Source organism: Verrucomicrobiia bacterium (genome assembly GCA_035765895.1).
Lineage (GTDB): Bacteria > Verrucomicrobiota > Verrucomicrobiia > Limisphaerales > DSYF01 > DSYF01.
In genome coordinates this window covers 115344-172246 of sequence record DASTWL010000039.1, presented here as the reverse complement: position 1 = coordinate 172246, position 56903 = coordinate 115344, and the positions used below count along the sequence as shown (strand labels likewise).

General features: G+C 61.5%; 52 protein-coding genes and 1 tRNA gene (2 of these 53 cut by a window edge). 30 read left to right on the top strand and 23 right to left on the bottom strand.

Features of this window, described 5'->3' with window-relative positions; genetic code table 11:
* From VFV96_08835 to VFV96_08810, 6 genes are all read left to right on the top strand, one after another.
* Positions 1–1556 carry the 3' portion of a rhamnogalacturonan acetylesterase gene (locus tag VFV96_08835; protein ID HEU5070503.1) on the top strand. Its footprint begins 124 nt before the window's first position, so only the last 1556 of its 1680 coding nucleotides appear in the window; its start codon lies beyond the left edge, outside the window; its stop codon occupies positions 1554–1556.
* Positions 1557–1665: 109 nt separating this feature from the next.
* Positions 1666–2955 (top strand): aspartate aminotransferase family protein, encoded by a 1290-nt coding sequence (locus VFV96_08830; GenBank protein HEU5070502.1) that lies wholly within the window; start codon positions 1666–1668, stop codon positions 2953–2955.
* Between the two features lie 396 nt (positions 2956–3351).
* Complete coding sequence (gene nuoB / locus VFV96_08825) at positions 3352–3861, top strand: NADH-quinone oxidoreductase subunit NuoB (protein HEU5070501.1); 510 nt, start codon at positions 3352–3354, stop codon at positions 3859–3861.
* Positions 3862–3896: 35 nt separating this feature from the next.
* Positions 3897–4478, top strand: a complete 582-nt coding sequence (locus VFV96_08820; GenBank protein HEU5070500.1) for an NADH-quinone oxidoreductase subunit C — start codon at positions 3897–3899, stop codon at positions 4476–4478.
* Positions 4479–4529: 51 nt separating this feature from the next.
* Positions 4530–5801 (top strand): NADH dehydrogenase (quinone) subunit D, encoded by a 1272-nt coding sequence (gene nuoD / locus VFV96_08815; protein HEU5070499.1) that lies wholly within the window; start codon positions 4530–4532, stop codon positions 5799–5801.
* Complete coding sequence (locus VFV96_08810) at positions 5798–6334, top strand: NAD(P)H-dependent oxidoreductase subunit E (protein HEU5070498.1); 537 nt, start codon at positions 5798–5800, stop codon at positions 6332–6334. The genes nuoD and VFV96_08810 overlap by 4 nt, the downstream gene beginning before the upstream one ends.
* A 27-nt stretch (positions 6335–6361) precedes the next feature.
* Here the strand turns inward: VFV96_08810 and VFV96_08805 are convergent.
* Positions 6362–6435: transfer RNA gene (locus VFV96_08805), tRNA-Gln, on the bottom strand.
* A gap of 52 nt (positions 6436–6487) precedes the next feature.
* Between VFV96_08805 and nuoF the strand changes: the two genes are divergently transcribed.
* From nuoF to VFV96_08750, 11 genes are all read left to right on the top strand, one after another.
* Positions 6488–7882, top strand: coding sequence for an NADH-quinone oxidoreductase subunit NuoF (gene nuoF / locus VFV96_08800; protein HEU5070497.1), 1395 nt, complete (start codon positions 6488–6490; stop codon positions 7880–7882).
* A complete protein-coding gene (locus tag VFV96_08795) occupies positions 7879–8331 on the top strand; it encodes a GxxExxY protein (protein ID HEU5070496.1) in 453 nt (150 codons plus the stop codon). Before nuoF ends, VFV96_08795 begins: the two co-directional genes overlap by 4 nt.
* A 5-nt stretch (positions 8332–8336) precedes the next feature.
* Positions 8337–10082, top strand: a complete 1746-nt coding sequence (locus VFV96_08790) for a molybdopterin-dependent oxidoreductase (protein ID HEU5070495.1) — start codon at positions 8337–8339, stop codon at positions 10080–10082.
* A 223-nt stretch (positions 10083–10305) separates the two neighbouring features.
* Complete coding sequence (gene nuoH / locus VFV96_08785) at positions 10306–11406, top strand: NADH-quinone oxidoreductase subunit NuoH (GenBank protein HEU5070494.1); 1101 nt, start codon at positions 10306–10308, stop codon at positions 11404–11406.
* A gap of 137 nt (positions 11407–11543) precedes the next feature.
* A complete protein-coding gene (locus VFV96_08780; protein ID HEU5070493.1) occupies positions 11544–12101 on the top strand; it encodes an NADH-quinone oxidoreductase subunit I in 558 nt (185 codons plus the stop codon).
* A 1-nt stretch (position 12102) separates the two neighbouring features.
* Positions 12103–12612 (top strand): NADH-quinone oxidoreductase subunit J, encoded by a 510-nt coding sequence (locus tag VFV96_08775; GenBank protein HEU5070492.1) that lies wholly within the window; start codon positions 12103–12105, stop codon positions 12610–12612.
* A 94-nt stretch (positions 12613–12706) separates the two neighbouring features.
* The gene (gene nuoK, locus VFV96_08770; GenBank protein HEU5070491.1) at positions 12707–13012 is read left to right on the top strand and encodes an NADH-quinone oxidoreductase subunit NuoK; all 306 of its coding nucleotides are present in this window, start codon (positions 12707–12709) and stop codon (positions 13010–13012) included.
* Positions 13013–13014: 2 nt separating this feature from the next.
* Positions 13015–14886, top strand: coding sequence for an NADH-quinone oxidoreductase subunit L (nuoL, locus tag VFV96_08765; GenBank protein ID HEU5070490.1), 1872 nt, complete (start codon positions 13015–13017; stop codon positions 14884–14886).
* A gap of 3 nt (positions 14887–14889) precedes the next feature.
* Positions 14890–16479 (top strand): NADH-quinone oxidoreductase subunit M, encoded by a 1590-nt coding sequence (locus VFV96_08760; GenBank protein HEU5070489.1) that lies wholly within the window; start codon positions 14890–14892, stop codon positions 16477–16479.
* Positions 16476–17936 (top strand): NADH-quinone oxidoreductase subunit N, encoded by a 1461-nt coding sequence (locus VFV96_08755; GenBank protein ID HEU5070488.1) that lies wholly within the window; start codon positions 16476–16478, stop codon positions 17934–17936. Before VFV96_08760 ends, VFV96_08755 begins: the two co-directional genes overlap by 4 nt.
* A gap of 71 nt (positions 17937–18007) precedes the next feature.
* On the top strand, positions 18008–18241 hold the full coding sequence (locus VFV96_08750; GenBank protein HEU5070487.1) for a ferredoxin: 234 nt from the start codon (positions 18008–18010) through the stop codon (positions 18239–18241).
* 86 nt (positions 18242–18327) lie between these two features.
* Here VFV96_08750 and VFV96_08745 read toward each other — a convergent pair whose 3' ends face one another.
* The 3 genes from VFV96_08745 to VFV96_08735 are packed head-to-tail and all read right to left on the bottom strand — an operon-like array spanning position 18328 to position 20743.
* Entirely contained in the window at positions 18328–19587 is a 1260-nt protein-coding gene (locus VFV96_08745; GenBank protein HEU5070486.1) for a competence/damage-inducible protein A, read from the bottom strand.
* Between the two features lie 59 nt (positions 19588–19646).
* Positions 19647–19931, bottom strand: coding sequence for a hypothetical protein (locus VFV96_08740; GenBank protein ID HEU5070485.1), 285 nt, complete (start codon positions 19929–19931; stop codon positions 19647–19649).
* Positions 19928–20743 carry a DUF6662 family protein gene (locus VFV96_08735; GenBank protein ID HEU5070484.1) on the bottom strand — a complete coding sequence of 272 codons (816 nt, stop codon included), beginning with the start codon at positions 20741–20743 and terminating at the stop codon, positions 19928–19930. Before VFV96_08735 ends, VFV96_08740 begins: the two co-directional genes overlap by 4 nt.
* 378 nt (positions 20744–21121) lie before the next feature.
* Here VFV96_08735 and tnpA point away from each other — a divergent pair, with 378 nt between their 5' ends.
* Positions 21122–21568 (top strand): IS200/IS605 family transposase, encoded by a 447-nt coding sequence (gene tnpA, locus VFV96_08730; protein ID HEU5070483.1) that lies wholly within the window; start codon positions 21122–21124, stop codon positions 21566–21568.
* Between the two features lie 365 nt (positions 21569–21933).
* Here tnpA and VFV96_08725 read toward each other — a convergent pair whose 3' ends face one another.
* Positions 21934–22638 carry a hypothetical protein gene (locus VFV96_08725; protein HEU5070482.1) on the bottom strand — a complete coding sequence of 235 codons (705 nt, stop codon included), beginning with the start codon at positions 22636–22638 and terminating at the stop codon, positions 21934–21936.
* 20 nt (positions 22639–22658) lie between these two features.
* Entirely contained in the window at positions 22659–23663 is a 1005-nt protein-coding gene (locus tag VFV96_08720; protein ID HEU5070481.1) for an AraC family transcriptional regulator, read from the bottom strand.
* 113 nt (positions 23664–23776) lie between these two features.
* On the opposite strand from VFV96_08720, the gene VFV96_08715 reads away from it, so the two are divergent.
* Both VFV96_08715 and VFV96_08710 read left to right on the top strand, forming a co-directional pair.
* On the top strand, positions 23777–25264 hold the full coding sequence (locus VFV96_08715; GenBank protein ID HEU5070480.1) for a putative Na+/H+ antiporter: 1488 nt from the start codon (positions 23777–23779) through the stop codon (positions 25262–25264).
* A 125-nt stretch (positions 25265–25389) separates the two neighbouring features.
* The gene (locus VFV96_08710; GenBank protein HEU5070479.1) at positions 25390–26715 is read left to right on the top strand and encodes a hypothetical protein; all 1326 of its coding nucleotides are present in this window, start codon (positions 25390–25392) and stop codon (positions 26713–26715) included.
* 29 nt (positions 26716–26744) lie between these two features.
* Here VFV96_08710 and VFV96_08705 read toward each other — a convergent pair whose 3' ends face one another.
* A complete protein-coding gene (locus VFV96_08705; protein ID HEU5070478.1) occupies positions 26745–28598 on the bottom strand; it encodes a DEAD/DEAH box helicase in 1854 nt (617 codons plus the stop codon).
* Positions 28599–28704: 106 nt separating this feature from the next.
* The gene (locus VFV96_08700) at positions 28705–29943 is read right to left on the bottom strand and encodes a DEAD/DEAH box helicase (GenBank protein ID HEU5070477.1); all 1239 of its coding nucleotides are present in this window, start codon (positions 29941–29943) and stop codon (positions 28705–28707) included.
* A gap of 132 nt (positions 29944–30075) precedes the next feature.
* On the opposite strand from VFV96_08700, the gene VFV96_08695 reads away from it, so the two are divergent.
* From VFV96_08695 to VFV96_08685, 3 genes are all read left to right on the top strand, one after another.
* Positions 30076–30618 carry a DJ-1 family glyoxalase III gene (locus VFV96_08695; GenBank protein ID HEU5070476.1) on the top strand — a complete coding sequence of 181 codons (543 nt, stop codon included), beginning with the start codon at positions 30076–30078 and terminating at the stop codon, positions 30616–30618.
* A gap of 8 nt (positions 30619–30626) precedes the next feature.
* Positions 30627–31865, top strand: a complete 1239-nt coding sequence (locus tag VFV96_08690; GenBank protein HEU5070475.1) for a CofH family radical SAM protein — start codon at positions 30627–30629, stop codon at positions 31863–31865.
* Positions 31866–31929: 64 nt separating this feature from the next.
* Complete coding sequence (locus VFV96_08685) at positions 31930–32664, top strand: glycosyltransferase family 2 protein (GenBank protein HEU5070474.1); 735 nt, start codon at positions 31930–31932, stop codon at positions 32662–32664.
* A gap of 12 nt (positions 32665–32676) precedes the next feature.
* Here the strand turns inward: VFV96_08685 and VFV96_08680 are convergent, their stop codons facing one another.
* Together VFV96_08680 and speA are read right to left on the bottom strand one after the other, a co-directional pair.
* Positions 32677–33360 carry a hypothetical protein gene (locus VFV96_08680; GenBank protein HEU5070473.1) on the bottom strand — a complete coding sequence of 228 codons (684 nt, stop codon included), beginning with the start codon at positions 33358–33360 and terminating at the stop codon, positions 32677–32679.
* Between the two features lie 76 nt (positions 33361–33436).
* Entirely contained in the window at positions 33437–35377 is a 1941-nt protein-coding gene (gene speA, locus VFV96_08675) for a biosynthetic arginine decarboxylase (protein HEU5070472.1), read from the bottom strand.
* 228 nt (positions 35378–35605) lie between these two features.
* Between speA and VFV96_08670 the strand changes: the two genes are divergently transcribed.
* Both VFV96_08670 and VFV96_08665 read left to right on the top strand, forming a co-directional pair.
* On the top strand, positions 35606–36166 hold the full coding sequence (locus tag VFV96_08670; protein ID HEU5070471.1) for a hypothetical protein: 561 nt from the start codon (positions 35606–35608) through the stop codon (positions 36164–36166).
* A 35-nt stretch (positions 36167–36201) separates the two neighbouring features.
* A complete protein-coding gene (locus VFV96_08665; protein ID HEU5070470.1) occupies positions 36202–36963 on the top strand; it encodes a Nif3-like dinuclear metal center hexameric protein in 762 nt (253 codons plus the stop codon).
* 222 nt (positions 36964–37185) lie between these two features.
* Here the strand turns inward: VFV96_08665 and VFV96_08660 are convergent, their stop codons facing one another.
* The 12 genes from VFV96_08660 to VFV96_08605 form a co-directional block, all read right to left on the bottom strand.
* Positions 37186–37776: a hypothetical protein gene (locus VFV96_08660; GenBank protein ID HEU5070469.1), complete on the bottom strand. Its 591-nt coding sequence runs from the start codon at positions 37774–37776 to the stop codon at positions 37186–37188.
* 11 nt (positions 37777–37787) lie between these two features.
* A complete protein-coding gene (locus VFV96_08655; protein ID HEU5070468.1) occupies positions 37788–39911 on the bottom strand; it encodes a helicase C-terminal domain-containing protein in 2124 nt (707 codons plus the stop codon).
* 394 nt (positions 39912–40305) lie between these two features.
* Complete coding sequence (locus tag VFV96_08650; protein HEU5070467.1) at positions 40306–41847, bottom strand: hypothetical protein; 1542 nt, start codon at positions 41845–41847, stop codon at positions 40306–40308.
* 4 nt (positions 41848–41851) lie between these two features.
* Entirely contained in the window at positions 41852–43240 is a 1389-nt protein-coding gene (locus VFV96_08645) for an ABC transporter permease subunit (GenBank protein HEU5070466.1), read from the bottom strand.
* A 113-nt stretch (positions 43241–43353) separates the two neighbouring features.
* Positions 43354–44577: an ABC transporter ATP-binding protein gene (locus VFV96_08640; protein HEU5070465.1), complete on the bottom strand. Its 1224-nt coding sequence runs from the start codon at positions 44575–44577 to the stop codon at positions 43354–43356.
* A gap of 3 nt (positions 44578–44580) precedes the next feature.
* A complete protein-coding gene (locus VFV96_08635; protein HEU5070464.1) occupies positions 44581–44967 on the bottom strand; it encodes a type II toxin-antitoxin system death-on-curing family toxin in 387 nt (128 codons plus the stop codon).
* Between the two features lie 2 nt (positions 44968–44969).
* Positions 44970–45170, bottom strand: a complete 201-nt coding sequence (locus VFV96_08630) for a hypothetical protein (GenBank protein HEU5070463.1) — start codon at positions 45168–45170, stop codon at positions 44970–44972.
* A gap of 45 nt (positions 45171–45215) precedes the next feature.
* Positions 45216–47252 carry a cation-translocating P-type ATPase gene (locus tag VFV96_08625; GenBank protein ID HEU5070462.1) on the bottom strand — a complete coding sequence of 679 codons (2037 nt, stop codon included), beginning with the start codon at positions 47250–47252 and terminating at the stop codon, positions 45216–45218.
* 30 nt (positions 47253–47282) lie between these two features.
* Entirely contained in the window at positions 47283–48446 is a 1164-nt protein-coding gene (locus tag VFV96_08620) for a protease modulator HflK (GenBank protein ID HEU5070461.1), read from the bottom strand.
* Between the two features lie 4 nt (positions 48447–48450).
* A complete protein-coding gene (locus VFV96_08615) occupies positions 48451–49356 on the bottom strand; it encodes a protease modulator HflC (GenBank protein HEU5070460.1) in 906 nt (301 codons plus the stop codon).
* 15 nt (positions 49357–49371) lie between these two features.
* Positions 49372–51267: a protease modulator HflK gene (locus tag VFV96_08610; protein ID HEU5070459.1), complete on the bottom strand. Its 1896-nt coding sequence runs from the start codon at positions 51265–51267 to the stop codon at positions 49372–49374.
* 56 nt (positions 51268–51323) lie between these two features.
* Positions 51324–52286 carry an ABC transporter permease gene (locus tag VFV96_08605; protein ID HEU5070458.1) on the bottom strand — a complete coding sequence of 321 codons (963 nt, stop codon included), beginning with the start codon at positions 52284–52286 and terminating at the stop codon, positions 51324–51326.
* Between the two features lie 127 nt (positions 52287–52413).
* Between VFV96_08605 and VFV96_08600 the strand changes: the two genes are divergently transcribed.
* Positions 52414–53304, top strand: a complete 891-nt coding sequence (locus tag VFV96_08600; protein HEU5070457.1) for a phosphoribosylaminoimidazolesuccinocarboxamide synthase — start codon at positions 52414–52416, stop codon at positions 53302–53304.
* Positions 53305–53314: 10 nt separating this feature from the next.
* On the opposite strand, the gene VFV96_08595 is transcribed toward VFV96_08600, so the two are convergent.
* Positions 53315–53812, bottom strand: a complete 498-nt coding sequence (locus VFV96_08595) for a GAF domain-containing protein (protein ID HEU5070456.1) — start codon at positions 53810–53812, stop codon at positions 53315–53317.
* Positions 53813–53982: 170 nt separating this feature from the next.
* Here VFV96_08595 and VFV96_08590 point away from each other — a divergent pair, with 170 nt between their 5' ends.
* The 4 genes from VFV96_08590 to obgE all read left to right on the top strand — a co-directional run.
* Complete coding sequence (locus tag VFV96_08590) at positions 53983–54903, top strand: tyrosine recombinase (GenBank protein ID HEU5070455.1); 921 nt, start codon at positions 53983–53985, stop codon at positions 54901–54903.
* Between the two features lie 167 nt (positions 54904–55070).
* Positions 55071–55382, top strand: a complete 312-nt coding sequence (rplU, locus tag VFV96_08585; protein HEU5070454.1) for a 50S ribosomal protein L21 — start codon at positions 55071–55073, stop codon at positions 55380–55382.
* Between the two features lie 5 nt (positions 55383–55387).
* Positions 55388–55651: a 50S ribosomal protein L27 gene (gene rpmA / locus VFV96_08580; protein ID HEU5070453.1), complete on the top strand. Its 264-nt coding sequence runs from the start codon at positions 55388–55390 to the stop codon at positions 55649–55651.
* An 85-nt stretch (positions 55652–55736) separates the two neighbouring features.
* Positions 55737–56903, top strand: partial view of a GTPase ObgE gene (gene obgE / locus VFV96_08575; GenBank protein HEU5070452.1) — the 5' portion only. 6 nt of this gene lie beyond the right edge of the window; 1167 of the gene's 1173 nt are visible here — the first part of the coding sequence; the start codon lies at positions 55737–55739; its stop codon lies beyond the right edge, outside the window.

Sequence of the window (56903 nt, the reverse complement as noted above, 5' to 3'; positions counted from 1 at the left end):
CTTCATCCCGGCCGCGAATCAACCCGCAACTGCCGACGATTTTTGTGGCCGGCGATTCCACGGCCGCGCGGGGTGCCGGTGAGTCGCAGCAAGGCTGGGCCGTGCCGTTCGCGAATTATTTCGATCCGAAAAAGGTCAACATGGTCAACCGCGCCCGCGGCGGGCGCAGCAGCCGCACGTTTATCACCGAGGGATTGTGGAACCAGTTGCTCGCTGACGTGAAGACCAACGACATCGTGTTGATTCAATTTGGCCACAACGATGCGGGGGCCATCAATGACACGTTGCGCGCCCGGGGTTCATTGCGCGGCATCGGCGAGGAAACCCAGGAAATCGACAATCTCCAGACGAAGCTGCACGAGGTGGTGCACACCTACGGCTGGTATCTGCGCAAGATGATCGCGGACGTGAAGGCCAAGGGGGCGCGGCCCATCGTGCTCTCGCTGACCGTGCGCAACATCTGGCGCGACGGTCGCGTGGAACGCGGCTCAGGAAACTACGGCCTTTGGGCGGCCGAAACGGCCCGCACGGCCGGCGTGCCGTTTGTGGACCTGACCAAACGGGTGGCGGATCATTTCGATGCAATGGGCGAGGCAGCCGTGAAGCGTCTGTATCAGCGCGACCACACGCACTTCAACGCGGTCGGAGCCGATTTGCACGCGCGGTTCGTGGTGCAGGGGCTGGCCGCGTTGCCCGGCGATCCCGTGAAGCCGCTTCTCTCCGCCGCCGGACGAGCGGTGGTTGAACCTGCCGTGGACGCGAAGGAGAATCACGCCGCGGTGGTGCCGCGGGTCGGACCGGTGCATGCCGGCTTCAACCCGGCGCTGCCGACGCTGTGGATCATTGGCGATTCCACGGTGAAGAACGGCTGGGACAAGGGCGATGGCGGTTTGTGGGGCTGGGGCAATCCTATTGGTGCCTGCTTCGATCGGAGCAAAATCAACGTCGAAAACCAGGCGTTGGGCGGCACCAGCAGCCGTTCCTTCCGGACGACGAAGCTTTGGGAAGCGGTGCGGCGGCAAATTAAACCGGGTGACTTCGTGCTCATGCAGTTCGGGCACAATGACGGCGGCGGCGCCTACGGCGACAGTCGCGCCCGCAAGTCAATCAACGGCAATGGCGAGGAAACGGTTTCCGTCACGAATCACCTGACCGGCGCCGTGGAAACGGTGCACACTTACGGCTGGTATCTGCGCCAATACATCGCCGACACCAAGGCGCAGGGCGCCACGCCGATCATCTGCTCGCCGATTCCGCGGAACGACTGGACCAACGGCAAGGTCCGGCGCGCCAATGAAACTTACGGCTTGTGGGCCCGCGAAGCGGCGGCCGCGGGCGGCGCGGACTTCCTGGATTTGAACAATCTGGTGGCCGACCGTTACGACGCCCTGGGCGAGGCGGCCGTGAAGCCGTTCTTCCCGCAGGAACACACGCACACCGGTTGGGATGGCGCCGTGCTGAACGCGCAATGTGTCGTGGCGGGCATCCGAGGTATGAAGGACTGCCCGCTGGCCGGCTATCTCCTCGCCCATCCCGAACCGCCCCGCCAGCCGTGATGCGCCTTTGACGCGCCAGCGATTCCACTCCGCGGCCGGCGCCTGGCACCCGCATGCAGATTCCCATTGCGTCGCGTGCGGGTTTGCTATTTTGTCAGGCGCCGTCGCAATGAAAGAGATCGTTCCTGAATCGCCGGCCATCGTGCGCAACCAGCAGGTGGCCATCCAACAGCTTTTCCAGCAATACGTCGTGCCCAGCTACGGGCGCTTCGATCTGGCATTGAGCCACGGGCAGGGCAGCTGGCTGTGGGATGTGAACGGCAAGCGTTACCTCGACCTCGGCGGCGGCATCGCGGTCACGGCGCTCGGCCACGCCAACCCGGAAGTGGCGGACGCACTCGCCGCCCAGGCCCGCCGGCTCGTCCACATTTCGAATCTCTACTACCACGAGCCGCAGGGGCGTCTCGCCCAGCAAATCGTGCGGCAGCTCGCGCCCGGGAAGGTGTTCTTCTGCAACTCCGGCGCCGAGGCCAACGAAGGACTCTACAAGCTGGCGCGCAAGTTTGGACATGACGAAGGCCGTTTTGAAATCATCACCGCGGTCAACTCCTTTCATGGCCGGACGCTCGCGGGCATTGCGGCGACGGGACAGGACAAGGTGAAGAAGGGCTTTGAGCCCATGGTGCCGGGTTTCCGGCATGTGCCGTTCAACGACCTGTCGGCGGTGCGGAACGCGATTTCACCGGCGACCGTGGCGGTATTGATCGAGGGCGTGCAGGGCGAAGGTGGCGTGACGCCCGCCACGGCGGAATTTCTGCTTGGCCTGCGGGCGTTGTGCGATGAGAAAAAGCTCCTGTTGCTGATGGACGGCGTCCAATGCGGCCATTTCCGCACGGGCCGGTTCCAGAGCTTTCAGCGGATTCTCGAAGGGGTTCCGGGCGGAGAAAAATTTCTGCCGGACGGCATTTCGATGGCGAAGTCCTTGGGCAACGGTTTTCCGATCGGTGCATTCTGGATTCGCGAGCCGTATGCCAATCTCCTCTCGGCCGGCTCGCACGGCACCACTTACGGCGGCAATTTGCTCGGCTGCGCGGTGGCCCTGAAGGTGTTTGAAATCATTGAGCGCGACGGTCTGGCGGAGAATGCGCGCAAGCTCGGCGAGTTCTTCCGGACTGGCATCACCCAACTGGCGGCCAAATATCCACAGGTGGTCCTGGCTCCGCGTGGATTGGGATTGATGGCCGGCCTCGAGCTGCGCCCCAAACAGGAAATTCGTGCCTTCGCGGCGAATGAGGCCGTGGCGTCGTTGCAATTCGTCAATCGCCTGCACGAAGCCGGCGTGCTCACCGTGCCGGCGGGTCCGCAAGTCGTGCGCCTGTTGCCGGCCCTGAACCTCACCCAAAGCGAAGCCGAGCAGGGGTTGCAACTCATCGAATCGGTCGTTGCCAAGCTGTCTTGACGCGGCGCGGGCGGTGGCATGACGGGGTTTCATTGAAGCCGGCGCCGGCGCGTCCAACGCCGTCGCGTAGTCATCCCGAGACAAGAAAACGGCCAACCACCGGAGGTGATTGGCCGTTTTGCGGTTGGTTGGGTTGAAACCGTTGACAAATCAAAAGCGAACGTCCCAACCGGCCATTTCCGAAAAAATATCCCTCATAAAAGGCCGCATCAGTCGCGGGAACTTTTAGCCGGGAAGCATTTGTAGGATATGCGTTACATCGGGACTGTCCAGTCAGAATTTTTGCTTACCGATTTCATTCACCCGGCAAATTGAAATCGCCCGGACGGGATTCAACTTGCGGGGTAAACCTCCGCCGAATAGGTTCAAGAACCGCCGCAACGGTGGCGGTGCCGTATGACCCAGAACGCCGAACTCGGCTACAACACCAAGGTTGAAGGGGAAGTCGTCCATACCCGGCTCGATTCTGCCATCAACTGGTTTCGCAAAAACTCCATCTGGCCCATGCCCATGGGCCTGGCTTGCTGCGCCATCGAACTCATGGCCTCCGGCGCAAGTCGCTTCGATATTTCCCGCTTCGGCGCCGAGGTGATGCGCTTTTCGCCGCGCCAGTCGGACGTGATGATCGTCTCCGGCACGGTGACCTACAAAATGGCCCTGTCGGTCAAACGCATCTACGACCAGATGGCCGCGCCCAAGTGGGTCATTGCGATGGGTGCCTGCGCTTCGAGCGGCGGCATGTATCGCAGTTACGCTGTTTTGCAGGGAGTTGACAACATTGTTCCCGTAGATTTTTACGTCGCCGGATGTCCTCCACGACCCGAGGCGTTGCTGGATGCTCTTCTGAAGCTTCAGGAGAAAGTCAGCCGCGAACCCGTTATCTCCGTTTGGAAAAAGGCCAGTTAAGTTGTCATAACTGGCACCAAACAAACCCAAAGCTCATGGCCAACAGCCTGGAACTCGCGCAACAACTCAAAGCCAAGTTCGGCGATTTGATCTCCGAACCAGCGGAGTTTCGCGGCGAATGGACCGTGACGGTGGCGGATGCCCGGCGCATCGCCGAGGTGGCGGCGTTCTGCAAGGCGGAGTTGGGCTTCGACTATTTGGTGGATGCCAGCGGGGTGGACAATTACGGCGAAGACCCGCGATGGACGCTGGCTTACGAGTTGTTCAGTCTCGGTCACAACGCCTACCTGCGCCTCAAGACCAGCGTCAGCGAGGAAAAGGGTGAGTTACCGACGGTTTCGAATGTTTGGCGCACGGCGGATTGGCATGAGCGCGAGGTTTACGACATGATGGGCGTCCGCTTCAGCGGACATCCTGATTTGCGCCGCATCCTCATGTGGGAGGGCTATCCGTATCACCCGTTGCGGAAAGATTTCCCGTTGGCGGGCAAGCCGACGGAGTTGCCGGAAGTGGCGTTTAGCAAAACAACGCCGATGGAAGGCGGGCCGTTTGTGACGGTGTCGGGTGGTAAAGATTCCGCAGCGCGCGAACCGCGCATTCGGATTCCGGAAGGGTAACAGGCAGGCTTGGTAATCGGGCCAACAACATGGCCGAAATGATTTAGATCAATGGCAGAAGTTCGTGACATTCAGTTCGGCGAAGCTGCGGCGCGCGCGAGTCGCGCGGCGGAAGAGCTGCCGGATTTGCAGGGCGAGAAGATGGTCCTCAACATGGGGCCGTCGCACCCGTCCACGCACGGCGTGCTGCGCATCATCCTCGAACTCGATGGCGAGACCATCACCAAGGCCACGCCGGACGTCGGCTATCTGCACCGCGGCGACGAGAAAATCGCGGAGAACATGACGTGGAACCAGTTCGTGCCCTACACGGACCGGCTGGATTACCTCGCGCCGATGGCGAACAACGTCGCCTACGCGCTCGCGGTCGAAAAACTGTTCGGCATTCAGGACAAGCTCCCGCCGCGTTGCCAATACATCCGCACCATCTGTTGCGAACTCTCGCGCATCTCGTCGCACCTGCTCGGCATCGGCTGTTTTGCGATGGATGTGGGGGCCATGACCGTTTTCCTGCTCACCTTCACCGAGCGCGAAAAGATTTACAACCTGCAGGAAGCGCTCACCGGCGCACGACTCACGACAAGCTACACACGGATCGGTGGCGTGTCGCGTGATTTGCCGCCCGGCTGGGTGGAGCAATGCCGCCAGTTCCTCCGCGAAGTGGTGGTGAACATCGCCGAAGTCGAGACGCTGCTCACGCGTAACAAGATCTGGGTGGACCGCACGCGTGATGTCGGCGTCATCCCGAAGGACGTGGCGATTGATTACGGCCTGTCCGGTCCCAACCTCCGCGCCAGCGGCGTGGATCATGACCTGCGCAAGAAGCAGCCCTACCTGATTTACAAGGACCTTGATTTCGACGTGCCGCTTGGCTCGGTGGGTGATTGTTACGATCGCTATCTGGTCCGCATGGAAGAGATGCGCCAGAGCGTGAAGCTTGTTCATCAGTGCCTCGACAAGCTGCCCGGCGGCGCAGACAACAAGTCCAAGGAGCCCGTCAGCATTCAAGACGGCAAGATCACGTTGCCGCCGAAGGGCAAGGTGCTGTCGAGCATGGAGGAGTTGATCCACCAGTTCATGATCGTCACCACGGGCGTGAACGCGCCGGTCGGCGAAGTTTATTTCGGCCACGAAAATCCGAAGGGCGAACTCGGCTTCTACATCAACAGCCGCGGCGGCGGCACGCCGTATCGTCTGAAGATCCGCGCCCCCTCGTTCGTGAACCTGAGCGTCCTGCCGTATTTGCTGCCCGGCCATTTGATGAGCGACACCGTGTCCATCCTGGGTTCGTTGGATTTCGTCATGGGAGAATGCGACCGATGAACGACATCCAACCATTTGAGGCCGTCCCGAACCCGCTGATCGCGCAGCCGGACTTCAAAGTCCCGGCGGACATGGACGCGGCGTTCGACGAACTCATCTCGCATTACCCGAAGAAGCGCAGCGCGACGCTGATGTTGTTGCACGCGATCCAGGAGCGCTACGGCTTCATCTCGCAGGAAGCAACGGAATGGGTGGCCAAGAAGCTCGAACTCCAGCCGATCAACGTGTTCGAAGTGGTGACGTTTTATCCGATGTTCAAGCATCGGCCCGTCGGCAAATGGCACTTGAAGGTCTGCCGCACGTTGAGCTGCGCGCTCGCCGGTTCCTACAAGTTGCACGCCGGTTTCTGCACCAAGCTCGGCCTCGATCCGCACGCGCACGGGGCGCAGACGACGAAGGACGGTCAGATCACGGTGGAATTTGTCGAATGCCTCGCCGCGTGCGGTTCCGCGCCGGTGCTGATGTGCAACGAAAAGCTGCACGAGAACGTTTCGGAACAAAAAGCCGGCGAAATTTTGGGAGGTTGCCGATGAGCACTTCCGGATTCCGCGCGTTGAAGCTGGCTGCCCGACTAGGATTTGAACCTAGACAAAGTGATTCAGAGTCACTTGTGCTACCGTTACACCATCGGGCAAGCAATGGGGCCGTAAGCCTAGTCACAGTCTTCGGGGAGTCAAGCCGCTGATATGCCACAGGAACACCGCCTCATCCTCAAAAACATCGACCAGCCCGGTTATACGCCGGACATCGAATGCTATTTGAAGCACGGCGGCTACGAGGTGCTGAAAAAGGCGCTTGCGATTCAACCGAAGGATTTGGCTGATGGCAAAAAGCAGTCCGGTCCCGAGCAGATCCGCGATGACGTGAAGCTTTCGGGCTTGCGCGGTCGTGGCGGTGCCGGTTTCAGCGCCGGCCTGAAGTGGAGTTTCGTGGATCGCCGCAGCGGCAAGCCGATTTATCTCATCTGCAACGCCGACGAATCCGAGCCCGGCACGTTTAAGGACCGGCAGATCATCCACAAGGATCCGCATCAGCTCATCGAAGGCATGGCGATCTCCTGCTACGCCAACGACGTGAAGCTCGCCTACATCTACATCCGCGGCGAAATGCCCGAAGGCGCGCGCATCCTTAACAAGGCCATCGCCGAGGCGAAGGCGAAGGGTTTTCTCGGCAAGAACATCTGCGGTTCCGGTTACGATCTGGAGATCCACGTGCATCGCGGTGCGGGCGCTTACATCTGTGGCGAGGAAACCGGCCTCATCGAATCGCTCGAAGGCAAACGTCCCTATCCGCGCATCAAGCCGCCGTATTTTCCCGCCGTGCTTGGGCTCTACATGTGCCCGACCATCGTCAACAACGTCGAGACGCTTTGCCACGTGAAGCACATCGTCGCGATGGGCGGCGCGGAATACGCGAAGCTCGGCACGCCAAACAACACCGGCACGCGCATCGTCAGCCTGAGCGGCCAGGTGAAGAAGCCCGGTTACTACGAGATCGAAGTCGGCAAGGCCACGCTCGGAGAACTCATCAACGATCCGGCATTCGGCGGCGGTTTGCGCGATGGTCGTCAGCTCAAGGCCATCATCCCCGGCGGCTCCTCGTCAAAGGTGCTGAAGGCCGGCGAAAAATTTAAGCTCAAGCGCAAGGTGGACGGCAAAGACGTCGAGCAGGAAGTCGGCGTGCTCGATCTGCCCTACGATTTCGATTCGCTCGCGCAGGCCGGCACGATGTCCGGTTCCAGTGCCATCATCGTCATCGACGACTCGACGGACATCGTCGAGGCGCTCGCGAATCTCAGCGAGTTCTACGCGCACGAGAGCTGCGGCCAATGCACGCCCTGCCGCGAAGGTTCGCTCTGGATGAGCAAGACACTGCATCGTCTCACGCACGGCGGCGGTCGCGCGGGCGACGCCGATTATCTGGTGAAGATCGCCGACAACATTCCCGGCGGCCGGACGATTTGCGCGTTCGGCGAGGCCTGCTCGTGGCCGGTGCAAAGTTTCGTGGCGAAGTTCAAAGACGATTTCGTCGCCAAAGGCAAAGCCGACGAGGAAAAGCGCGCGAAGGAGGTCAAGGCATGAGCCGGACGCTGGAGATTCACCGCGGAGACGCGGAGGCGCGGAGTTTTGATGACCTGACCGACAAGGTCATTGGTGCGTGCATTGAAATCCATCAAGCAGTTGGACCCGGTTTGCTTGAGTCAGCTTACGAGGAATGCCTTTGCCACGAACTTTCGTTGGCAGGTTTGCAGTTTGAGCGACAGAAGCCGCTGCCGGTTCATTACAAGGGTGTGAATTTGGATTGCGGTTATCGGCTCGACCTCGTCATAGAGAATCGGCTGGTCATGGAATTGAAAGCAGTTGAGCAGTTGTTGCCCGTTCACGAAGCTCAGTTGCTCACGTATCTCAAGCTTTCTGGTATGCCGCTTGGCCTGCTGGTTAATTTTAACGTGGCTAGATTGAAAGATGGCCTGAAGCGCATGGTAAATCGTTTCCCTGATTTCTCCGCGTCTCTGCGCCTCCGCGGTTAAATAAGATGTCCACAGCACCCACAACTGAAACCAAGCCCACGCCGCAGCCGGTCGAGACGTTGACCGTCAAGGTGGATGGCAAGGCCGTCACGGTGCCGAAGCTTTCCCCTGATCACACGGGCAGGCTGGTGCCGACGAACATGATTCAGGCCTGCTTCGCCGCGAGCACGATGGTGCCGCACTATTGCTACCATCCCAAGCTGCCCATCGCGGGCAACTGCCGCATGTGCCTCGTCGAGTTCGGCACGCCCGCCATGGGCCCGGATCGCAAGCCCATCCTAAATCCCGACGGCACGCCGAAGATCGCGAAGTCGCCGCGTCCGGCCATTGCCTGCGCCACGCCGGTTTCGCCGGGCATGGAAATCTATTGCAGCACGCCGAGCGTGAAACAGATGCGCGAAGGCGTCCTCGAATCGCTGCTCATCAATCATCCGCTCGACTGCCCGATCTGCGACCAGGCAGGCGAATGCAAGTTGCAGGAATACTCGGTGGACTACGGCCAGTCGGCGAGCCGCTTTGTCGAGGCGAAGGTCCACAAGCCCAAGCGCATTGATCTCGGGCCGCGCATCGTGCTCGATGCGGAACGCTGCATCCTCTGCACGCGTTGCATCCGCTTCACGCGCGACGTGGCGGGCGACGACGCGCTCGGCATCGTCAATCGCGGCAGCTACAACACGATCTCGACCTTCCCCGGCAAGCCGTTCGACAACAATTACACGCTCAACACCGTGGACATCTGTCCCGTGGGCGCGCTGACGTCGAAGGATTTCCGCTTCCAGATGCGCGTGTGGTTCCTGAAGGAGACCAAGAGCGTTTGCACGAGCTGCGCGACGGGCTGCAACGTCACCGTTGGTTCGCGCGAGGACAAAGTCTATCGCTACGAGCCGCGCGAAAACGACGCCGTCAACTCGACGTGGATGTGTGATGCCGGCCGCTTGAATTACAAGTGGATCAACCGCCCGGACCGCTTGAAGGAAGTGGTCGTTCGCGGCCAGAAATCGAATTGGGCCACGGCGCTCAAGGAAATCTCCGACAAGCTCGCGGCGGCACCGAAAGGTTCCGTGGCCATCATCGCGTCCGCGCGACAGACGAACGAGGAGTTGTTCCTGCTCAAGAAGCTCGCGACGAAGTGCGGGGCGATCACGGATTCCATCCCGCGCATCGGCGAAGGCGACAACCTGCTTGTCAACGCAGACAAGAACCCAAATGTTAACGGCGCCCGGCTCAACGGCATCTGCTTCACCGAAACTGGCATCAATCTGGCGAAGATCGCCAGCGGCATCGAGCAGGGCAGCATCAAGACCTTGATCGTGTTCGGTGAGGATGTGCTCAAGCGCAGCATTGCCTCCGAGCAATTGAGCGAGATGGAAACGACGAGCGAAGTCGTGGAGGAACATCCCATCACGGCGGAACTGCTCGCGAAGCTGGAGACGCTCATCGTGAGCGACATTCTGCCGAACCAGACAACGAAGCTGGCGCACTACCTGTTGCCCGGCGCGGCGCACGTTGAGAAACGCGGGTCGTTCACGAATACGAAGGGCCGCGTGCAGAAGTTCATGCAGGCCATCCAGCCGCCCGGCGACGCCCGCGCGGAGTGGGAGACGCTGCACGAACTGGTTTTCAACGTCGCCGGCCAGAGTGGTTTCAAGAGCATCGAAGGTTTGTTCAACCAGATGGCCAAGGAAGTGCCCGCATTCAATGGGCTCACGTGGGCGGGCCTCGGCGACACCGGAGCGACGGTGCAGATTTGAATTTGAAAGCGCGCCTTGGGACGATGGGAGCGCGTTTGCGGGTGTTGGGTTCTCCCTCACCCCGGCCCTCTCCCCACGGAGAGGGAGAGTCGTTCGCCGGTTTTGGCGGGATTGTGAGCCGGCGATGGTTTGACGGAGTTGGGAATGAGAGAAAGCGTTCGCACGCTGTTCCTTCTCCCAGCGGGGCGGGGCAGAGTGAGAGAGAACGCGCCGAAGAAATGAAATGATTGCATGGTTTAACAACTTGATCGCGAATCACGGCTTTGTGGTGTTCAGCGCCATAAAGATCGTGGGCGTCTTTGCCGTGCTCATGACCTGCGTGGCCTACGCCGTTTGGGTGGAACGCAAGGTCGCGGCGGCCATTCAGGACCGCGTCGGTCCGAATCGTGCGGGTCCGTTCGGTTTGTTGCAACCGGCGTGCGACGGCATCAAGGCGTTCCTCAAGGAAGACTTCACGCCGGCCCACGTGCGGAAGGCGTATTTCTGGATCGCACCGGCCGTGGCGATGATTCCGGCCCTGCTGACGGTGGCGGTGATTCCATTCGGCTCCCAAATCGGCGCGCAGAAGATGGTCATTGCCGACCTGAACGTGGGCATCCTTTACACGTTCGGCATCGTGTCGCTCGGCGTGTATGGCATCGTGCTCGCGGGTTACGCGGCGAATTCCAAGTATCCGTTCCTCGGTGGCATCCGCTCCAGCGCGCAGCTCATCAGCTACGAGCTCGCGATGGGCATGTCGGTCATTCCAATTTTCCTCTGGGTTGGCGATCTGAATTTGAGCCAGGTGGTGATGACGCAAACCGGCTTCGTGAGCTGGCTGCCGCAGGCGTTGGGCGGCGTGCGTCTCCCGAACTGGCTGGTCTTTCAAAGCCCGATGCTGACGCTGTCGTTCTTCATCTTCATGGTTTCGGCGTTTGCGGAAACCAACCGCACGCCGTTTGATTTGCCGGAGGCCGAGCAGGAACTCGCCGGCGGTTACAACGTGGAATACAGCTCGATCAAGTTTGCGCTCTTCTTCATGGGCGAATATGCGAACATGATCGCCGCCTCGGCGATGATGGTGACGCTGTTCTTCGGCGGCTGGACGCTGCCGTGGTTTGGTTTGGACCAGCCGGCCAGTTCCATCGCAGGCGGCTTCCTGCACATTGGCATTTTCTTCGCGAAGGTTGTGGCCTTCGTGTTCACCATCATCTGGGTGCGTTGGATGTGGCCGCGTTTCCGTTACGACCAGTTGATGGACTTGGGCTGGCGGCGGTTCATCCCCGTGGCGTTGGTGAACATCGTGGTGACGGCCATCTGGCTGTGGTGGAGAAGCACACATTAACCGCGGAGACGCAGAGGCGCGGAGAAAAATGAATTCAAAATTTGCGAAGGCAACCGGGACAGGCGCGCTGGAACTGAACTGCAGTTCATTCCGGTTCTCCTCTGCGTCTCCGCGCCTCCGCAGTTAAGACCGCTGAAATGATTGTCGAACGCAAAAAACTGAATTTCTGGGAGCGCCTCTACGTTCCGGCCGTGCTCGGCGGATTCAAGGTGACCGTGCGGCATTTCATCAAGGTCGTCTTCAAGCGGCAACCGGTCACAATGCAGTATCCCGAGGAACGCTGGGTCGTGCCCGAGGGTTATCGCGGCGCGCCCTACCTCGTGAAGGACCAGGAAGGCAACACCAAGTGCGTCTCCTGCCAGCTTTGCGAATTCATCTGTCCGCCCAAGGCCATCAAGATCACGCCGCCCGGCCCGACCGGCAAGCAGGCCGACCGCCCGAACGCGGAGAAGATGCCCGCCGAATTTGAGATCAACATGCTCCGCTGCATCTTCTGCGGCTACTGCCAGGAAGTCTGCCCGGAGGAGGCGATCTTCCTCCAGAAGGACTGGTCGCACGTCGGCACGAATCGCGCCGAGATGATTTACAACAAGGAAAAGCTCCTGTCGCTCGGCGGCACGCACGCCGGCGCCCAGAAGTGGAAACACAAGCTGGAGGAAGCCAAAGAGCAGGAGAGTTTCCCGGTGAAGCCCTGAAATGCAGGACATCCAACCATACTTGTTTTATCTGTTCGCCGCGCTCGCCGTGATCTGCGCGATCATGGTCGTGGCGAACCCGTTCAGCCGCAGCCCGGTCACCAGCGCGATGTTCCTCGTGCTGACGATGGGTTGCCTCGCGGGGTTATTCACGCTGCTGCACGCGTTCTTCCTCGCCGCGGTGCAGGTGCTTGTTTACGCGGGCGCCGTGATGGTGTTGTTCTTGTTCGTCATCATGCTGCTCGACCTGAAGGAAGAACAGCGCCGCAAGATCAAGGGACTTGGGTTGGTGGGTGGACTGGTGTCCGTGGGCGCGATTCTTGTGATTTTTGTGCTCAGCCTGCTGGCGACGAAACCCGGCGCCGGTGCGCTCGCCAACACGGAGGGGTCCACCTTTGAACTGGGCCGGTTGTTGTTCACGCAATACCTGCTGCCCTTCGAAATCGTCTCGGTCCTCCTGCTCGTGGCCATGGTCGGTGTGGTGTTGCTCAGCAAAAAGGACCTGAAATGAATTTAGAAGCTAGAAGCTGGAAGTTAGAAGTTGGGGATTCGCGTCGCGCGGCTTCTCCCAACTTCTATCTTCTACCTCCTATCTTCTCATGCCAATGAACATCGGCCTCGAACATTACCTGGTTGTCAGCGCGGTGCTGTTCGCGCTGGGGCTGCTCGGCGTCATCACGCGCCGGAACATCCTCGTCATTTACATGTCGCTCGAGTTGATGCTCAACGCGGCGAACCTGGCGCTGATCGCGTTCTCGCGGTTCAACAACAACCTCGATGGCCAGGTCATGGTGTTCTTCATCATCACCGTGGCCGCGGCGGAGGTTGCCGTCGGTTTGGCGCTCATTGTGGCCCTGTTCCGCCGCCGGCAGACCACGCACGTTGAGGATTTGACGACCCTGAAACTTTGACGATGCAACTGCAATTCCTGCCTTGGATCATCCTGTTCCTGCCGCTGCTTGCAGCGGTGGTGATCACGCTTTTCACGCAGCAGGACCGCAAGACCAGCGCCACGCTCTCCGTCAGCGCGGTCGTCATCGGGTTCATCCTGAGCGTGGTGTTCATCGGTGTGAACGGTTTTGAGCCGGCATTGAAGGAAGTTTCGCTCCGCTGGCTGGAAATCGGTGCGTTGAAAGCCGACTTCGGTCTGCGCCTTGATCCATTGAGCCTGATGATGCTGCTCGTCGTGACGGGCGTGGGCAGCGCGATCCACATCTACTCGTGGGGCTACATGCACGAGGACCGCTGCTTCAGCCGGTTCTTTGCGAGCTTGAGCCTGTTCACGTTCTCGATGCTCGGCATCGTGCTGGCGAACAACTTCCTCCAGATGTTCATCTCGTGGGAACTGGTTGGCGTGTCCAGCTACCTGCTCATCGGCTTCTGGTATGAGAAGGCCAGCGCAGCCGATGCGGCGAAGAAGGCGTTCATCACCAACCGCCTCGGCGACTTCGGTTTCATGCTGGGCATTTTGACCGTCTGGGTCACGCTCGGCTCGCTCAACTTCGGCGAATTGCAAACCCGGCTGACTGAGAATCCCGCGGCATTTGGCGCGCTTGCCACGACCGCGGGGCTTTTGATCTTCTGCGGCGCCATAGGCAAGTCCGCGCAATTCCCGCTGCACGTCTGGCTGCCGGACGCGATGGAAGGCCCCACGCCTGTTAGTGCGTTGATCCACGCCGCGACGATGGTGGCTGCGGGCGTTTACATGCTGTCGCGGGTTTTCTTCGTCTTCACACCGGACGCTCTGCATGTCATTGCCTGGATCGGGGGCTTCACGTCGTTGCTGGCTGCGCTGATTGCCGTGCAGCAGGACGACATCAAGCGCATCCTGGCGTATTCGACGCTCTCGCAGCTGGGTTACATGGTGATGGCGGTCGGCGTGCAGGCTCCGGCGGCGGGCATGTTTCATCTGACCACGCACGCGTTTTTCAAGGCGCTGCTGTTTCTTGGCGCCGGCTCGGTCATTCACGCGCTGCATCACGAGCAGAACATTTGGAAGATTGGCGGTTTGCGGAAGAAGATGCCCGTGACGTTCTGGACGTTCATGGTGGGCACGCTGGCGCTGGCGGGCGTCTGGCCAATGAGCGGTTTTTTCAGCAAGGACGCCATCCTGGCCGCGGCGAAGCAGGAAAGCCTGCCGTTGTATTTGACCGGCGTCGGGGTGGCGGCGTTGACCACGTTCTACATGTTCCGGCTCGTCTTCGTTGCCTTTTTGGGCAGCGAGCGCACGCCTGAAGCCGGTCATGCTCATGAGTCACCGTGGGTGATGACGTGGCCACTTCGTATCCTTGCGGCGGCCAGTGTCGTCGGCGGGGTGATTGGCATTGAACATCTTTTCGGCGGCGCTTTGTCCCCTGAGCACAGTGAAGAAGCTCAAGGCGTTCTGGCTCAACTCGTGTATCCCTTCCACCATGCATTTGGAGTCGCGATCGGCGGCTTGGCGGCGGTGGCGGTTGGCTTCTTTGCCGCCTACGCGCTTTACGCCAAGGCGAAGGAAGACCCGTTGCCAGCGAAGCTGGGTGCGCTTTCGCGCTGGATGCGGAACCGGTTTTACTTCGACGAACTTTACGAGGCCACCGTCATCAAGGTCCACGATACCGTGGCCGCCGTGACGGATTGGTTCGACCGCTGGCTCATCGGCTTCGCCGCCGTGCGCGGAACCGCCGGTGCGACGGATTTGTTTGGCCGCGCGTTGCGGCTCGTGCAGAACGGCAACCTCCAAACCTACACCTTTCTGCTCGTGCTGGGTGTGGCGGTGATTTTGTTCTTCGTTTTGGGAAGGTGATTCATGTCCACGTTGACCTACATCCTTGGCTGGCCGCTGTTGGCGGCGGTGGTGCTGGCGTTCGTGCCGCGCAATTACCGCTTCGTCATGCGTCTCGTCGCGCTCGGCGCCACGGCGATCTCGGCGCTGCTCGCGATCAAGATGTTCCTGCTCTTCCCCGGTGCCGAAGCCAATGCGGACGGCTACCGCTTCGTGCAACAGCTTCCGTGGGTGGAATCACTCGGCATCAGCTACTTCGTCGGCGTTGACGGCATCAATGTCGGACTCGTGCTCATGGGCGCGATCGTGGCCTTCGCGGCGGCGTGCTGCTCGTGGGAAATCAAGGAACGCGAGAAGGAATTTTACATCCTGCTGCTCGTCATGACCGGCGGCATCCTCGGCGCGTTCGCGTCGCTCGACCTGTTCTTCTTCTACTTCTTCCACGAACTGGCGCTGGTGCCAACGTTCATCATGATCGGCGTCTGGGGTCGCGGCGAGCAGAAGAACTTTGCCACGTTCCAGATCACGCTGTATCTCAGCGTCGGCGCGCTCATCGCCCTGGCGGGGCTGATCTTGCTTTACCTGCAGGTGCCCGAGGCGCAGCGCACCTTCAGCATTCCGGGCCTGGTTGCTTTCTTCCACGAGAATCCGATGGGGCCAGGCGCGCAACGCATCATCTTCCCGCTGCTGCTGTTCGGGTTTGGCATTCTCGTTTCACTCTGGCCGTTCCATTCGTGGGCGCCGCTGGGTTACGGTTCCGCGCCCTCCCCCACGGCGATGCTGCACGCGGGCGTATTGAAAAAGTTCGGTCTCTACGGCCTCATTCGCGTCGCCCTGCCGCTGATGCCGGAGGCGGCGCACGGCTGGATGCACGTTCTGGCGTGGCTTTGCCTCGGCAACATCCTGTGGTGCGGTCTCACGGCGATGCGCCAGCGGGATTTGAATTTGCTTGTCGGCAATTCCAGCGTGGCGCACATGGGTTTCATCTTTCTCGGCATTGCCAGCCTGAATCTCATCGGCGTCACGGGCGCAGTGTTCGTGATGATCGCGCACGGTTTCCTCGCGGCGCTGACCTTTGGCCTCACTGGCCATCTCTACCACCAGACCGGCACGCTGGAGATGAAGCAGCTGGGCGGCCTGCTGCGCAAACTGCCGTTCATTGGCGCGGCATTGGTCATGGCGGCCATGGCGGGCTGCGGCCTGCCGGGCTTCGCGAATTTCGCCGGCGAAGTCAGCGTGTTTTTCGGCGCCTGGAGCCAGCCGGCCCTGCGGGTGGTCATGGTGCTGGCCGTGTGGGGTGCTTTCATCATTGGCGCGGTTTACATGTTGCGCGCGGTGCGGACCGTGTTGCACGGACCGGAGCAAGCGGCGTGGGCGGGCATCGCCGATGCCGGCAACCTGTGGCGCAAGCTGCCGTTCGTCGTGCTGCTGGGTGCGCTGATTCTCTTTGGTTTCGTTCCGCGGTTGTTGACGGACAAGATCAAGCCCGCCGCGGAGCAGATTGTAGCGATGGCAAACACAGTGCGTGACACCAGTGCGACGGAACACCCACCCATGGCAGGTTCGCAAACAGCGTCGCTCGTTGGCGACGCCACGACGGAGGTCACGCGATGAACGTTCTCCTGCTCAAACATGAATTGACGCTCATCCTGCTCGGCGTGGGCGTGCTGCTGGCGGACTTGTGGCTGCCGGCGGAGCGCAAGCGCAACCTGGGCTGCCTGGCGGCGGCGGGCGTGGGGGCCATTCTGATTTGCAGCTTCCTGACGCCGTTGCCGGCCGAACCCCAGTTCGCCTTTGGCCGCATGTTTGTGCTCGATGGCATGGCGCTCTTCTTCAAACGCTTTTTCCTCGTGGCGACCATTCTCGTGCTGCTCATGGCCGCGGAATACTCGGACCGCATCGCGGCGGGCATTTCGGAGTATTACTCGCTCATCCTGTTCGCCGCGGCGGGCATGATGTTCGCGGCCTCGGCCAACGACTTCGCGCTCCTGTTCGTTGCGCTCGAACTCATCACCGTGACGTTCTACGTGCTCGTCAGCTTTCAGCGCGGCCGCAGCACCTCGCTCGAAGCGGGCGTGAAGTATCTCATCATCGGCGCGCTGTCATCGGCGTTCATGGTCTTCGGCATTGCGTTCATGTATGGCACCAGCGGCGCGTTCAACTTCGGCGACATCGCCGCCAAGCTGGCGGAACCCGGCGCGAATCTGGCCGGCAACAAGCTCTTCCTCTGCGGCCTGCTTTTCCTGTTCGTCGGTCTTGGTTTCAAGATCTCGGCGGTGCCGTTCCAGATCTGGGCGCCGGACGTTTATCAAGGCGCGCCCACGCCAACGACGGCTTTCCTGGCGGTGGGCTCCAAAGCCGCCGGGTTTGTATTGCTGCTCCGTGTGCTGTTTGTCGCTGTGCCGGACGTGACAGCGCACTGGTGGAAACTGCTCGTGGTGATTTCCGCGCTGACCATTTTGTATGGCAACCTGTGTGCGCTGCCGCAAACAAACTTGAAACGGCTGCTGGGCTACTCGAGCATTTCCCACGCGGGCTACCTGCTGCTCGGCGTGGCGGCGGCCAGTGCGGCGGGGCAGTCGGCGGTGCTCTATTATCTCGGTGGCTACTTGTTCACGGTCCTGGCGGCCTTCCTGGTCATTGCTCTCGTGTTGCGCGAGACGGGCGCGGAAGACATCGAGGCGCTGGCCGGGCTGAACCAACGCTCGCCGCTGCTGGCGGCGGCGCTGACGTTCAGCATGGTTTCGCTGGCGGGCATTCCGCCGCTGGCAGGCTTTTTTGGCAAATTTCTGCTCATCAAGTCCGCCTTGCTGGCCGGGGCCGCCCACCCGGCCTTTTACTGGCTGGTCGCCGTGGCGCTGGCAGGCGTGGTGATGTCCCTGGCGTATTACTTTGGTGTAGTGCGGGCCATTTACTGGGGCCGGGCAGGGCGGAACTTGTCCGAACTGCCGATGTCGTTGCCCGCAAAGACGATGGTGTTGGTGTGCATGGCGGGCATCCTGTTCATTGGCATTTATCCCAGCCCGTTGCTGCGCGCCGCGGAGGCTGCGGTGCTTGCTTTGAAGGGCTGAGCATCGTCGGATTGCAACTTGCGTTTTGCCCGCCAAGGCGGTTTCATGGAGCCACAAACGGATTTTGATTTATGGCCGATAAAGCAAACAAATACCCCGAGAACGCGCCGGGCAAATATTACGTGGACAACCAGTGCATTGACTGCGACCTGTGCCGCGAAACTGCCCCGGACAATTTCAAACGCAACGAAGACGGTGGTTACTCCATCGTTTACAAGCAGCCCGCATCGCCGGATGAAGAGGCGCGCTGCAAGGAGGCCAAGGAAGGCTGCCCTGTTGAAGCCATCGGTGACGACGGCGAATAAGGCGAATCCCCGTCAAATTTTTGGAGCCCGCAGGCATACGCCTGCGGGTTTTTTGTTGGGGCGAGGCGTCCCGTCCGGCCTGCAACTCACGTGGCGATTTGCCGGCGCAACAAATCCAGCGCCTGCTGGGCCGTCATCTGTTTGAACGCCTCACGTTCGTAACGGTTGAGCTGTTGCAGGACGATCGTGCCCCGGGCGCTGCTCACACCGATGAAGACGGTCCCCACGGGCTTCTCCGGCGATCCGCCGCTTGGACCGGCAATCCCGGTGACGGCGATGGCGAAGTCCGCCCCGGTTTCCCTTCGGGCGCCCTCGGCCATCTCGCGGCAAACGGCTTCGCTCACGGCACCGTGAGCGGCCAGGGTGTCCGGCCGCACGCCAAGGAATTTTTCCTTCGCGGCATTGGCGTAAGTTACCAGGCCGGCGATGAGCACCGCCGATGCGCCTGGAACATTGGTGATGCGGTGCGCGATGCAGCCGCCCGTGCAGGATTCCGCCAGCGCCAGGGTCTGCCGGCGCGCAGTGAGTTCGCGGACGATGACGGTTTCCAGCTCGTCATCGTCCTCTGCGTAAATGGACTTTGCGAGCAGCCGTGTAACCACGGCTTTAGCATCCGCCACGAGCTTTTCGGCCGCCGCGCCACGGGCGGCGAGCCGCACGTCCACTGCCCCCGGCCGGGCGCAGTAGCCGAGTTCAAGGCCGGCGTTGACAAGCGTTTGCAATGGCCCTGCGATTTGCTCCTGCAACGCCGACTCGCCGAGATCGGTGGTGCGCAGCGTGTGGCAGACAAACTGGATGGGTGTCAGTTCCCTTTGCAGCAGGGGCACGACCGCGTCGGTGAACATGGGACGCAATTCGCGGGGCGGTCCGGGCAGCATAATAAGCCAGCTCGATTTGCCGCCGGCCCGAAAGGCATTCGGTGAAACCTGCATCGCGAGGCCCGGCGCGGTGCCATTGGGATTGGGCAGAACCAGCGCACCTTCGGGGACTTGGGCCTGCACGAGGTTCGCGGGCGGCATGGGGCGGTTGCGCCGGGCAAAAAAGGCCTTGAGCGAAGCGACGATGGCCGGGTCTTCCTGCAGCGGCCGGTCGAGCAGCGCTGCGATCAAATCACGCGTGATGTCGTCGGAAGTGGGCCCCAGCCCACCCGTCACGATGACCAGATCGGCGCGCCCGAGCGACTCGCGCACTGCCTGTTGGATATCGTGACCCGTGTCGGGGATGGCCACCTGGCGGGTGACCAGATAACCCCGGTCGGTGAGCTGGCGGCAGAGCCATTGCTGATGCGTGTTGAGCGTCCGGCCCAACAGCAGTTCCGAACCGGTGTTGACTAGTTCGACAATCATCGCGCCACACCTTTAGCGCGACGCGGCCAAGTTGCAAACTTACTTCCAACCAATCGTGCTTATTTTGGCAATTGCACCTTGCCGGCCCTGCCCGCGGCCAAGTAGCGGGCCAGCAACTCAATCTGTTCTGGTTTGAGCCTGGCTTTGCGGTTCATCTTCTCCATCCACTCATCCCACTTTTCCGGCGAATATTGTTTGGGATCGTAAAGCTTGTGACACTTGGCGCATTTGCCCACGTAGATCTTCCGGGCGGTTTTCAACTCGAGTGCCGACAGCTCCGCGCCCTGCGACAGGGAACCGCCGGCCAGCATCACCACCCCCAGCAACAATAATGGAAACTTCACAGGTCAATGCCAATGATCAGCCGCACGTTGAGGCGTTCGTTGTGATCCAGATCCAGATGCGGATTGCCGTCCGGGTTGCCCTCGTAGTTGCGGCCCCACACCTGGGGCATGATGGAGAGCCCCGCCCACCACTTGTCCGTGCGATAGCTGATGGTCGGGCCGGCATAAACGGCGGTGCTTTCCCAGTTCTCATATTCCTTGATCTCGCTGTTGCAACGGGCTTCAAGGCCGATGGCCCAGTTTGCATTCAGATGCCGGGCGATGCCGAAGCTGCCTTCGACTTCACCGACCGTTGCTTCAAAATTGTCCTCCCACTCGGTGGCATGCGTCAGATTCAACGCCCATTTCCAGTCGCCGTGGCGCTGGCCGAGGATGATTTTCTGCTCCAGCTCGGCCTCGTCGCCCGCGAAGCTCGGCTCGAGGTAAAGCGACAAGCCGACCGCATGTTCCGCCGGGTTCAACACCAGGTATTTGTTCTCCAGCGAAATGCCGTCGAAGCTGAACTTGGAAAAATCCTCGCCCATGGAATCAACATAGCTCTCTGATTTTGTGTTGAGGTAGAGCGAAACAGTGTAGTTGTCGGACACGCCGTATTCGAGTTCCTCCCGCAAATCCCAGCGGTGGAACTTGTCCTCCCCAACAGCCCCGGTCCGGCCGGCCCGGGAGGTGATCCACTGCTCAAACTCCATGCCGCCTTGGGGCATGGTTTCGGGTTCGTAAGTGTAAGTGAACAGCCGGTCCGTGGCCTGCGCGGGAAGCAAGCCGGCGCCTGAAGCAACCAACCCGGCGAGCAGACAACTCTTCAATTTCATGGTGAACAACAATCCGGCGGTCTTGCGACCGGTGCGTTCCGTGAGACCGCTCCGCAAACGATGCGGAACAACCGGGCCTTCCAGCAACGCACGGACGGAAGATTAGGGAAATGCGCCAAAGACCGCTGCCGGTGGATTGCGATTTATTGCCGGTGGATTGCGGTGACTGAAGCAGGGGAAACATCGAACATCCAACATTGAACGTCCAGTGGCAGAAGGCGGCACCGGCGGCCAGCGCGCAATTGGCCTTCCGCACGCGGAACGTGAGCCCGAGGCCAAGATTTGTCCCGCAGGGACACCCGACAATAGCCCGGCGTTTCAACGCCGGGGCGTGAATTCGGAATTGCGCAGGTCCCGAAGGGACGGCTGAATCCTGGCATGTCCTACGTCAGTTCCTATCACCATTGTGTCTTTAGCACCAAGGGGCGCCGGCCACTGATTACAGCAGCCTTGCAGGAACGCCTCTGGCCGTTCCTTGGCGGTATCGCGCGGCAGAACAAGATGAAGGCCATCGAGATTGGCGGCGTTGCGGATCACGTTCACATCCTGCTTTCGATTCCGGCTACGATGGCCATTGCCAAGGCCCTGCAATTGATCAAAGGCGGTTCTTCCAAATGGGTGCATGAGACATTCCCTGAACACCGCGAATTCGCGTGGCAGGAGAAGTATGGCGCGTTCAGCGTCAGCGAGTCGCGGGTGGAGTCCGTCGTCGAATACATTCGCGGGCAGGAAGAACATCATCGGAAGACGACGTTTCAAGAAGAGTTCGTGGCCTTGTTGAAAAGGCACCGCATCGAATATGACGAACGGTATTTGTGGGATTGAGGCCAGACAATGCGATGATGCAAAGGTGTTGGTGGGTTGATCCCGTAGGGACGAATGAAAATAGCCCGGCGATTTATCGCCGGGAAAAAGGTGTCGCGAGGGATGAGTCCCAAAGGGACGGTTGACACGGGCCGAAGAATGTTAACACGCCGGTCAGCCGTCCCTTCGGGACTTGTGGCGCGCGGCGTCGAACCCGGCGTTGAAACGCCGGGCTATTATCGGACGTCCCTACGGGACGGGGACGTCGCGCTTGATGAGCAGGCCCGGATCGCCGAGGACGCGGGTGAGCGCGGGCAGCGCCTGTATGGGTGTTGGTAATTTCGCGAGCGGGAAGCGGGGGAGTTGGTCGAGGTGCATGGTAACGGCTATATCCCGTCGATATGGCATGTGAAATAAACCCGTTCTCGGAGAAGTTTATCAATACAGTAGTCGACGGGAGGTTTTCCGCCGCGTTCGAGACCCACCAAAGATCCTTCCAACGAAAGGAAACTATGGTTGTGAACCTTCACTACGTCATCGAACGAATATCCTTCAGGGAGATCAAAAAACTCCATGGTGTAGCTGGAGCCATAGGAGAACATCTTGCCGTCTTTCATTTCAAAAACCCACCCCGTCCACCCCATCGTCGTCTCTCCGTGGATTTGTTTTAGCAAAGGTAGTGGAGGTGCGTAGCGAGACAAGGTGGCTGATGCTACGTCGTAATCATTTACTTTGTTACCTCCCGCCACGAACACGGAGAGAATTTGTCCGTAAGGGTCTGGGCCGCCAAGTTTACCGCCTCCAGACATTTCCTCCTTAATTCGGCGCTTAGCCAGCTCAACAAGCTTTGTCTTTGATTGAAGGATCGCACACGGAATGTGTGTGCCATCCTTCAGCATGAGGGCACAGCGATAACGAGGCCCATAAATTGAATCAGGAAGTGGTTCGACATTTGAGATGATGTTCTGAAAGCGCGTGTCCATGGCGGTCATTCCTCTTTCAAGTTGATTGTCTGATTGCTCGCCGGATATTGAGCCAGAGCTGCGCGGATCATTCAGCCGGAATAATTTTGACCAAAGGGTGTGCAGCACAGGCTGGTTCTAAGCCGGTATTATACGATGAATAAGCGTGAGTTTTCCACCCCTTGCCGCGATTGTTTTTCCTCCTTCACCACCGGAAACAAGCCCGGGCAGCAGCCGTGGGTCTGGCGGAAGGCGAGGCTGAAGTGGCTGAAGCTGGAGTAGCCGACTTCGAGGGCGGCTTCGGTCACGTTGTATTTGCCGGAGCGGAGCAGTTCCGCCGCGCGGTCCATGCGGAGGCGCTGGAGGTATTGCGGGATTGTCGAGCCGGTCTCCTGCGAGAAGGTGCGGCTCAGGTAAAACGCGCTGCACCCGACTTCCCGGGCGATTTGGTCCAGGTTCGGCGGGCTGGCGAGATCGCGTTGCAGGATGGCGATGACGCGTTCGGCCCGTTCTTTGGCCAGGCGATGCTGGCGCGTGCAGAACAATTCCTCCTTTTCGGGGCGGAAGAACAGTTGCGCCATCAACTCGGCCGCCTTGCCTTGGAACCACAAGCCTTGCGCGGCCGCGAACACCGGCGGGTTGCGCAGGCTGGTGACGAGTTGTTGCTGCGTGGCGGTGAGGGGCTCGGCAGGACCCACGCCCGACACGCTTTTTTTGCCGGCCACGGCGGCGCGAATGAGCGGGTGCAGGGCGTCTTCCTGTCCGGCCAGATGGCGCGCGAGAAACTCCGGCGCCAGTTCCACGGTGATGAATTGATGGCGTTCGCGGCCGTTGCGCTCGGCGTGCAACGGCTGGCTGCCGCGACAATAGAACCCTGCCGTCATCGGATTGAACCGGGCTTCGGTGGTGTTCCAGCGGACGGTGCCGTGGCCGGAAAGGTTCAGGCAGATTTCCGTGCTGCCTTCGTGAAAACTGCGCGCCCAATCCACCGGCGTCCCGGCCTTGAAATCGTGCCATTCAAAGCTCACGCCAAGCGTGCGGAAGCCGCCGTAAAGCTGGCGCCAGCCAGCTCCGATGGCCCGCCAGGCCGCCGCTTCTTCGCGCGGCAGCCCGGCGGAATCGCTGACGGCTGAACTCGGGACTGACGTTCTCACGATGTCCAGACTCCGTGATGCATGGTTTCATTTCAAGTGATTTGCCGGTGACAAGCGCGCAGGAGTGTTGTTTCTTGGACGAACCGTTCATGAACACGCGGAACCCATCAAACTTGAGGCTGGCTAGCCTGCTGGCGGCGCTGCTGTTGTTTGCCGTTAATGCGCCGGCCAGCGGCGGACCGGCCGCCGGCACCGCGACGTTTCCGCCGTCGTTGGAATCCTACGGCGATGGTGGCATGACCCGGCTCGTGGACGTGTTGAAGAACCGGATCGAGCATGAGCCTTTCAATCTGTGGGCCAGCATCTTGTTTCTGCTGGCGGTGATTCACACCTTTCTCACGCACCGGTTTCGCCACTGGGCGCACGTGCTGGAGGACCGGCAACGGGCGCGGCTCAAACAAGCGGGCAAGGATCCAGAATCGGAGGCCAGCGTGCCGGCGCGGGTGCTGCATTTTCTGGGCGAGGTCGAGGCGGTCTTCGGGATCTGGGTGCTGCCGCTGTTTGCGTTGATGATTTTCGAAGTGGGCTGGGAACCCGCAATTCAATACGTCAACCATCGCGTCAGCTACAACGAGCCGCTGTTCGTGGTGGTGATCATGGCCATCGCGTCCACGCGGCCGATCCTGCACCTGGCCGAGCAATGCCTGCGCTTCGTGGCCCGGCTGGGAGGCGGCGGACCGGCGGCGTGGTGGCTTTCGATTCTGTCCATCGGCCCCGTGCTGGGCTCGTTGATTACGGAACCCGCGGCGATGACGATTTCCGCGCTGCTGCTGGCGCGACAGTTCTACGCGCTGCAACCGCCTGCCAGGCTGGCCTACGCCACCCTCGGTCTGCTCTTTGTGAACGTTTCGGTCGGCGGCGTGCTGACGCATTTTGCCGCGCCGCCCGTGCTGATGGTGGCAGGCACCTGGGGCTGGAACACGCCCTACATGTTCCGGCACTTCGGCATGGAAGCCCTGCTCGGCATTGCCGTGGCGAATGCGGGTTACTTCCTCCTCTTTCGCAAACAATTCAAGCAGCTCGCGATCGCGGCGAAAACCGCCGGGGCCGAGGCGCGGCCGGCCGCCGCCATTCCGATTTGGGTGACCGTGGGGCATTTGTTGTTCATGGCCTGGACCGTTCTGAACGCCCATTACCCGGCGCTGGTGATTGGCGGCTTTCTCTTCTTCCTCGCGTTTTACGAGGTGACCGACGACTGGCAGTCCGAACTGCAGCTACGCTCGCCGATTCTGGTCGGCTTCTTTCTGGCGGGACTGGTGATTCATGGCGGCCTGCAGCAATGGTGGATTTCGCCCGTGCTGAGCCGTCTGACTGAGGTGCCGTTGATGCTGGGGGCCGTTGGTCTGACCGCCTTCAATGACAACGCCGCCATTACCTATCTGGCCACGCTGGTGCCGAACCTGACGGAGGGCATGAAACACGCCGTGGTCGCGGGCGCCGTTACGGGCGGCGGCTTGACGGTGATTGCCAACGCACCCAATCCCGCCGGACAGTCCATTCTCGGGAAGTTTTTCCCGGACGGCATTTCGCCGCTGGGTCTGTTGCTGGGCGCCCTTCCGGCGACGGTGGTGCTGGCCCTGTGCTTTCTCTTTCTGAGGTAGCACGTGCTGCCTTCAGAAATCGCTCCCAATTCCACCCCGGCCTGCTAGGGTCGCCACGCTGTCGTATGAAAAGGACTCTCTCGCCTCTTTGGATTGCGGTTGCAACCTTCACTGCGTCCTGGCCGTTGTCTGCCTTGCGGGCGCAGGACATCACGAACGCCGCCGGCGACTGGAACATCATCAACTTTACCACGCCCAGCCGGCTCACCCTGGAGACGGATGCGCAGGGTGTTGTCACCGGCATCCCGGAAGCGGGCAATTTCGACCGCTCCACCGGCAGCCTGACTGTGCAGACGGATGGCACGTTTTCCGGGGCCGTTCCGGATCCCATCAGCGGCTCGGCTGCATTGGGCGACGCGGGAGAACTCGTTCTGAACCTCGATGGCACCAATGGTCCGCCGTCGCTGACCTTCAACCTCAATCAAACCGCGGACGTGATCACCATGGCCGGTTCCCTGTCTGACGGTTACCAGGATTTCATCCTCGGGCTGCGGGCGCCGGGAACGCTGACGACCAACGATCTGACGGGGCAATGGAACATCAGCAGTTTTCAGACGCCTTATCAATTGGACCTGGAATTTGACAGCTCCAACAAGCTCATCAACGTGCAGGGGCTGGGCAGCTTCCAGACCGGCACCGGCAACATGACGGTGAACGCGGATGGCACGTTCAGCGGCACGGCGGGCAACTCCATGTCCGGGACCGTGGACAGCGTCGGTAACGGCACGGTAAACGTGACGGTGATGACAGCCGAGGAAACCAACACCTTTACGTTGTTCATCAACGCCAGCAAAGACCTCATGGCGGTGGTCAGCGCAGCACACGACACCTACGACAACTTCCAGGAGCTGCTCCTCTTTACCAGAGTCTCATCCAATGTCCCACCGGCGGCCCTGGCGGCGGATTGGCGGATTGCCTCCTACGATGCGCCACAACTGACGCAGCTCAAGAATGGGTTCGGCCAGGTCATCGGGCTGGACGGATTGGACGGTTTTGGCGCGCAGCGTCAGGCGTTGTTTGCCGGTTACGACGGCTTTTTCATCGGTTTGAGCGGGTTGCCGGCGAGCGGCACTTTTTCGAGCAGCAACGCCGGGCTCGTGACGGCCAATGTGCAGACGCCTGATGGCGCGGAGGCGATTGGCTTCCAACTGGCGGGAGGTGGAAATGCCATGGTGTCCGCCCGCACGGCAAGTTGGGGACAGGAATTGCTGCTGGCTACGCGCTCCTGGCCTACGTCGCACGGTTATCGCGAATACGGGCTCAACCTCGCCCGGGCGACCAATTCGGTGACGTTGCAATGGGTCGCGGCCACCACCAACACAGCGCTCCAGGTCAGCATCGATTCAACCAACTGGACGACGGTGCCGGAAACCATCGGTCAACACACCTACACAACCCTGGTCACCAACCGCCTGCCGCAGCTGTTTCGCGTCGCACAGCCGGTGCCATAGCCTCACCGGCGCACGGCAGATTCCCTGGCTTACGCCAATTTCACCTTCACGCGCTGTCCTTTGATTTCCGCGCGGTTCAGCTTTGCTATGATGGCGTGGGCGTGCTCCTCGGCCACATCCGCGAACAGATGCCGCTCACGGACGTCCACTGTGCCGACCACCTTGCCGGGCAGGCCGGTTTCGCCGGCGATGCTGTTCACGATGTCAATCGGTTTAACCCCCGCTTCCGCACCAATGCTGATGAACAGGCGCACCTGGCCAGCCGGCGTTTTGCGGCTGGTCTTTTCCCCTTGAACCGGAGCGCGGCTGTCCTCGGCCCCAGCATCCCGCAAGTGGTGCGATGCTGGCGTGTCGAGAGCCTCCTTCACAGAGGACGTGCTGCGGCTGGGAGCCGCCGCACTGCGGGGGGGGGGCGCAACGTGAACCGCCGGCTTGGACGCCGGGCGTTTCGGGGGAACGATCCGTTCGCTGATGGGAACTTTGGGCCGCGGTGCGGGTGCGTCTTCGTGGCGCGGCCGGGATTCGAAACGCTCCGGGCGCGGGCGCTCGGGCCGTTCGTAGGATTCAGTCTTGGGCGTTTTTGCGGGAGCGGCTTCGCCGGATTGCAAATGGTGCAACAAGGCCGAGATGATGTCCGTTGAAGTGTGGCCCTCTTCAAGCAACCGCTCGATCAACGCATCCTGCTTTTTGTAATCGCCGCTTTGCAGCGTGGCGCGCAGCTTGTCGAGGAACACATTCTCGCGTGCCTCCTCCACCTCCGCCAGCGTGGGCACGCGGCCGCGCTGGATGCGTTGATTGGTGAAACGTTCAATGTGGCGGATTTGGAAAATCTCACGGCCCGCCACGAATGAAATGGCCCGCCCGCTCCGGCCCGCGCGGCCCGTGCGGCCGATGCGATGCACGTAATCCTCTGGATCGTAGGGCAGGTCGTAGTTGAAGACGACCTGCACGTCGTCCACGTCAATGCCACGCGCGGCGACATCCGTGGCGACCAGGAATTCCAGCCCGCTCTTGCGAAACTTGTTCATCACGCGGTCACGCTGCGCCTGGCTCATGTCGCCGTGCAGGCGGTCGGCAGAGTAACCCGCCGCTTCCAGATGGTCGGCGAGTTCATCCACCATGCGCTTGGTGTTGCAGAAAATGATGCCGAGCTTGAGGTCGTGGATGTCCACGAGCCGGGTCAGCAATTCGATTTTGAAGCGGCGGTCCACCTCGTAATACACCTGATCCACGGTCGCCACGGTCATCGCCTTCTGCTCGATCTTCACGCTCTGCGGCTCGCGCGAATACTTCTCGATGAGGTCGCGAATGGGCTTCGGCATCGTGGCCGAGAAGAACACGGTCTGTCGCTCCTTCGGAACCGATTGGAGAATGGTTTCGATGTCGTCGCGGAAACCCATGTTGAGCATCACGTCGGCTTCGTCGAGGATGGCCATCTTCACCGTGTCGAGCCGCAACGTGCCGCGGCGCATGTGGTCCATGACGCGACCCGGCGTTCCGATGATGATTTGTGCGCCCTGCTTCAAGCCCCAGAACTGGCGCTCGTAGGATTGCCCGCCATAAATCGGCAGCGCATGGATGCCGCGTTTGAAGAATGCGAGCTTGTGGATTTCCTCGGAAACCTGCACGGCGAGTTCGCGCGTGGGGCAAAGGATCAACACCTGTGGCTCGCGCCTGGCGGGATCGGTTTTTTCAATCGCCGGGATGCCGAACGCGGCCGTCTTGCCGGAGCCGGTCTGCGATTGGCCGACGATGTCCTTGCCAGTGAGCAACAGCGGGATGGACTCAGCCTGAATGGGGGAGGCCTGCTCAAAGCCGAGCTTGTCCACGGCCTTCAGCAGCTCGGGCGAAAGGCCGAGTTCCGAGAAAAGTTTTGGGGTCATAGAATTAATGGGACAGGCGTCTTGCCTGTCCGGCGGGTCAACCGATTAGGGACGGTGTCAGATTTATGAAACATCAAACGGACCGGTGGGATGCCTGCCCACCAGCTTACCGCCGCCGGCGTTTGGCCGGGCCGAAATAGTAGCCGCCGTGCACGCGCACGGCCTGGATTTTTTGCGGACGAACGTTCGACTCGGCCTTCTTCTCGGCCTCAAACAGCGCGGTGTAACGATAGTCGAAGCCCTCCAGCTTTTCGCGCGGAATCTTCTGGCTGATGAAGCGCTCGATGTCGAACACGTGGGTGGCGTCCTCGGCCACCATCAAGGTGAAGGCGTCGCCCGTGCTTTCCGCGCGGCCGGTGCGCCCGATGCGGTGGATGTAATCCTCCGGATGCTGCGGCACGTCGTAATTGATGACGTGACTGACGTTGGAAATGTCCAGTCCGCGCGCGGCAATGTCCGTCGCGACGAGCACCTCGAAGCGGCCGTTGCGGAAGCCGTCCAGCGCCTGTTCGCGTTCCTTTTGCGTGCGGTTGGAGTGCAGCACGGCCACGGCGTGATTGTTCTTCTTGAGCAGATGCGCCACGCGGTCGGCGCCGTGCTTGGTGCGGCAGAACACAATCACCGAGTCGTAATTCACGCGGTTGAGCAGTTCGAGCAGCAGGTCGGTTTTCTGCGCTTCCGCCACGGGATAGATGACGTGTTTGACGGTCTCCGCCGGCGACCGCCGGGCGCCAATCTCGATTGTCTCGGGATTCGTCATCGTCCATTTGATGAGCGACTCGATCTGCGGCGGAATGGTGGCGGAGAACAACGAGGTTTGCCGTTGTTTTGGACAGCGGTCGAGGATGCGGCGCACGTCCGGCAGGAAGCCCATGTCCAGCATGCGGTCGGCTTCGTCGAGCACGAGGTATTTGATGGCGTCCAACTTGACCAGGCCGCGGCTCATGTGATCGAGGAAGCGGCCGGGAGTTGCCACCAGAATGTCCACGCCGGTTTTCAGCGCGTCGGTTTGTTTTCCGTAACCCACACCGCCGTAGAACACGGCGACGGTCAAATCGGTGAAGCGGGCAAAATCACGGATGGCTGTCTCGACCTGGGCGGCGAGCTCGCGCGTGGGCTCCAGGACGAGCACGCGCGGCCGGGACTGGTGTTCGCCGAGTTGCGACAGGATGGGCAGGGCGAACGCCGCAGTCTTGCCGGTGCCCGTCTGGGCGCTGCCGATGACGTCCCGACCTTGCAGGATGAGCGGAATGGCGCGCAATTGGATCGGCGTTGGATCCGTGTAACCCATCGCGGCGACTCCCTGTAAAATCGATTCGGACAGCCCAAGACTCTTAAACGGCATGGCCCCACTATGCGGCAAACGGACGGTGAAAGGAAGGGCTTTTGCAGGTGGCGCCGGAAGGGAGGACGTGGTTGCGCGACCGGGCGGCCGGTGGTTTTAATTTCACGTCCGCTCTGTTATCTTGGCGGCGCCATGAAAACGCGCGTGCTTTGCCTGTTGGTGGACGGCTTTGAGGAAATTGAAACCATCGCACCGATCGACCTGCTGCGGCGCGCGGGGGCGGAGGTGATCCTGGCGGCGGTCAAAGGGGGCAAGCTGGTGACCGGCCGGTGCGGTGTGGCCATTCAGGCCGACGCCGAACTCGCCCAGGTGATGAACGACGCCTTTGACCTGTTGTTCATTCCGGGCGGTCCGGGGGTGACGGCCTTGCGGGCCGACGGCCGGCCCGCGCAGCTCGCCCGGAAGTTTGCTGCCGCGGGCAAACCCGTCACGGCGATCTGCGCCGCGCCGGCTGTGCTGGCAGATGCCGGGCTGCTTGTGGGCAAACGTTTTACGGCTCATTTCTCCGTGCACCAGGAGCTGCCGGCCGCCCTGGTGGCGGAACGCGTGGTGAAGGACGGCAACTTGATCACTTCCCGTGGCGCGGGCACGGCCATTGAATTTGGCCTCGAACTGGTGAGCGAATTGTTCGGCGACGCGAAGGCCAGGGAAGTGGCGGCGGCGATCATGTTTTGAGGGGGCGCTTGCTTGTCCCGGATGCCAGTTTCCACTACGTTCCCACCGTGATTTACGACGCGTCACTCGACAGCTTGTTGCAGAAGGTTTGGGACGGCGGCCGCATCAATGCCGACGAAGCCCGCCGGCTGGCCACGTTGCCGCTGGAAGAACTCGGCGCACTGGCGGACCGCCGCCGGCAGTTGCATCGGCGTGCGGCGCACGGTGGCCAAGGGGAGGGGATCATCAGCTACATCGTGGATCGCAACGTCAACTACACGAACGTCTGCAACGTCTATTGTAAGTTCTGCGCGTTCTACCGCACCGAAAAGGATGCCGACTCCTACGTCATCACCACGGCGGAGATGGACCAGAAGATCGAGGAGACCATCGCCCTCGGCGGCACGCAGATTTTGATGCAGGGCGGGCACCACCCCAAGCTGACCAAGCAGTGGTATCTGGACCTGCTTTCGCACATCAAAGCCAAGTTTCCCGGCTTCAACGTGCACGGCTTCAGCCCGAGCGAGTTCATCGCGTTCGCGAAGTTTTTCAATGAGCCGGTGGAAACCCTCCTGCGCGATTTCACGGCCGCCGGCCTGGGGAGCGTCCCCGGCGGTGGGGGGGAAATCCTCGTGGACCGCGTGCGCCAGCGCATCGCGCCGCTCAAGGCGATGTCGAACGAGTGGATGGGCGTGATGGACGTCGCGCACGCGCTGGGGCTCGCCAGCTCGGCAACGATGATGTTCGGTCACGTCGAGACGATGGATGACCGCATCGAGCATCTGGAGTTTGTCCGGGCGCAGCAGGACAAGTCGCTGGCCCGAATGCGGAGTGTGGAGTGCGGCGTGCGGAATTGGGGGAGTTCGCCCATCGAACATGCGGCCGCGTATGCGAATGCGCTCGAAACGGGCACCGTCAAGGGCGGTGCGTTCACGGCCTTCATCTGCTGGACGTTTCAGCCCGAGAACGCCGTGCTCAAGGCGCCGACCGTCGGGTCGCATGAATACCTGAAGACGCAGGCCCTCGCGCGCATCTACCTCGACAACTTTCCCAGCGTGCAAAGCTCCTGGGTCACGCAAGGTCCCGACATCGGACAGGTCGCCTTGAAATATGGTGCGAATGATTTGGGCTCGATCATGATCGAGGAAAACGTGGTCAGCAGTGCCGGCACGACCTTCCGCATGACCGTGGCCGACATGCAACGGCTTATCCGCGACCTCGGCTACGAGCCCCGCCAGCGCGACAACTGGTATCGACTGGTGAATTGAGGCCGCCCGAGTTTTGCCGCTGGCGATGCCGTCGGCGGCTTGCTAGCGTCCCACCCGGATTTAAATGAGCGATCCCGCGCCAGTCCTCAGTTTCGTCATTCCCTGTCACAATGAGGAGGGAAATTTGCGCCCGTTGGTGGCGGCCATCGCGCAGGCGGCGGACGGCGTGAAGCTCTCCTACGAAATCGTGCTGACAGACGATTTCAGCACGGACAACACGTGGAAGATTTTGCAGGAACTGGCGGCGGCGGATCAACGCATCCGCGGGCTGAAGTTCGCCTGCAACTGCGGCCAGTCAGCGGCGATGTTCGCCGGCATGAAGGCGGCACGCGGACAATACATCGTGACGCTGGATGCCGATTTGCAGAATGACCCGGTGGACCTGCCGAAATTCATCGCGGCACTTCAGCGGTTTGATTGTGTCTGCGGCACGCGCGTGGCCGCGCGGGCGCAGGGTGACAACATCATCCGCATCATTTCCTCGCGCATTGCGAACGCCGTGCGGAACAAGCTGTCCGGTGAAACCATCAGCGACGCGGGCTGCTGCTTCCGCGCGTTCAAGCGGGAATGCGTGGACAACCTGAAATTCTTCAAGGGCATGCACCGGTTCCTGCCGACGCTGTTCAAGATCGAGGGCTATACGGTCGGCGAGGTGACCATCAGCCACAATCCGCGCACGGCCGGGGTTTCGCACTATGGCGTGTGGAACCGGCTGTTCGCGTCATTTTATGATTTGCTGGCCGTGCGCTGGATGAAGAAACGCATGTTTCGCTACCGCGTGGCCGAGACGTTGAATTGAACGGCCCGCAGTTCAGTGCTCCCCGCCGAAGACGCTTTGCAGAATCACTTCCTTGGTCTTCCAGAGCAGCGCCATGGTCATGGCCACCGGCAGCAGGATGAAGGCGATGATGAACCAGCGGTAGAGGCGCGCCATCGTGTTGAGCAGGCCGGCAAAACGGCTGGCCAGTTCAGGTGAGTGGGCGGCCACGTAGAAGCAGGCCACGACCGCGAGCAGGAGGAACAGCAGCCAGCGGTTGACGGCCGTGAACTGCCGGGTTTCGTAACGCAGCGTTTCGTCCGGCAACATGGCCCCAAGCCGTTCAATGGTGGTGTTCAGACTGGTCAGAAACGCAATGCTGCCCAGGCCGAACAGCACAACCGCCGCGAGAAAATAGCCGTTGCCCGGCACCTGGCTCCACCAATACAGGAACGGGCTCAGGCCGAGATTGGCCGTGGCGAGCAGACGGGTCTGCCACAAGGAATTCGTCCACACGCGCTCCTGCGGCTGGAACGTGCGCATCTGCCAGAGGCCGAACAGCAGCAGCCCGGTGGTCAGCACGGGCGGCACCACGCCCAAGGAGCGCAGCCATTCGGTGCGCACGGCTTGGGCGCAGATCAGCAGCGTCAACGGGAGCCCCCAGAAAAGACAGGAAAGCCCGCGGGCGAGCCGGCCCAGCGAGCGGAGCAGTTCGGGATTGGGAGTCAAATCAGCCACGGTGCGCGGGCAGAAAGCCGGAAGGCCGGGGAAAAGACAAGCCGGCAGTTCCGGCCAGCAAAACGAGGCCAGCGCATCACATGCTCAGGTAGGTGTATTCCTTCAAACCGCGCTCGTAATCGTCGAGCAGCCGCATGGCCTCGCTGGGCTTCATGCGGTCGGATTTGATGGCCTCGTCCATCTGTGACTTCATCTGGCGCTTCAGCTCGTGCTCGTCGTATTGCACGGCGCCCAGCGCCTGCACGATGGTGGTGCCTTCGATGATTTCCTCGATGTAGTAGCCCGCCGGCTCGTCGGGATCGAGGAAGACGTGCACTTCATTGACGCGGCCAAACAGGTTGTGCAGGTCACCCATGATGTCCTGATACGCGCCCATGAGGAAAAACCCGATGAAGTAGGGCTCCGGCTTGCCGTTGCCGTTGGTGCGCAGCGGATGCAGGGGCAGGGTGTCGCGCACGTCGCGCAGGTCAATGAACTTGTTGATCTGGCCGTCGGAATCGCAGGTGATGTCCACCAGCGTGGCCTCGCGGGTGGGGCGTTCGTCCAGCCGCGCCAGCGGCATGATGGGGAAAAGCTGGTCCAGCGCCCAATGGTCAAGCAGCGACTGGAACACGGAAAAATTGCAGAGATACTGGTCGCCGAGGGAATCTTCGAGCTTGCGGATTTCCTCCGGGATGTAGGCCTGGCCCTTGAAGCTTTCCACCACGGCGGCGCTGATTTCCCAGTAGAGATTCTCGATCTTGGCCTTGTCGATCAGGTCCAGCACGCCGAAGGCAAACATCTGTTGCGCGTCCTCCTTGCGCTCCAATGCGTCGTGATAGGCCTCCAGCTTGTTCTGTTTGGGCAGGTTTTTGCGGATGTCCAGCAGTTCGCGGACGAGGGCATGCTCGTTCTCGCCGTAGTCGAACTGTGCCTCCGCGCGCGTCTTTTCAATTGATCCAAACACCTCCACCACCAGCACGCTGTGATGCGCGACGATGGCGCGGCCGCTTTCGCTCACGATGTTCGGGTGCGGCACCTTTTCGGCGTTGCAGACCTCGGCCAGGTAATAAACGACGTCGTTGGTGTATTCCTGCAGCGTGTAATTCGTCGAGCTGTCGAACGCCGAACGGCTGCCGTCATAATCCACGCCGAGGCCACCGCCCACGTCGAAGAACTCAATCGGGAAACCCATCTTGTGCAGCTTCGAGTAGAAGCGCGCCGCTTCCTGCACGGCCTTTTTGACGGTCAAGATGTCCGGCACCTGTGAGCCGATGTGAAAATGCAGCAGCTTCAGGCAGTGGGTCAGGTTCTCCTTCTGCAGCAGTTGCGCGGCGACGAGGATTTCCGCCGTGCTCAGGCCGAACTTGGCGTTTTCGCCGCCGCTTTCCGCCCAGCGACCCGCGCCCTTCGAGAGCAGGCGGGCGCGGATCCCGATGAGCGGCTCGACGCCGAGCTGCTTCGACACGGTAATGATCTGGCGCAGCTCCTCCAGTTTTTCGACGACCATGATGACCTTCTTGCCCAGCTTGATGCCGAGGAGCGCCATCTTGATGAAGCCCGAATCCTTGTAGCCGTTGCAAATGATGAGCGTTCCCGGCGCGCCTTGCAGCGCGAGCCCGGCGAACAGTTCCGGCTTGCTGCCCACCTCCAGACCAAACTCGAATGGCCGTCCGGCGTCGAGAATCTCCTCCACCACCTCGCGGAGCTGGTTGACCTTGATGGGAAACACGCCGCGGTAACGCCCCTGGTAGCCGTATTCGGCGATGGAATTCCGGAACGCCTGGTTCAGCGCCTCGACCCGGTGGCGCAGAATGTCCTGAAAGCGGATCAACAGCGGGAACTTGAGCCCGCGCGCCTTCGCCTCTTCGATCACGTCGGTGATGTCCACGGCGCAACCGGCGTCCTGCTGCGGGCGCGCCACCACCCGGCCCGCTTCGTTGATGTCGAAGTAATTCGCGCCCCAGCGGCGGATGTTATAGAGGTCGCGGGCGGCTTGGATGTCCCAGGCGCCATTGGCTTCGGAAGAATTGCTCATCGAACGTCGTTCAATTCGCGCATCATAGGAACGCGCGGCGGGAATTCAATAGGCAGTTTGGGAATTCATCAAATTATTTTGGGCGACTGTTTTATAGTCAAGATAAGCATCCTGGTCGAATCTCAAAGTCAAGTCGTGAAACAGCTTGAACAGACCTAGCTACAAACATAGCTTCGCAACTCGAAGAGAGTTGCTGTTCGCCAATCGACTTGGTTCACATCGAACTTCATGTTGTCGTTCTTAAAAAGAAAAGTGTCCGGCACCGAGATTGGAGCCGAGTTTTTCAAGCGTCTGCGAGACGGACATGCTGCCGGATTTGCTGAGGATAGGGAGTTTTTCCCAGTGGAGGCACAAATATCACGCGATGCAGTTATCGATGAATGGCTTTATTTTGAAGTGTTCTTGGTCGACTATTCAACTTACCTCGCATTGGGCAGGACATCCGAAAAATCTAAGGTGTTGGATCTGTTTTGGCTCTCCATTCAGGAGTGGCTTGGCGCACACCAAGTGGTTGCGCTTCCCGAGCGACTTGCAGTTCTAGGGGGTGGCCCCAGAAGTATCCCACCGGAAAAAGTTGAATATGCATTGGCTAGACTCCTTCGCCGAATGAAGACTTATTGTTCAGCGATTCAAACGCCACATCGGCTAGGCGAAAATTATTCGGTGGCTTCAGTTTTCTTAAATTCGTGCGGAAACTTTAACGCCATTACAGTTACAGGAATCAGCACCTTATTCTCCTCGCGGAAAATCGGGTATGTAGAGCTGTTAAAATCTGTTCGGATAGTTTAAGTAAGGTCTGCTTCGACAAAACTTTCAAGAGTGCCATGGCCAAAGCTTCGCTCGTCCAAATCGTCCGGCATTGTGACACGCTGCTCCGCACCGGCGACATTCAGGATTACGACGGCGCGGTGAATGGCTTGCAGGTCGAGAATCGCGGCACCGTGACGCGTATCGCCGCGGCGGTGGACGCCTCGCCGGCCACCGTGCGCAAGGCGATCGCGGCGGGCGCCGACCTGATGCTGGTCCATCACGGATTGTTCTGGGGGGCGCGGCATCCGTGGACCGGGACCAACTACGAGCTGCTGCGGTTGTTGCTCGATCACAACCTGGCCATTTACAGCTCGCACCTGCCGCTGGACGCGCACCCGAAGCTGGGCAACAACGTGCAATTGTGCGCCGCACTGGGCTTCCGGAAATTGAAGCCGTTTTTTGTCAGTCGCGGCACGGCGCTGGGATTTCAAACCATGACCCGGCTGCCGCGCAACGAACTGGCGTTGCGACTGGCGAAAGCGGTGGGCGGCCGGGTGGAAGTCATTCCCGGCGGTCCTCAACAATGCCGGCGCATTGGCGTCGTAACCGGGGGCGCGGGCGGCGAACTGAAGCAGGCGGCAAAGGAGGGCGTGGACACGTTCATCACTGGCGAGGGGCCGCACTGGACGTTTGCACTGGCCGAGGAACTGCGGGTGAACGTGTTTTATGCCGGGCACTACGCCACGGAGACGTTCGGCGTGAAGGCGCTGGCCGCGCACCTTTCACAAAAGTTCCGCGTGCCGTGGGTGTTTTTGGACCATCCGACCGGTTTGTGAGGCCCGTTGCGGGAAGTTGGAAAGGGGCTTTGCCGCACGCCGGTAAAAAACAAGCGGGCTTGAGGCTACACACGGTTTAGTTAACGCCCCAAACCCGCCCCTTCCGCGCGGAAGGATTCGAGACGGAACCAAACCTCGCCAGAGGGCCGGACCGTCCCGACATTTCTACCCTAGTCCTGGCACCGACTCGTGCAAGGACATTTTCGCCCCCGGATGGCCGAATTACATCCCGGGGCGACCACTGACCGCGCGGCCAGTCGGGCGACGGAAGCCGACGAGTGTCAGCACAAGTGTTTGCAGGGCAAAAATGCCGGGTGCGAAGCGCGCTTCAATCGTCCATTCCGCGCCGCCCCAGAACCCGAGCAGGTTCGCCACGGTGTAGCCGGCCCAAATGCGCGCCAACGCCGGTTGTGGATGGCGCCAGAGTTCCAGCAGGCCGGGCAGGCCGGCGATGACGATGGCCACCGTCGTGGCGATGGTGGCGCCGCGCGGGCCGCTGAACTTCCAGACGGCCAGGCAACCCAGCACCAGCAGCAGAATCACCGTCTCCAACCAGCCCCAGGCAAACCGGCCGCAGGCCAGCAACAGCAGTGTGAGCGCAATCGACCCCGCCGCAAATCCGCCCGACAGCCAGAAATTTCCATGCTGCTCCACCAGCGCGATGGTGACGGTCGTGTCCAGCACGGCCCACAGCGCCCACATGGCGAAGCTTTGTCCGGCGCCGCGATCGCGCACCGCGCTGACCAGCAGCGGCGCATACATCAACAGGGCGAGCCCGCCGCCGGCGATTTTGAGCGCTTCGTGGAAGTTCATCGCGCGCGAGGTCAGATGATTTCCACAGCGCACCGGGGCAGGGCGTCCAGAAAGGCGCGGCCGTATTGCTTCTGGGTGATGCGCGGGTCCAGCACCACCACGATGCCCTGATCCTGTCGCGTGCGAATGAGGCGGCCCACCCCCTGGCGGAACTTCAACACCGCCTCCGGCAGGGAAAACTCGGCAAACGAATTGCCGCCGCGCGCTTCAATGGCTTCGATCCGCGCCTCGATGAGCGGATGGTCCGGCACGGCGAACGGCAGCCGCGTGATGATGACATTGCTCAGCGCCTCGCCGGGCACGTCCACGCCCTGCCAGAAGCTGTCGGTGCCGAACAGCACCGAATCCACGTCCTCCTTGAATTTCTCCAGCATCGTGCTGCGCGGCGTGCCCGTGCCCTGCACAAAGCACGCGAGGCCCAGTTCGTCGAAAAACGGCTGCATCCGCTCGCCCAGTTCCTGCATGAGCTTGTAGCTCGTAAACAGCACAAAGGCCTTGCCGTGCGTCTGCTTCACGAAATGCTCGATCCACTTTTGCAGGGCGCCGGCGTAGGCGGCCTCGCGCGGGTCGGGCATCTTGCTGGCGACGTAGATCTTCATCTGCCGTTCGTAGTCGAACGGCGTGCCGACCTGGAGCTGTTCCGCCCGTTCGGCACCCACGCGGTGGACGAAGTATTCCAATGCAGAGGGCGGCGGGCGGGGCGTGGAACGGGATTTGGGCAGGCGCTCAGGGGCGGCTTCTTCCTTCCTTATTTCGCGTTCCGCGCTGCGCATGCCCAGCGTGGCGCTCGTCATAATCACGCTGGTGTCGCTGTTGAACAGGCGTCGCCGGAGAAACTCCGCCACCTCGACCGGCGCCGCGTTCAGCGAAATCGCCCGGTGCGCCTTGCCGCCGCGCTCGACCCAATAGACATGATCCTCGACGGTCTGGCTGAGGAACTCGGCGATTTCCACCCGCAATTCGCCGAGCCGCCGGTTGCATTCCAGCAGCTCGCTTCCCATGTCGCTGTCCTCGCTGGATTTGATCAAATCGCTCACCGCCTCGCGCAGGCGCTGGAGCGGCAGCGTGACGTTGTCCGGCACCAGGTCCGCGCGGCGGATGCGCAGCTCCGTCCAGTCCCGCCGCCGTTCGCCGCCGAAGGGTTTGCGGGCGGACTCGTTCAAATCCTCGCAAACCGTTTCCACCTGGGCGAAAAATGCGTCCGTCTCCTTCAGTAAATCCGCCACCAGCTTGACGGCGCTGCCCTTGCGCAACGTGGCCAGCAGGCCCTTCTCCGTGCGCGGATTCCACAGGCGGTTCAAGGAATACCGCACCTGTCCGCTCGAAACGCTCAACCCGATGTGGCGCGAGGCCACGCTTTCCATCGTGTGCGCCTCGTCGAAGACTACGAAATCGTTTTTGAACAGGATGCCGCCCTCGGATTCCTCCTCCAGTCCGCCGAGCAGGGTGAAGAACAACGTGTGATTCAACACCAGCACGTCGGCCGACAGGATGCGGTTCCGCGCGCGTTGAAAAAAGCAGACGCCGTGGTCCTTGGCGAAGTCGCTCGGATACCCGCACACCTTGGGCGAGCACAGGCCGCGTTCCGAACACACCTGCGCCCACACCTTCGGGTCCGGCTCCACTTCAAAGTCCGACAGGCTGCCGTCCTCGGTCGTGTGCGCCCATTCCCAGATGCGCTTGAGCTCCTCCTGTTCCGGGCCGGTGAAAAGCTGGTCTGCGCTGTGCATCGCCTTGTGCAGGCGCCGGGTGCACAGGTAATTGCCGCGGCCCTTCAGCATCGTGAAGCTGAACTTCACCGGCAGCACCGCCGCCAGCATCGGCAGGTCCTTTTGCGTGAGCTGCTCCTGCAGGTTGATGGTGTGGGTCGAAATGACGGCCTTCTTGCTATGCTGCACCGCGAACAGAATCGCCGGAATCAGGTAGGCGAGCGACTTGCCAACGCCCGTGCCGGCCTCCACGGCGAGGTGTTCGCCATTTTGCAACGCGCGGGCCACGGCGACCGCCATCTCCTGCTGTTGGGGCCGGAACTCGAAGTTCCGGGCGCGGGACAGCAGGCCGTCTGGGGAAAAGATGGATTCGACCTGGGCAATCAGGTCGGGGCCGGCGGGTTGCACTTCAACAGGGCCAATCACAGCGGGCGCCAATATGAGCCGGGAACATCGGCCGGGCGACTCAAAATCGGCCGGGCGGAACCGGCGGAACCCCGTCGCGCCGCCTGACTAGATGCGCTTTTCGGGGGGAAAAGCCGCTTTGGCGCCTCAACCTGTGACTTGGCCTGCGGACTTGGCGGCTTTGTTTGTCGAAGAGCCCATTTTTTCCACTGACAAAACCGTTTTGTGCGCTGACGAAGTCATTTTGTCGGCCGACAAAGTCACTTTTTCAGTCAACAAAATCATTCTGTTGGGCAACAAAGCCGCTCTGTGGGGCAACAAAGCCGCTCTGTCAGTGCGAAAAATCGTTTTGTCCGCTGACAAAGCCACTTCGTTGACAAACAAAGTCACTTTGTCAGTGCGCAGAACGGCTGGATCAGTCAATGCGCGGCGCAGCGGGCGCGTTGGTGGTGCCAGAATTGGCCGAAGGGGCGGGTTTGGCCACGCGCGGCGGCAGGGGCACACCGAGCTTGGTGGCAAGGTGCGCGGCCATGTCGTCCGGCAGGCCCTGTTCGGGGTCGAGCATGCGGTGCAGGACATCCCGTTGAATGTCAGCCAGCGGAGGCATGTTGATGGCGCCGTTGCGCGCCGTGACTTTGGACTCGTAAACATCGTGGGCCTTGCGGGCGAGGAGCATGAAGCCGGCGGCGCGGTCGTCGTCGTCCATGATTGTGCTGAGGTAGGATTGCGTGACGAGGCCTTCGAGCACGTTCTTCATGCCCTTCTGGTCGGTCTCGCCGATGGCTTCCTGGAGCTTGGCGACGCAGTATTCGTCGAGCGTGACATTCCGCGGGAAGGAATTGGGGTCGCTGTCGATGATGGTTTTGTCGGGATATTTTTCGCCGAGATACTTGAACCACCTGGCGGCGTCGGCCACGCGGTTATGGATGTAGAGGAAGTAAATCGCGTCGCGGAGGAAGTTGCGGTGGCCGGTGGCGATGTTGGCCCGCATGTCCGGCTGTTCCTTCATCTGCTCCTCGTAGGCGGCGTTGACCTTCGGGATCAAGGCGAGGTTCGGGGCGTATTCAAAGGTCTTGGTGAAGTAGTTCGGCACCAGGCGGCCGCGTTGGAAGGCGAGCTGCATGCACTGGTAGATGACGCGGCGCAGCGTCATGACGTCTTCCTGTTTGACGCGGTCGGGAAATTCCTTGGCGCGCATGAGGCCGACGTGCGCCCAGTAAATGGCGTAGGTCTCCGGCATGCGCCAGTCGAGCGGGCCGTATTCCTTGTCCACCTCCAGCACGGTCTTCGGGTCCATGCCGAGCTTGGTCTGCATCAATTCGGCGCGCTGGCGGAGATCAGGCGTAGTGGGATGGGCAAGGGCTTCGAGGCTGACGACGTTGGTGGAGCCGAAGACCTTCGAGGTCTCGAGCACCCACTGTTGTTTGTAGAACATGTGGCCGTCGTCGAGATTGGCGCCGATTTTGTGCTGAAAGAACCACGCGAGCTCGCGGTAGATGAGGAGGTCGTTCGGGTTGTATTTCAGCCCCTCGTCGCGGAGGAGCTCGATGCCGCGTTGCACCCAGCGCCAGCGGTCGGTGTAATCGCCGGGGGCGTTTTCCTTGAACTTGACCGAGATGTTGTAGGCCATGTTCCAGGCCTGCACGAGCCAGACCTGGGTGAAATGCGGTTCGAGCTTGGTGATCCATTCGGCCAGTTGCGACATCTCGAAAAACTTGTCCTGGTCCTGCAGCTCGTTGGCGCGAATCCACAGGATGTTGGAAATCAATCCGCGAAAGCCACCCAGGGCCACCGTGGTGAAGGCCAGCACGGGCGGCATGTTCTCCAGCGGCTGATCCAGCCGCGTGAGGCCAAGCTCCTTGCGGTCCAGGTTCAACGAGCGTTGCGTGAACCCGCCCGCGGCCAGGAGGGCGAGGGCGAGCACGACGAGGAGAATTTTTTTGAGGCGCGATGACATGAGCTCACTGCGTTCCCTGGGCGGTGGCCAGTTCCCGCCGGCTGAAGGTCCAGATGCCGAACACGGCCAGCACGCCGCCCAGCAACAGCACGATCTGGCCGAAGGCCTGCCCGAGCAGGGGCCACGGAATGCTCCGGCCCGTGCTCAGCGCGTCTACCGGCGAGAAGTCCTTGGCGAGATTGATCAGATTCAGGATGCCGCGAAACAGCGGGACCGCCACGGCGTCGATCGCCGAGTGGCCCACGGCGCCGGTTTCCTCGTTGGCGCCCATCACAGTGCCCTGTTCCACCACGGACGCCAGCGTGCCTGTTGAAAGGGTGAGCGTCAGCGCGGCCAGCGACGCAAACGCCGCCACCGGGAAGGAAAGAAAACTGGCCGCCGACAACCCCAGGGTGGCGAACAGCGTCATCCAGCAGAAAATGATGCCGAGGCCGCGGATGAAGTTCAGCCCGAAACCGCCTTCGCGATACAGCACCTCCATGCCGTCCTCGAGCGGGAAAATCAGCGTGGTGTTGTTCAGGTTGGCAAAGGAGATGGTCAGCACGCCGTTGGCGTCGAACAAATCCGGGTCGATCTGGATTTCGTGAAACGTGTCCGGCGCCAGGCTCATCGGCCCGCTCGTCCAGAGCTTGGTTTTGTCCGGCACGCCCACCTGCCAGAGACCGGTGAAGGTGCCGCTCGGGCTCTTCTCGGCCGCGTTGAACTTCACCCGCAGAAACAGCGGCTGGCCCTTCAGCGAATGCCGCGCAAAGCCGAGGTCGATTTCCCACGTGCGATACGTGCCCGGCGGCACGACTTGAATCTGGGCCTTGATTTTCTCACGAATCTGCCGCCGCACCTCGGCGAGGTCGGCCTTGGTCACGGGGTTCTTGGCGAGGCGTTCCTGCAGCGCCTTGTCCGTCTCCGCCTCGATCTCGGTATCGAAGCTTTTTTCCCGCGCGGCGCCGCGGGCGACGAGCACCTCGTTGCGCAGGGTTTCCTGCTGCTTGGGCGCCAGGCTGTGCGACTGGTAGAGCAATTGCCCGTAAATGCAGGCGCCCGCGATGGCCAGCAGCGCGGCATCGAGCGACACGAGCCCGAGCCATTTGCCCAGCCAGATTTGCCAGCGGGCAATCGGTTTGGTGACCACCACCTGGATCTGGCATTCCTCGATGTCCCGGGCCAGCGTGCCGCAGGCCAGCCAGAGCGTGGCCAGCCCCAGCAACGCGGTCACGGCGCTCAAGGTGTAGGTCAGCTGGACCTGGGTGAACTCCTGCGCGGTGAAATGCGGATCATGCAACATCCACGGCAGACCCACCACGGCCCCCAGCAGCAACACCGTCACCACGATGAACAGCCGGAATCGGAAGGCGGCTTTCCACGTGAGCCAGGCGATGGCGAGAATGCGCTGCATCAGTTCAAAAAATTAACCACAGATGGACCGGATTGATCACGGAACCCGTAAATCGTCGCGAAGGGCGAGAATGGAAATCGGTGTTTCATCCGTGTTTCAACTGTGGCTGAAAATCAGTTCTTCTTCCCGCCCAGCAGCGACGACAACTTTTCGTTTGCCTTGCTCAGCTCTTCCGGCGTGGCCGCGGGTTTGGCCCCGGGCTGGGGCGCGTCGGACGATGGTGCGGGCGGCGTTGGCTTGGCCTGAGTGAGTTCGGCCAGTTTTTCCACGGAAATGGCCCGTGCGGTGGGCGCCGGCTCGGCTGCCGCCGGTTTGGGCGCAGCGGCGGGCAGCGTGAGACGCTCCAGCAATTTGTCGGTCGCGGGCTTCGCTTCGCCGCCGGCACGGAGGTATTCCGCGACGCGGGCGCCGGATTGCGCGCCGGAGGTTTCCGCCGAGGCGCGGGCCTTGTTCACCACGTCGAGGAAGTAGCTCTCGAGATTCTGCGTCGGATTGTCCACACGGACTTTGCCGGCGTCCACGTCCTTGCGGATGACTTCCAGCACGCGTTCCATCGTTTCGCGCGGCAATACGGGCGTCGTGATGCGCACCACGTCCGGCGTGGCGAGCAGTTCCTTCAGCGTCCCCAGCGCCTGCACCTTGCCGCCGTAGTAAATCACCACGCGATCGCACACGTCCTCGACGTCGGAAAGCAGGTGGCTGCTGAGAATCACCGTCTTGCCGCGGCGCGCGAGGGCGATGATCAGATCCTTCACCTCGCGGCAGCCGATGGGATCGAGGCCGGCAGTCGGTTCGTCGAGGATGACGAGGTCGGGGTCGTTGATGAGCGCCTGCGCGAGGCCGATGCGGCGCTGCATGCCCTTCGAGAATTCACCCACGGCGCGGGTCTGCGTCAGGTTCAGGCCGACCATTTCGAGCAACTGATCCGTGCGCTTCTGGCGTTCGCCGGGCGGCAGGTGAAAGAGGTTGCCGAAGAAGTCGAGCGTTTCGCGGGAATCGAGGTAGCGGTAAAGATAGCTTTCCTCGGGCAGATAGCCGATGCGCGACTTGGTCGGCACATGCTTGGGCGAATGGCCGAACACTTCCATGTGCCCTTTGGTCGGATTGAGCAGGCCGAGGAGCAGCTTCACGGTGGTGGATTTGCCGGAGCCGTTGGGTCCGAGCAGGCCGAACACCTCGCCGCGGCGCACCTCGAAATCCACGTTGTCCACGGCGCGCGCCTTGGGCCGGCCCCAGAAATCCTTGAAGACCTTCGTCAACCCGCGCACGGAGACGACGACCTCGCCCGCTTGCGGGTTGCGGGATGTGGATTGCGGATTCAATTCAGCGACGGCCATAACTCACTTTTGTTCTGCCAGTCGGCGGATCACTGCCGCCAAACCGGGCTTGTCCAAAGTCTTCTTTGCGATGTCGATCATCGCGCTGTAAAGCGCCCCGTCATCTTTCGGGAAGCCAGCCCCGTTCACTTTCAGAAACGCAATCGCTGCTGCAACAGCCGTTCGTTTATTTCCATCCACAAACGCCTGGGCTTGGGCCAAGTGAAAGGCATACGCGGCAGCGATGTCATACAGATTGCCGCGGCCATACCAATATGCGTTCTGCGCCGAGCCCAATGCCGAGCCGACCAAACCCGCTTCCCGAATCCCGGCCGAACCGCCAAATCGCTTCAGCGATTCATCATGGAGATACAGCACTTCAGCAATCGTTAAAAACCTCGGCTCGTCCACGGTTATTGAGCGAGTTTGCGGAACAACTCGGCATTCGTGTTGAACACTTCATCCGCCACCCGTTTGAATTCCTCGCTCACCTTATCTCCCGCAGGCTGTGCGATTGTGCCCGCGGCTTCCGCTGCATGAATGAACGCAGTCACCTTCTGCTGCTCCTCGCGGGGCAGCTTCTTGATTTGCTCGATGACTTCAATGGCACTCATGTCATCAAATTACTTGAGTTCAAATATGGCAGCAAGGCGACCGCCTTAGGCCACCTTCGGCTCCAATTGTCCCGTGGCTTCGGGGCGCGAACCGCCGCTGCTCGCGGGCGTTTCCGTGTGCGGATGGTAATGCTCCAGTTCCTCGCCTTTGCGCACGAGGCGGGCGCTGTTGAAAATGACGATGAGTGAACCGGTGTTGTGGAGAATGGCGGCCACAATCGGTCCCACGTAGCCCAGCGCCGCCAGCGTCAGGCCGGCAACGATGAAGAAGATGCCGAAGAGGAAGTTCTGGTTGATGACGGCCCGCGTGCTGCGCGAGAGCTGCACCAGGAACGGCAGGCGGCGCAGATCGTTGTTCATGAGCGCAATCGTTGCACTGTGGATGGCCACTTCGCTGCCGGCGGCGCCCATCGCGATGCCGATGTCGCCCGCGGCCAGCGCGGGCGCGTCGTTCACGCCGTCGCCGACCACGGCCACCTTGTAGCCCTTGGCCTTCATTGCCTTCACGAATTCGACCTTGTTCTGCGGCAGGCAATCGCCCTTGGCTTCTTCGCAGCCGATTTCCGCCGCGACGCGCGTGGCCACCGGCTGGCGGTCGCCAGAGATCATGGCCACACGGCGCACGCCGCTTTCCTTCAGGCCGGCGAGCGATTCCTTCGCCTCGGCCCGCGTCATGTCCTGCATGCCGACCCAGCCGATGAACTTCCCGTCCCGGGCCACGAAGATGAGGCTGTAACCCTCGGTTTCGTTGACGTCCACGGACTTGAGGAAATCCTCCGTCACGCCGTTGTCCTTCAGCCATTGCGCGCGCCCCACGAGAATGGCGGCCGTGTCCACGCCGGCCTTGATGCCGCGCCCGGCGGTTTCGGCGAAGTTCTTGGGTTCGGCGAGCGTCAGCCCGACATCGGCGGCGATGTTGGCCAGCGCCTTGGCCGTCGGGTGATTGCTGTATTTTTCCGCGGTGGCCGCCAGTCGCAGTAATTCCGCGGGCTGCACGCCGTCCACGGGGGCGAGCCGGCTGACGGCCAGCTGGCCGGTGGTGAGGGTGCCGGTCTTGTCGAAAATGAAGGCATTGATTTTGGCGGCGGCTTCGATGTCCGCGACGTTCTTGATGAGAATGCCCAGACGCGCCGCGGCGGACAGGGCAGCCACCATCGCCGTTGGCGTGGCGAGGATGAACGCGCACGGGCAGGCCACGACGAGCACGGCGATGACGCGTTCGAGATCGCGGGTGAAGGCCCACACCAGCGCGCCGATGACCAGCACCAGCGGCGTGTAGAAGCCCATGTATTGGTCCACGATCTTCATGATCGGGAGCTTGGTTTTTTCCGCGGCGAGAATCAGTTCCCGCACCCGGCCGATGGTGGTGTCGGTGCCGGCGCGGCTGACCTTGATTTCCAGGACGCCGGTCAGGTTCTGCGTGCCCGCGAACACCTGATCGCCCGGGCGTTTGTCCACAGGCAGTGATTCACCGGTGATGGTCGCCTGATTGAACGAGCCTTCGCCCGCCGCAATCACGCCGTCCGCCGCGACGTTGTCGCCGGGCCGGATGCGGATGAGATCGCCCACGGCCAGTTCGCTGGCGGGAACTTCCTCCTCGGAGCCGTCTTTCTTGAGCCGGCGCGCCTTGGTGGGCGTGATTTTGATGAGCGACTCGATGGACAGCCGCGCCCCTTCCGCCGTGCGGGTTTCAATGATTTCACCCATCAACATGAAGAACGCCACCACGCCGGCGGTCTTGTAATCGCCGCTCGCAAACGCCGCGAGCACGGCAATGGCGACGAGTTCGTTGATGCTGAGCAGCCCGAGCCGCAGGTCTTTCACCGCCGTCATGATGATGGGCAGGCCCAGGATGATGGCGCCGATGAAGCCGCTGACGCTGGCCACGGTGTGGCCGCCCTCGAACAGCCAGTCCACGATGAAGGCGTTCAGCACGAACACGACGCCGATCAGCGTCTGTTGCAGGCGGATTTGCGTGTGCGAATGCTCGATGCCGCAGGCGTCGCACGTTTCGCCATCGTGATGATGGTGATGGTGATGATGTCCGTGCTCTTCCCGGCTGAGGAGCGATGTGACTTGCATGGCGTTAAAACGTTGAACACTGGCGCCCGCTCAAGGCGAGGGCTTTTCGGTCTTGATCTTCGGCGGTTCGCGATTGAGCAGCAGGCGCAATTCGCGGGTTTTGCCGTTGGCGGCCTCGGAAAGGTATATCTTGTCCTGCACGTTTGTCATCACACGTCCCAGCGTTTCCATGAGGCGGGCCTGCACGAACAGTTGCGGGTTTTCCTCGTAGCGCGGCAGCAGGTCTTTGAACCGGGAGGCCTCGGCTTTCAGGCTTTCCACATACCAGGTGCGGTCGGACTCCGCGGTGTTGGTGAGCGAACTGGCGTCGGCGTCGGCCTTGCTGATGACCTGGTTCTGGTAGGTGCGCGCCGCGCTGATCAGGTCGTCGCGCTTCTGTGCGGCGTCGGCCACCCGGGCAAAATCCGTCTTCAGATACAACGGCGGCCGGCTGGAAACCTCGAGCTGCTCGACCACCACGCCGACTTTTTGCCGGGCCAGCAGCTCAACGGTGTGACGGCGCACGGTGTCCTTGTATCCAAAGACGTCGCGGGAAAGGATGTCGTCCACCTTGAACTCCGAAGCGGCCTGCACGAGCGCGTTGTTCAACGCGTTGAGCACGGCGTTCGATGCGCCGGCAAAGTTGAACACGTAGGTGATGGGGTCCTCGATGCGATAATTCAGGACCGCGCGGGAGTGGATGATGTTTTGATCTGCGGTCAGCACGTAGCCATCCACGGCGGGATTCAGCGAAGGCATCGGCGGCGGCTCGGTGCCGGCGAGTTCCTGTTCGGGTGTGACGAAGAACCAGCCCACGGTGGAGGTGACCTGCTGGATCTCGGTGAACGGCACCTTGACCACTTCGTCCACCGGATACGGAAAGGCGAAGTGCAGTCCAGGCCCGAGCAGCGCCTTCTGACCTTCGCCCACGGGCCGGCCAAAGCGGAGAATGATGGCGCGCTCCTGCGGGTTCACGACGAAGAACCCGGAGACCAGGAAGACGCCCACCAGCAGGACCATGACAATCTTGACGATGCCGAAGCTGCTCTTGAGCGCTTCGGACAAGGCCTGTGCACCCGGGTCGAGGGGCATTTCCGGTTCGGCTGGCCGGCTCGTGGGCGTGGCTGGACGCGCATGCGCGTGCCCGTGGTCGTGCGGGTGGCCGCCCTCGGGCTCGTGCGAATGATCGTGCGGGTGATCGTGGTCCTGGCTCATGCGCTCACTTGCTAAGGAGGTTGGTCGAGGCGCCGTTGAACAGGTCGAACGGCGGCGTATTCGCGTCAAAGATCAGCGTGGAGCGTTCCTTCAAGGATTGTTCCAGGGCGTCCAGGCGCAGCAGGAAAACGGCGAGGTCGGGATTCTTCTGGAAGGTGGGCAGCACCTGGGCGGCGTAGGCTTCGCCCTCGGCGCGAATGCTGCGGGCCTCGCGTTCGGCGTTGGCCAGGGTCTTGGCCGCGTCGCTGTCCGCCTTGGAGCGGATCTTCTCCGCCTCGGCAGTGCCCTTCGATTCATAATCGCTGGAGAGCACTTCGCGTTCGCGCTTCATGCGGTCGAAGACGGATTGCGTGACGCTTTCGGGCAGGCCGATTTTCTTGAGGCCCAGGAAGTCCACGGTCAGGCCGTAACTGTTGGTGGTGAGCTGGCTTTGCAGCTTCGCGAGGATTTCGTTTTCGATCTGGGGGAATTTGGCCCCGCCGCTGGCCGAAACAAAATCGCTGAAGGGATGATTGCCGACGACGCCGGCGGTGGCGCTGCGCACCATGCCTTCCAGCACCTTTTGCTCCGCTTCGGCGGTCGAGTCGCCGCCGAACTTGGGGAAGAACGCCTCGGGATCGGTGATGTGCCAGCCCACGTAAACCTGGGCGAGCAGGTTGATGCTGTCGCTGGTCAGGCCTTCGATCTCCTTGCTCTCGTAGGACTGCACGCGCTGGTCGAACTTGTAAACCTTCTGGATCGGCCAGGGCAGGCGGAAGTGCGGTCCCGCCAGGCACGGTGCGCCAGTGGGCTTGCCGAAGGTCGTCACAATGGCGACCTCCGATTGCCGCACCTGGAAGACAAAGAGCAGCACGATGAAGACGAAGAGCAGAATAACACCGATGGTGATGCTGACGGGATTGCGACTCATAGCTGGGAATTCAATTTACTTTTTGGTGGGGACGGTCACGTCGAGCAGGTCGCGGCTGATTTTGTCCTGCAAGTCGAACACGATCACGTCCTGCGTGTTGGTGGTGACCAGAATGTATTTCCGCGCGTTGGCCGTGGCCTTCGCGAACGTCTGTAAATAGGCGCGCTGCGCGTAAACCGCCGGGGCGGCTTCGTAGGCGGGAATCTGGTTCGTGAACAGGGCGGCGCGGGCACCGACGTTCACCTCGGCCCGCTGGCGGTCGGCTTCCGCCTCGGCAATGGCCTTGAACGCATCTGCTCCGGCGATGGCATTCGTTCGGATCGCCTCGGCCTGCGCGGCAAGAATCTTCGCCTGCTTTTCCTGCGCGGCACCGACGACCTTTTGAAACTCGGAGGCGACGGTGACCGGTGGATGAATGTCCTGCAGGCCGATGTAGTTCACGGTGACGCCGAGGCTCGGCTGGACCGCGGCCACGGCCGCCTGAATGCGCCGGCGGAGCAACTCGGCGGATTCCAGCCGGTTGCGCGCCAGCACGTCGGTGATGTCCGACTCCGCCAGATAGCGGATAACTTCCCGGGTGGCGATGTCCTGCAACAACTGCGCGGAATCCTTGTGATGATAAACCCAGGCCTTGAGGTCGCTGATGACGTAGTGGACCGGGAAGCTGACCGTCAGCAGGCTGACCGGCGGAGTGGTTTTGCCGGCGGCCTGATTGGCGCTGTCCACCGAAGCCCGGTCCTTGTTGCCGACCAGCAGCAGTTCCTCCTTGGAATGCGCCAAGTTCCACAAAATCACCGGTGAATTGGTCTTGGTCGGGTCCGGCTGCGAACCGATGGTGAACACCTGCACCTGTTCGGTCCGGTAGCGGTAGGCACGGTCAATCGGGTAGGGCCACTTGAAATGCAGGCCAGGCATGAGTTCGCTGCGGCCGGCCACCGGCTTGCCCCAGCGTTCCAGCAAGGCGCGTTCGCCCGGATCGACGAACACGACGCACGTGGACAGAAGCAGCACGGCGAATTGCAGGATCAGCAACCAGCCCAGGGCACGCTCGAAGAACTTGAAGATCCACGTGTCGGAAACCTTGAAACCAAACTGGTAATCAAACGTGTGGGCGGCGGTTGTGAAAACGTCCTCCGGATGGGCCAGCAACCCCACGAGGCGGCTTTCGTAAACCGGCCGGGTGAGCTTGCCCTTCACGCGCGGCCGGTAGATTTCGAGGATCAAATTGAGCAGCGTCTCGACGGCGGTCAGGCCGAGCAGAACGGCCAGCACCTTCGCCACCACCAGATCGAGATTCGGCACCCCGGCCTGCACGCCGGCCACCGCGCCCGCGCCGACGGCGGCCAGATAGGCGCAGAGCAACATGTAGCTGGAGCCCGGGCGCAGCAGCCGGTGGTTTTCCAGCCGCGCAATCGTGGCCGAGAATTTGCCCAGCAGGAACAGGATTAACGCGAACAACGCCAGCAACGACAGCGTCACCATCGGCTGCTTGAGTCCGGTGAGTGTGGTTGGCAGGGCGAGCCACTTCCACGCGAGCCAGGCGCCGCCGGCTTGCAGGAGGAAGATGATGATGGTGAACGCCGGCACGAACCACTTTTCAAACTGTTCCCGCGATTGTTGGGCGGGAAAATTGCCGGCGTCCTGCGTTTCAAACAGGCTGGACCCGCCCTTGGTCCGGGCCAGCTCGTCAAATTCCAGCTTTTCGGCCCTCTCGCGCTCCTCCAGCCGCATCTGGAACCAGCTCACGATGGCGATGAGCGCGCCAATGGCCATGAAGCCCGCGGTCAACAGACCGGCCAGCGCGTGACCGGTTCGGGCCAGCGCAAAGGTCGTCACGGCGCCGGCCAGCAGCGCCAGCCAGTTCACCAGTCCGTTTTTCTGAATGCTGCGTTCCATTTTGGTTTCAACCACAAAAGACACGAAATCGACCAAACCGGTTCAATTTCGCGCGATTTATGGCTTCAAATTCAACTTAGTTCCCGGTCCTCAAACATGGCGGTGGCGACGGCCAGCGCCGCGCCGACATAACAGGCCATGTAGCCCGCTGCCTTCGCCACATAACCCCAGTGAAACGTGCTCCGGCCCGTGGACAACGCGTCGGCAACCCAGAACTGTTGCCAATTCGGGACCACACTGTAAAGCACCGTGCCCCACCAATGGCCCTTGTCCGCGGCGCGGCCAAACAGGTAATCCGACATCAGGCCCAGCAAAAACAGGGCCGAGCAGATGGCCAGGGTGGGAATCATGTCCAGCCGGGTCGAGCAGGCAATGGCCAGCGCGGCCAGAATCCAAAGGGCAAACAAAATCAAGATGCCCGCCGGCACCACATTCCAATCCACGCCGTGCGCGAATTCCTGCGCCTTGCCGTGCTGGTTGAAAAAGTTGATCACGACGAACGCCAGCGTCGCCATCAGAATGACGCCCAGCACCGCGTCGGAAACAAAGGGCCGGCGCAGGAAGAAGTTGCTGAAGCCGCCCAGTGCGTAAGCCGTCACCAGTGCCATGGCAAACACGCCGAGCGCAAACAGGTCCGTCGAGCCGTAGGCGTCAAACGCCATCCGGCTCGCCAGCAGACAGCCCAGCAGATTGACGTAGGCGAGCAGGGCCAGCGCGACGGCCACCCCGATGAATTTGGCGAAGATGAACTGCGCCCGGCCGACCGGTTTGGCCAGCACAGCGAGCGCGGTGCCGGCGCGAATTTCACGCGCCAATGAGGCAGAAGCACTCACCACCGCGCCGAACAGCCCCGCCAGCAGCATCACCGCCAGCGTGCTGTTCTTCACCAGTTTGGGCTCGTCGCCAAAGGCAAAGTAGTAGGGTGTGGCCAGAAACAGAATAAACGCCACCGACGCCGTCATGAGCAGCAAGAACACGGGCTGCCGGATGAGTTCCATGAAGGCGTTCCGGGCAATGGTGGCAAACTGTCGCATCTGGTTTTGGTCCGCAGAGGTTACTCGACTGCGGGCTCATTGCAAACCGTTAGCAGGATTCCGGCCGGGCCGGCCCCGGCGCGTTTGCCTTGAACTTTCGGCGTCCCTCGCCATCTTGGCCAGCGCCATGAGTGTTCAGCCGTTGCTCCAACTCGATTTGCCCGGCGTCAAAAAGCTCAAAAGCGGCAAGGTGCGCGAGATTTTTGACCTCGGCCACGCCTTCCTGCTCGTTGCGAGCGACCGCATCTCCGCGTTCGACGTCATCATGCCCAACGGCATCCCGCGCAAGGGCGAGGTGCTGACGCAGATTTCCCACTTCTGGTTCGCGAAGTTCGCCGCGCTTGTGCCGAACCACCTCCTGGCCGGGCCGGACGATCCGTTGCCCGCGAATTTACAGCCCTTCGCCGCCCAGCTTGCCCGGCGGTGCATGATCGTAAAAAAGGCCAAACCCCTGGCCATCGAATGCATCGTGCGCGGTTATCTCAGCGGCTCGGGCTGGAAGGAATATCAGAAGTCGCAAACGGTTTGCGGCATCCAATTGCCCGCCGGCTTGACCGAATCCGCCGAACTGCCGGAGCCGATTTTCACCCCGTCCACCAAGGCTGAAGCAGGCCACGACGAGAACATTTCGTTTGCCCGCGCGCAGGAAATCGTGGGGCCAGATCTGGCTGTGCAGGCGCGCGACCTGAGTTTGAAGGTTTACCGTGCGGGTCGTGATTACGCGCGGGAACGCGGCATCATCATCGCCGATACGAAATTTGAATTTGGCGTGTGCGACGGGAAGTTGATTCTGATTGATGAAGTCATGACGCCGGATTCCTCGCGCTTCTGGCCCGCCGACCAATACACGCCCGGCCGCAGCCAGCCGAGCTTTGACAAGCAGTTTGTCCGCGACTACCTGGAGACATTGGACTGGAACAAAACCCCGCCCGGACCGGTGTTACCGCCGGAGGTGGTCGCCAAGACGGCGGCCAAATATTTCGAAGCCTACGAGCGGTTGACCGGCAAAAAGCTGTGACGAGACGTCATTACTCGCGCTGCCAGTTCGAAGCCCCCACCAGCACCTGCGCCAGTGTTTCCAAACCCGCCTGATCCGCGGCGTCGAAACGGTTGAGCTTTGGGCTGTCCAGATCGAGCACGCCGAGCAACTGCCCGTTTTTCACCAGCGGCACGACAATTTCCGAACGCGAAGCCGCATCGCACGCAATGTGGCCGGGGAACTGGCTGACGTCCGGCACGCGCACGGTTTGGCGGGTGGCGGCGGCTGTGCCGCATACGCCCTTGCCGGGTGCGATGCGCACGCAGGCCGGTTTGCCTTGAAACGGTCCCAGCACCAGTCCGTTGCCGGCGAGACGATAAAAGCCGGCCCAGTTCAGGTCGGGGAGCGAATGCCACAACAGCGCGGCCGTGTTGGCCGCATTGGCGATGAAGTCCCTTTCAACCGCCAGCAAGGCGCGCAGTTGCTTTTCCATAGCGGCGTAGGCGGCCGTCTTGTCCGCCAAGTCTGGCGGCTTCAGTTCAAACATGGGCGCAATGTGCGAGGCGGAGGCGTCGGCGTCCACGGCAAATCCGCGAACGTCGGCCCGGGCGGCTGCGCGCGGACAGCGGGAACATTGCCTTTACCGGTGGGCGAGTCCAATCGGAGGAATCTCACCATTGGCGTGATTTTTCGGGCTGGCCGATTACGCTGCCTGCCGTGCAGGCTCTCGTCGAAGATTTCCTGGTTTATCTGCGCCATGAACGCGGGCAGGCGGAGCACACGCAGCGCACTTACGCGGCGTTGCTGGGCAAATTCGTGGCCTGGGCGGAAACGCAAGGGCTGACGGACTGGCGTCAGGTCGAGTTGAAGCATCTCACAGCGTTTTTGCAACACGAGCGCGCGCGCCCGCTGGCCGGCGAACCCAAGGAATCCACGCAGCGCCTCAGCAGTGAAAGCGTTTACCTGGAAATTGCGGCGCTCCGGGCGTTTTACCGCTTTGCCGAAAACGAAAAGCTGTTGCCGTTGAATGCCGCCGAGAATCTTGCGCTCCCCCGCCGCTGGAAACGGCTTCCCAAGGCGCTGACGGACGCCGAGATCAACCGGCTTTTGCAGCCCGAATCGCCCGAGACGCCGGCTACGTTGTGCGATCAGGCGGTGCTCGAACTGGCGTATGCGTCAGGCCTGCGGCTGGCCGAGTTGCGCGGTTTGCGGCTGGAGCAATTGCACCTGGAGGCCGGCTTCATCAGCGTCATTGGCAAGGGGAACAAGGAACGCGTGGTGCCGGTGGGTCAAACCGCCGTGGCCGCGTTGCATCGCTATTTGGCCGCCGGCCGGCCGAAGCTGGTGACGGCCCGTTCGCCTGCCAATGTCTTCCTTACGCAGCGCGGTTCACCCTTCGCCGCCGTTACGCTCTGGAAGCGCATCAAGGACCGCGTCCGGCGCTCCGGCGTGGCCCGCAACGTCACGCCGCACATGCTGCGGCACAGTTTCGCGACGCATTTGCTCGAACACGGCGCGGACTTGCGTGTGATTCAAGAAATGCTCGGGCACGCCACGATCAGCACGACGCAGATTTACACTCACGTTAGCGGAAACCGCCTGCGCGAGGTGCACCGGCGATTTCATCCGCGGGCTTAGACGGCGCGATGGGGCCGCCCCGGCAAATCGGAAAATCGCGGATTCACGGCTCCACCAGGCCGTTGGCGGGAGGCCGCCGCGGAAACCGGCCCAAAACGCCCCAAAAACTGGCATTGACTTGCCGGGACCGTTTTGGTGTTATCTGTGCCCCTTTGCGGGATAGAGCTATGTATGCTGTTTTAGAAACTGGTGGGAAGCAGTATCGCGTTACCAACGGCGATACGCTGGAAATCGAACGCCTTGAAATCGAGGCCGGCAAGCCGGTTACGTTCGACCGCGTGTTGCTTGTGAACAACGACGGCAAGGTGTCCGTGGGTGCGCCCACGGTGACCGGTGCCACGGTCGTGGCGGATGTCGTTGCCCACAAGCGTGGCGACAAGGTTGTCACCTTCAAAATGAAGCGCCGCAAGGGCTATCATAAAACCATCGGTCACCGCCAGGAGCTGACCGTGGTGAAGATCACCAACATCAACGCGTAAATTTTATGGCACATAAAAAAGGTCAAGGCAGCACACACAACGGGCGCGACAGTCACAGCAAGCGTCTGGGCGTGAAGCGCTATGGCGGCCAGGTCGTCAGCGCGGGCAGCATCATTGTCCGTCAGCGCGGCGCCAAGTTCGTGGCCGGCCAGAACGTCGGCACGGGCCGCGACTGGACCCTGTTCGCCCTTGTGGATGGCAAGGTCTTCTTCGACCAGGAAAGCCGCCGCGTCAACATCGCGCCGCTCGCCGCCGCCGCCGCGAATTAAGCCCAATTTTCCGCAACACGGCGAGGTTTCGGCCTCGCCGTTTTTTATTTGAGGCCGTTGCCTGACGTTTCAAACTTCGCCCGCCATGTTCATTGATGAAATCAAGGTCTATGCCCGCGCCGGCCACGGCGGCAAGGGCTGTGTTGCGTTCCATCGCGAAGCCTACATCACCAAGGGCGGCCCGAGTGGCGGCAATGGCGGCCGCGGTGGCGATGTCATCCTTGAAGCCGACCATGATCTGAACAACCTCATCGCCCAATACTATCAACCGCGCCTCGTCGCGCAGGAGGGGCAGGCAGGCATGGGCAAAGGCATGGATGGCAAGGCGGGCAAGGATCTCGTCATCAAAGTTCCCTGCGGCACGCTGGTGTGGAGACTGCCGAGTGCCCCGATGGCGGAAGCGGGATCAGAAGCCGACACCCCAAAAAGCTCCGGGCTGAAAATCAGCACCGGTCATCGCCCCATCATTCGCACGTCAGGCGATGAGCGGGCGATGGAAGTGGACTTGTCCGCGGAAGAAGATGCCACCGAGTCCTTCAGCCTCGAAAAGGGCGAACTCGTCTGCGACCTCACGCAACACGGCCAGCGTTTCACGCTTTGCAAAGGGGGGCGCGGCGGCTTGGGGAACCGCAACTTCGCCACCGCGCGTCGGCAGACGCCGCGTTTCGCCCAGCCCGGCGAATCTGGCACCAACGAAGGTGAATACCTGCTCGAACTGCGCATCGTTGCCGAAGTCGGCCTCGTCGGTTATCCCAACGCCGGCAAGTCCACGCTGCTGACCGCCATTTCGAAAGCGCGTCCGAAGATCGCGCCGTATCCCTTCACCACGCTGACGCCGCAAATTGGCATCGTGGAATACGAGGACTGGAAGCGCCTTACTGTCTGCGACGTGCCCGGACTCATCGCTGGCGCACACGACAACGTCGGGCTCGGCCACAAATTCCTGCGTCATATCGAACGCTGCAAGATTCTCATCCTCCTCCTCGACATGGCGGGCACCGACAACCGCGCGCCGTGGGACGATTACAAGTCGCTGTTGGACGAGTTGGAGCTTTACGACCCCGGACTGCTCGAACGCCCGCGCTACGTCGTGGCGAACAAGATGGACGAGCCGCAAGCCGAGGCGAACCTGAAGGCCTTCAAACGCAAGATCAAGAAGACGCCCGTTCTGCCCATCTCAGCCGCGTTCGACGAAGGCATCGACAAGTTCAAGAAGCTGATGCGCGAGGCGGTGGAGGAAGCCGAGGCGGAA

What these genes read in the sequence shown, in the direction of transcription:
- VFV96_08830 (HEU5070502.1), top strand. Translation starts at nt 1,666, where the DNA reads ATGAAAGAGATCGTTCCTGAATCGCCGGCCATCGTGCGCAACCAGCAG.
- nuoB (HEU5070501.1), top strand. Translation starts at nt 3,352, where the DNA reads ATGACCCAGAACGCCGAACTCGGCTACAACACCAAGGTTGAAGGGGAA.
- VFV96_08820 (HEU5070500.1), top strand. Translation starts at nt 3,897, where the DNA reads ATGGCCAACAGCCTGGAACTCGCGCAACAACTCAAAGCCAAGTTCGGC.
- nuoD (HEU5070499.1), top strand. Translation starts at nt 4,530, where the DNA reads ATGGCAGAAGTTCGTGACATTCAGTTCGGCGAAGCTGCGGCGCGCGCG.
- VFV96_08810 (HEU5070498.1), top strand. Translation starts at nt 5,798, where the DNA reads ATGAACGACATCCAACCATTTGAGGCCGTCCCGAACCCGCTGATCGCG.
- nuoF (HEU5070497.1), top strand. Translation starts at nt 6,488, where the DNA reads ATGCCACAGGAACACCGCCTCATCCTCAAAAACATCGACCAGCCCGGT.
- VFV96_08795 (HEU5070496.1), top strand. Translation starts at nt 7,879, where the DNA reads ATGAGCCGGACGCTGGAGATTCACCGCGGAGACGCGGAGGCGCGGAGT.
- VFV96_08790 (HEU5070495.1), top strand. Translation starts at nt 8,337, where the DNA reads ATGTCCACAGCACCCACAACTGAAACCAAGCCCACGCCGCAGCCGGTC.
- nuoH (HEU5070494.1), top strand. Translation starts at nt 10,306, where the DNA reads ATGATTGCATGGTTTAACAACTTGATCGCGAATCACGGCTTTGTGGTG.
- VFV96_08780 (HEU5070493.1), top strand. Translation starts at nt 11,544, where the DNA reads ATGATTGTCGAACGCAAAAAACTGAATTTCTGGGAGCGCCTCTACGTT.
- VFV96_08775 (HEU5070492.1), top strand. Translation starts at nt 12,103, where the DNA reads ATGCAGGACATCCAACCATACTTGTTTTATCTGTTCGCCGCGCTCGCC.
- nuoK (HEU5070491.1), top strand. Translation starts at nt 12,707, where the DNA reads ATGAACATCGGCCTCGAACATTACCTGGTTGTCAGCGCGGTGCTGTTC.
- nuoL (HEU5070490.1), top strand. Translation starts at nt 13,015, where the DNA reads ATGCAACTGCAATTCCTGCCTTGGATCATCCTGTTCCTGCCGCTGCTT.
- VFV96_08760 (HEU5070489.1), top strand. Translation starts at nt 14,890, where the DNA reads ATGTCCACGTTGACCTACATCCTTGGCTGGCCGCTGTTGGCGGCGGTG.
- VFV96_08755 (HEU5070488.1), top strand. Translation starts at nt 16,476, where the DNA reads ATGAACGTTCTCCTGCTCAAACATGAATTGACGCTCATCCTGCTCGGC.
- VFV96_08750 (HEU5070487.1), top strand. Translation starts at nt 18,008, where the DNA reads ATGGCCGATAAAGCAAACAAATACCCCGAGAACGCGCCGGGCAAATAT.
- VFV96_08745 (HEU5070486.1), bottom strand. Translation starts at nt 19,587, where the DNA reads ATGATTGTCGAACTAGTCAACACCGGTTCGGAACTGCTGTTGGGCCGG.
- VFV96_08735 (HEU5070484.1), bottom strand. Translation starts at nt 20,743, where the DNA reads ATGAAATTGAAGAGTTGTCTGCTCGCCGGGTTGGTTGCTTCAGGCGCC.
- tnpA (HEU5070483.1), top strand. Translation starts at nt 21,122, where the DNA reads ATGTCCTACGTCAGTTCCTATCACCATTGTGTCTTTAGCACCAAGGGG.
- VFV96_08705 (HEU5070478.1), bottom strand. Translation starts at nt 28,598, where the DNA reads ATGACCCCAAAACTTTTCTCGGAACTCGGCCTTTCGCCCGAGCTGCTG.
- VFV96_08700 (HEU5070477.1), bottom strand. Translation starts at nt 29,943, where the DNA reads ATGCCGTTTAAGAGTCTTGGGCTGTCCGAATCGATTTTACAGGGAGTC.
- VFV96_08695 (HEU5070476.1), top strand. Translation starts at nt 30,076, where the DNA reads ATGAAAACGCGCGTGCTTTGCCTGTTGGTGGACGGCTTTGAGGAAATT.
- VFV96_08685 (HEU5070474.1), top strand. Translation starts at nt 31,930, where the DNA reads ATGAGCGATCCCGCGCCAGTCCTCAGTTTCGTCATTCCCTGTCACAAT.
- speA (HEU5070472.1), bottom strand. Translation starts at nt 35,377, where the DNA reads ATGAGCAATTCTTCCGAAGCCAATGGCGCCTGGGACATCCAAGCCGCC.
- VFV96_08670 (HEU5070471.1), top strand. Translation starts at nt 35,606, where the DNA reads ATGTTGTCGTTCTTAAAAAGAAAAGTGTCCGGCACCGAGATTGGAGCC.
- VFV96_08665 (HEU5070470.1), top strand. Translation starts at nt 36,202, where the DNA reads ATGGCCAAAGCTTCGCTCGTCCAAATCGTCCGGCATTGTGACACGCTG.
- VFV96_08660 (HEU5070469.1), bottom strand. Translation starts at nt 37,776, where the DNA reads ATGAACTTCCACGAAGCGCTCAAAATCGCCGGCGGCGGGCTCGCCCTG.
- VFV96_08650 (HEU5070467.1), bottom strand. Translation starts at nt 41,847, where the DNA reads ATGTCATCGCGCCTCAAAAAAATTCTCCTCGTCGTGCTCGCCCTCGCC.
- VFV96_08645 (HEU5070466.1), bottom strand. Translation starts at nt 43,240, where the DNA reads ATGCAGCGCATTCTCGCCATCGCCTGGCTCACGTGGAAAGCCGCCTTC.
- VFV96_08640 (HEU5070465.1), bottom strand. Translation starts at nt 44,577, where the DNA reads ATGGCCGTCGCTGAATTGAATCCGCAATCCACATCCCGCAACCCGCAA.
- VFV96_08630 (HEU5070463.1), bottom strand. Translation starts at nt 45,170, where the DNA reads ATGAGTGCCATTGAAGTCATCGAGCAAATCAAGAAGCTGCCCCGCGAG.
- VFV96_08625 (HEU5070462.1), bottom strand. Translation starts at nt 47,252, where the DNA reads ATGCAAGTCACATCGCTCCTCAGCCGGGAAGAGCACGGACATCATCAC.
- VFV96_08620 (HEU5070461.1), bottom strand. Translation starts at nt 48,446, where the DNA reads ATGAGCCAGGACCACGATCACCCGCACGATCATTCGCACGAGCCCGAG.
- VFV96_08615 (HEU5070460.1), bottom strand. Translation starts at nt 49,356, where the DNA reads ATGAGTCGCAATCCCGTCAGCATCACCATCGGTGTTATTCTGCTCTTC.
- VFV96_08605 (HEU5070458.1), bottom strand. Translation starts at nt 52,286, where the DNA reads ATGCGACAGTTTGCCACCATTGCCCGGAACGCCTTCATGGAACTCATC.
- VFV96_08600 (HEU5070457.1), top strand. Translation starts at nt 52,414, where the DNA reads ATGAGTGTTCAGCCGTTGCTCCAACTCGATTTGCCCGGCGTCAAAAAG.
- VFV96_08595 (HEU5070456.1), bottom strand. Translation starts at nt 53,812, where the DNA reads ATGTTTGAACTGAAGCCGCCAGACTTGGCGGACAAGACGGCCGCCTAC.
- rplU (HEU5070454.1), top strand. Translation starts at nt 55,071, where the DNA reads ATGTATGCTGTTTTAGAAACTGGTGGGAAGCAGTATCGCGTTACCAAC.
- rpmA (HEU5070453.1), top strand. Translation starts at nt 55,388, where the DNA reads ATGGCACATAAAAAAGGTCAAGGCAGCACACACAACGGGCGCGACAGT.